48 protein-coding genes and 3 pseudogenes (2 of these 51 cut by a window edge) are annotated in these 57,288 nt (G+C 72.3%); 20 read left to right on the forward strand and 31 right to left on the reverse strand.

The genetic code is table 11. The features are described from left to right. From ABZ659_RS05450 to ABZ659_RS05460, 3 genes are all read left to right on the forward strand, one after another. On the forward strand, window positions 1–474 hold the 3' portion of the coding sequence (locus tag ABZ659_RS05450) for a PadR family transcriptional regulator (protein WP_360213718.1). 42 nt of this gene lie to the left of the window's left edge; 474 of the gene's 516 nt are visible here — the last part of the coding sequence; its start codon lies beyond the left edge, outside the window; its stop codon occupies window positions 472–474. Next, on the forward strand, window positions 471–1,226 hold the full coding sequence (locus ABZ659_RS05455) for an ABC transporter ATP-binding protein (RefSeq protein ID WP_360213720.1): 756 nt from the start codon (window positions 471–473) through the stop codon (window positions 1,224–1,226). Before ABZ659_RS05450 ends, ABZ659_RS05455 begins: the two co-directional genes overlap by 4 nt. A 196-nt stretch (window positions 1,227–1,422) precedes the next feature. Beyond that, window positions 1,423–3,705: an FtsX-like permease family protein gene (locus ABZ659_RS05460; protein WP_360213722.1), complete on the forward strand. Its 2,283-nt coding sequence runs from the start codon at window positions 1,423–1,425 to the stop codon at window positions 3,703–3,705. A gap of 9 nt (window positions 3,706–3,714) precedes the next feature. Here the strand turns inward: ABZ659_RS05460 and pgi are convergent, their stop codons facing one another. The 11 genes from pgi to uvrC all read right to left on the reverse strand — a co-directional run bounded on the left by pgi (window position 3,715) and on the right by uvrC (window position 18,184). After that, entirely contained in the window at window positions 3,715–5,370 is a 1,656-nt protein-coding gene (gene pgi / locus ABZ659_RS05465) for a glucose-6-phosphate isomerase (RefSeq protein ID WP_360213724.1), read from the reverse strand. 141 nt (window positions 5,371–5,511) lie between these two features. Then, window positions 5,512–5,847: an RNA polymerase-binding protein RbpA gene (locus tag ABZ659_RS05470; RefSeq protein WP_360213726.1), complete on the reverse strand. Its 336-nt coding sequence runs from the start codon at window positions 5,845–5,847 to the stop codon at window positions 5,512–5,514. Between the two features lie 200 nt (window positions 5,848–6,047). Continuing rightward, complete coding sequence (gene secG, locus ABZ659_RS05475; RefSeq protein WP_360213728.1) at window positions 6,048–6,278, reverse strand: preprotein translocase subunit SecG; 231 nt, start codon at window positions 6,276–6,278, stop codon at window positions 6,048–6,050. A gap of 124 nt (window positions 6,279–6,402) precedes the next feature. Then, a complete protein-coding gene (gene tpiA / locus ABZ659_RS05480; protein WP_360213730.1) occupies window positions 6,403–7,179 on the reverse strand; it encodes a triose-phosphate isomerase in 777 nt (258 codons plus the stop codon). A 6-nt stretch (window positions 7,180–7,185) separates the two neighbouring features. Further along, window positions 7,186–8,397 (reverse strand): phosphoglycerate kinase, encoded by a 1,212-nt coding sequence (locus tag ABZ659_RS05485; RefSeq protein ID WP_360213732.1) that lies wholly within the window; start codon window positions 8,395–8,397, stop codon window positions 7,186–7,188. 134 nt (window positions 8,398–8,531) lie between these two features. Continuing rightward, window positions 8,532–9,539 carry a type I glyceraldehyde-3-phosphate dehydrogenase gene (gene gap / locus ABZ659_RS05490; RefSeq protein ID WP_360213734.1) on the reverse strand — a complete coding sequence of 336 codons (1,008 nt, stop codon included), beginning with the start codon at window positions 9,537–9,539 and terminating at the stop codon, window positions 8,532–8,534. 268 nt (window positions 9,540–9,807) lie between these two features. Then, window positions 9,808–12,762: a M14 family zinc carboxypeptidase gene (locus ABZ659_RS05495; protein ID WP_360213736.1), complete on the reverse strand. Its 2,955-nt coding sequence runs from the start codon at window positions 12,760–12,762 to the stop codon at window positions 9,808–9,810. A gap of 181 nt (window positions 12,763–12,943) precedes the next feature. Beyond that, on the reverse strand, window positions 12,944–13,933 hold the full coding sequence (gene whiA / locus ABZ659_RS05500) for a DNA-binding protein WhiA (protein WP_360213738.1): 990 nt from the start codon (window positions 13,931–13,933) through the stop codon (window positions 12,944–12,946). Then, entirely contained in the window at window positions 13,924–15,018 is a 1,095-nt protein-coding gene (yvcK, locus tag ABZ659_RS05505) for a uridine diphosphate-N-acetylglucosamine-binding protein YvcK (RefSeq protein WP_360213740.1), read from the reverse strand. The genes whiA and yvcK overlap by 10 nt, the downstream gene beginning before the upstream one ends. Further along, window positions 15,015–16,103, reverse strand: a complete 1,089-nt coding sequence (gene rapZ / locus ABZ659_RS05510; RefSeq protein ID WP_360213742.1) for an RNase adapter RapZ — start codon at window positions 16,101–16,103, stop codon at window positions 15,015–15,017. The genes yvcK and rapZ overlap by 4 nt, the downstream gene beginning before the upstream one ends. After that, window positions 16,100–18,184 (reverse strand): excinuclease ABC subunit UvrC, encoded by a 2,085-nt coding sequence (uvrC, locus tag ABZ659_RS05515; RefSeq protein WP_360213744.1) that lies wholly within the window; start codon window positions 18,182–18,184, stop codon window positions 16,100–16,102. Before uvrC ends, rapZ begins: the two co-directional genes overlap by 4 nt. A 350-nt stretch (window positions 18,185–18,534) precedes the next feature. On the opposite strand from uvrC, the gene ABZ659_RS05520 reads away from it, so the two are divergent. Next, the gene (locus ABZ659_RS05520) at window positions 18,535–19,482 is read left to right on the forward strand and encodes a hypothetical protein (protein WP_360213746.1); all 948 of its coding nucleotides are present in this window, start codon (window positions 18,535–18,537) and stop codon (window positions 19,480–19,482) included. Window positions 19,483–19,516: 34 nt separating this feature from the next. On the opposite strand, the gene ABZ659_RS05525 is transcribed toward ABZ659_RS05520, so the two are convergent. Continuing rightward, a complete protein-coding gene (locus ABZ659_RS05525) occupies window positions 19,517–19,942 on the reverse strand; it encodes a Rieske (2Fe-2S) protein (protein WP_360213748.1) in 426 nt (141 codons plus the stop codon). A gap of 229 nt (window positions 19,943–20,171) precedes the next feature. Here ABZ659_RS05525 and ABZ659_RS05530 point away from each other — a divergent pair, with 229 nt between their 5' ends. Beyond that, on the forward strand, window positions 20,172–21,236 hold the full coding sequence (locus ABZ659_RS05530; protein WP_360213750.1) for a LacI family DNA-binding transcriptional regulator: 1,065 nt from the start codon (window positions 20,172–20,174) through the stop codon (window positions 21,234–21,236). Then, complete coding sequence (locus ABZ659_RS05535; protein WP_360213752.1) at window positions 21,233–22,144, forward strand: carbohydrate kinase; 912 nt, start codon at window positions 21,233–21,235, stop codon at window positions 22,142–22,144. Before ABZ659_RS05530 ends, ABZ659_RS05535 begins: the two co-directional genes overlap by 4 nt. A 66-nt stretch (window positions 22,145–22,210) precedes the next feature. Here the strand turns inward: ABZ659_RS05535 and uvrA are convergent, their stop codons facing one another. Further along, complete coding sequence (uvrA, locus tag ABZ659_RS05540) at window positions 22,211–25,150, reverse strand: excinuclease ABC subunit UvrA (protein ID WP_360213754.1); 2,940 nt, start codon at window positions 25,148–25,150, stop codon at window positions 22,211–22,213. Window positions 25,151–25,374: 224 nt separating this feature from the next. On the opposite strand from uvrA, the gene ABZ659_RS05545 reads away from it, so the two are divergent. The 4 genes and pseudogenes from ABZ659_RS05545 to ABZ659_RS05560 form a co-directional block, all read left to right on the forward strand. After that, window positions 25,375–26,061, forward strand: a complete 687-nt coding sequence (locus ABZ659_RS05545) for a maleylpyruvate isomerase family mycothiol-dependent enzyme (protein ID WP_360213756.1) — start codon at window positions 25,375–25,377, stop codon at window positions 26,059–26,061. A gap of 38 nt (window positions 26,062–26,099) precedes the next feature. Further along, entirely contained in the window at window positions 26,100–26,753 is a 654-nt protein-coding gene (locus tag ABZ659_RS05550; RefSeq protein WP_360213758.1) for an MBL fold metallo-hydrolase, read from the forward strand. A gap of 372 nt (window positions 26,754–27,125) precedes the next feature. Beyond that, the gene (gene heR, locus ABZ659_RS05555) at window positions 27,126–27,908 is read left to right on the forward strand and encodes a heliorhodopsin HeR (RefSeq protein WP_360213760.1); all 783 of its coding nucleotides are present in this window, start codon (window positions 27,126–27,128) and stop codon (window positions 27,906–27,908) included. A gap of 98 nt (window positions 27,909–28,006) precedes the next feature. Continuing rightward, a pseudogene (locus tag ABZ659_RS05560) lies at window positions 28,007–28,192 on the forward strand (MBL fold metallo-hydrolase); the annotation flags it as partial. A 334-nt stretch (window positions 28,193–28,526) separates the two neighbouring features. Here the strand turns inward: ABZ659_RS05560 and aroQ are convergent. Then, the gene (gene aroQ / locus ABZ659_RS05565; RefSeq protein WP_360213762.1) at window positions 28,527–29,000 is read right to left on the reverse strand and encodes a type II 3-dehydroquinate dehydratase; all 474 of its coding nucleotides are present in this window, start codon (window positions 28,998–29,000) and stop codon (window positions 28,527–28,529) included. A gap of 98 nt (window positions 29,001–29,098) precedes the next feature. On the opposite strand from aroQ, the gene ABZ659_RS05570 reads away from it, so the two are divergent. Both ABZ659_RS05570 and ABZ659_RS05575 read left to right on the forward strand, forming a co-directional pair. Next, window positions 29,099–30,145: a S66 peptidase family protein gene (locus ABZ659_RS05570; RefSeq protein ID WP_360213764.1), complete on the forward strand. Its 1,047-nt coding sequence runs from the start codon at window positions 29,099–29,101 to the stop codon at window positions 30,143–30,145. Between the two features lie 93 nt (window positions 30,146–30,238). Beyond that, the gene (locus ABZ659_RS05575; protein WP_360213975.1) at window positions 30,239–31,552 is read left to right on the forward strand and encodes an MFS transporter; all 1,314 of its coding nucleotides are present in this window, start codon (window positions 30,239–30,241) and stop codon (window positions 31,550–31,552) included. 25 nt (window positions 31,553–31,577) lie between these two features. Here the strand turns inward: ABZ659_RS05575 and ABZ659_RS05580 are convergent. The 6 genes and pseudogenes from ABZ659_RS05580 to ABZ659_RS05605 all read right to left on the reverse strand — a co-directional run. Continuing rightward, window positions 31,578–31,706 (reverse strand): annotated as a pseudogene (locus ABZ659_RS05580) (ionic transporter y4hA); the annotation flags it as partial. Between the two features lie 289 nt (window positions 31,707–31,995). Next, window positions 31,996–32,997 carry a TerC family protein gene (locus tag ABZ659_RS05585; protein WP_360213766.1) on the reverse strand — a complete coding sequence of 334 codons (1,002 nt, stop codon included), beginning with the start codon at window positions 32,995–32,997 and terminating at the stop codon, window positions 31,996–31,998. Between the two features lie 292 nt (window positions 32,998–33,289). Beyond that, window positions 33,290–35,296: a TerD family protein gene (locus ABZ659_RS05590; RefSeq protein WP_360213768.1), complete on the reverse strand. Its 2,007-nt coding sequence runs from the start codon at window positions 35,294–35,296 to the stop codon at window positions 33,290–33,292. Window positions 35,297–35,359: 63 nt separating this feature from the next. After that, entirely contained in the window at window positions 35,360–35,938 is a 579-nt protein-coding gene (locus tag ABZ659_RS05595; RefSeq protein WP_360213770.1) for a TerD family protein, read from the reverse strand. Between the two features lie 200 nt (window positions 35,939–36,138). Then, window positions 36,139–38,277, reverse strand: a complete 2,139-nt coding sequence (uvrB, locus tag ABZ659_RS05600) for an excinuclease ABC subunit UvrB (RefSeq protein WP_360213772.1) — start codon at window positions 38,275–38,277, stop codon at window positions 36,139–36,141. A 40-nt stretch (window positions 38,278–38,317) separates the two neighbouring features. Further along, window positions 38,318–39,190, reverse strand: coding sequence for an MHYT domain-containing protein (locus tag ABZ659_RS05605; RefSeq protein ID WP_360213774.1), 873 nt, complete (start codon window positions 39,188–39,190; stop codon window positions 38,318–38,320). 251 nt (window positions 39,191–39,441) lie between these two features. Here ABZ659_RS05605 and ABZ659_RS05610 point away from each other — a divergent pair, with 251 nt between their 5' ends. Next, the gene (locus tag ABZ659_RS05610; protein WP_360213776.1) at window positions 39,442–40,008 is read left to right on the forward strand and encodes a methylated-DNA--[protein]-cysteine S-methyltransferase; all 567 of its coding nucleotides are present in this window, start codon (window positions 39,442–39,444) and stop codon (window positions 40,006–40,008) included. A 20-nt stretch (window positions 40,009–40,028) separates the two neighbouring features. Here ABZ659_RS05610 and ABZ659_RS05615 read toward each other — a convergent pair whose 3' ends face one another. After that, window positions 40,029–40,457: a VOC family protein gene (locus ABZ659_RS05615; protein WP_360213778.1), complete on the reverse strand. Its 429-nt coding sequence runs from the start codon at window positions 40,455–40,457 to the stop codon at window positions 40,029–40,031. Window positions 40,458–40,554: 97 nt separating this feature from the next. Here ABZ659_RS05615 and ABZ659_RS05620 point away from each other — a divergent pair, with 97 nt between their 5' ends. Together ABZ659_RS05620 and ABZ659_RS05625 are read left to right on the forward strand one after the other, a co-directional pair. Then, a complete protein-coding gene (locus ABZ659_RS05620) occupies window positions 40,555–41,463 on the forward strand; it encodes a pseudouridine-5'-phosphate glycosidase (RefSeq protein ID WP_360213780.1) in 909 nt (302 codons plus the stop codon). Between the two features lie 65 nt (window positions 41,464–41,528). Then, window positions 41,529–42,455 (forward strand): sugar kinase, encoded by a 927-nt coding sequence (locus ABZ659_RS05625; protein ID WP_360213977.1) that lies wholly within the window; start codon window positions 41,529–41,531, stop codon window positions 42,453–42,455. Between the two features lie 74 nt (window positions 42,456–42,529). Here ABZ659_RS05625 and ABZ659_RS05630 read toward each other — a convergent pair. Then, a pseudogene (locus tag ABZ659_RS05630) lies at window positions 42,530–42,694 on the reverse strand (SAM-dependent methyltransferase); the annotation flags it as partial. 305 nt (window positions 42,695–42,999) lie between these two features. On the opposite strand from ABZ659_RS05630, the gene ABZ659_RS05635 reads away from it, so the two are divergent. After that, the gene (locus tag ABZ659_RS05635; protein ID WP_360213782.1) at window positions 43,000–44,127 is read left to right on the forward strand and encodes a magnesium and cobalt transport protein CorA; all 1,128 of its coding nucleotides are present in this window, start codon (window positions 43,000–43,002) and stop codon (window positions 44,125–44,127) included. Window positions 44,128–44,169: 42 nt separating this feature from the next. On the opposite strand, the gene ABZ659_RS05640 is transcribed toward ABZ659_RS05635, so the two are convergent. Together ABZ659_RS05640 and ABZ659_RS05645 are read right to left on the reverse strand one after the other, a co-directional pair. After that, entirely contained in the window at window positions 44,170–44,598 is a 429-nt protein-coding gene (locus ABZ659_RS05640) for a CBS domain-containing protein (RefSeq protein WP_360213784.1), read from the reverse strand. Between the two features lie 207 nt (window positions 44,599–44,805). Continuing rightward, a complete protein-coding gene (locus tag ABZ659_RS05645) occupies window positions 44,806–45,438 on the reverse strand; it encodes a uridine kinase (RefSeq protein WP_360213786.1) in 633 nt (210 codons plus the stop codon). 211 nt (window positions 45,439–45,649) lie between these two features. Here ABZ659_RS05645 and ABZ659_RS05650 point away from each other — a divergent pair, with 211 nt between their 5' ends. Beyond that, window positions 45,650–47,137: a glutamate synthase subunit beta gene (locus ABZ659_RS05650; protein WP_360213788.1), complete on the forward strand. Its 1,488-nt coding sequence runs from the start codon at window positions 45,650–45,652 to the stop codon at window positions 47,135–47,137. Window positions 47,138–47,263: 126 nt separating this feature from the next. Here the strand turns inward: ABZ659_RS05650 and ABZ659_RS05655 are convergent, their stop codons facing one another. The 3 genes from ABZ659_RS05655 to ABZ659_RS05665 form a co-directional block, all read right to left on the reverse strand. Next, complete coding sequence (locus ABZ659_RS05655; protein ID WP_360213790.1) at window positions 47,264–48,079, reverse strand: SAM-dependent methyltransferase; 816 nt, start codon at window positions 48,077–48,079, stop codon at window positions 47,264–47,266. 84 nt (window positions 48,080–48,163) lie between these two features. Next, window positions 48,164–48,418: a DUF397 domain-containing protein gene (locus tag ABZ659_RS05660; protein ID WP_360213792.1), complete on the reverse strand. Its 255-nt coding sequence runs from the start codon at window positions 48,416–48,418 to the stop codon at window positions 48,164–48,166. Next, window positions 48,419–49,279 carry a helix-turn-helix transcriptional regulator gene (locus ABZ659_RS05665; RefSeq protein ID WP_360213794.1) on the reverse strand — a complete coding sequence of 287 codons (861 nt, stop codon included), beginning with the start codon at window positions 49,277–49,279 and terminating at the stop codon, window positions 48,419–48,421. It lies immediately after the preceding gene. Window positions 49,280–49,590: 311 nt separating this feature from the next. Between ABZ659_RS05665 and ABZ659_RS05670 the strand changes: the two genes are divergently transcribed. The 3 genes from ABZ659_RS05670 (at window position 49,591) to ABZ659_RS05680 (ending at window position 53,066) form a co-directional block, all read left to right on the forward strand. Further along, a complete protein-coding gene (locus tag ABZ659_RS05670; RefSeq protein ID WP_360213796.1) occupies window positions 49,591–50,460 on the forward strand; it encodes an ATP-binding protein in 870 nt (289 codons plus the stop codon). After that, window positions 50,457–50,891, forward strand: coding sequence for a hypothetical protein (locus ABZ659_RS05675; protein ID WP_360213798.1), 435 nt, complete (start codon window positions 50,457–50,459; stop codon window positions 50,889–50,891). The genes ABZ659_RS05670 and ABZ659_RS05675 overlap by 4 nt, the downstream gene beginning before the upstream one ends. A gap of 261 nt (window positions 50,892–51,152) precedes the next feature. Then, complete coding sequence (locus tag ABZ659_RS05680; RefSeq protein ID WP_360213979.1) at window positions 51,153–53,066, forward strand: ABC transporter ATP-binding protein; 1,914 nt, start codon at window positions 51,153–51,155, stop codon at window positions 53,064–53,066. A gap of 6 nt (window positions 53,067–53,072) precedes the next feature. Here ABZ659_RS05680 and ABZ659_RS05685 read toward each other — a convergent pair whose 3' ends face one another. From ABZ659_RS05685 to ABZ659_RS05700, 4 genes are all read right to left on the reverse strand, one after another. After that, on the reverse strand, window positions 53,073–53,246 hold the full coding sequence (locus ABZ659_RS05685) for a hypothetical protein (protein WP_360213800.1): 174 nt from the start codon (window positions 53,244–53,246) through the stop codon (window positions 53,073–53,075). Window positions 53,247–53,404: 158 nt separating this feature from the next. Beyond that, the gene (locus ABZ659_RS05690; RefSeq protein WP_360213802.1) at window positions 53,405–54,094 is read right to left on the reverse strand and encodes a DUF899 domain-containing protein; all 690 of its coding nucleotides are present in this window, start codon (window positions 54,092–54,094) and stop codon (window positions 53,405–53,407) included. A gap of 113 nt (window positions 54,095–54,207) precedes the next feature. After that, window positions 54,208–55,563 carry an amidohydrolase gene (locus ABZ659_RS05695; protein WP_360213804.1) on the reverse strand — a complete coding sequence of 452 codons (1,356 nt, stop codon included), beginning with the start codon at window positions 55,561–55,563 and terminating at the stop codon, window positions 54,208–54,210. Beyond that, a protein-coding gene (locus tag ABZ659_RS05700; protein ID WP_360213981.1) for an FUSC family protein crosses the window boundary here: on the reverse strand, window positions 55,560–57,288 show its 3' portion. The gene runs 152 nt beyond the window's last position; the window shows 1,729 of its 1,881 coding nt (coding positions 153–1,881); the start codon falls outside the window, past its right edge; it ends in the stop codon at window positions 55,560–55,562. Before ABZ659_RS05700 ends, ABZ659_RS05695 begins: the two co-directional genes overlap by 4 nt.

The following is a 57,288-nucleotide window of genomic DNA, read 5'->3' on the forward strand; positions in this document are numbered from 1 at the left end:
CACGGCTACGAGCTGAAGCAGGACCTTGAGCAACTGCTGGGCTCCGCGTACCCTCAGCCGAACGTCGGCCAGATCTACGTCACCCTCGGCCGCCTGGAGAAGTCGGGACTGATCGAGGGCGAGGACGTCGAGCAGTCCAGCCGACCCAACAAGAAGGTCTACCACCTCACCGACGCCGGGCGCGAGGCGCTGCGCGGCTGGTACGAGGAGACCGCGGACGAACCTCGGGTACGGGACGAGTTCTTCATGAAGCTGGCCCTCGCTCCGCAGACCGGTCTCGCCGACCGGATCGCACTCATCAACAAGCAGCGGCGCCAGTACCTCAACACCATGCGGGACCTGTCCCGGCTGGCCGCCGCCGAGGACCGGGACAACCGCGTCGCCCATCTGCTCATCGAGGGCGCCATGCTGCACCTGCAGGCCGACCTCGACTGGCTGGAGCGGTGCCAGGAAGAGCTGGAGGAGCTGGGATGAGCGACGGTCCCGCTCCCGTACTGCTGCGCGCCGAGGGCCTGGTGCGCACCTACCACGGCGAGGGCGCGCCCGCGCACGCGGTGCGCGGGGTCGACCTGTGCGTGCGGCGCGGCGAGTTCGTCGCCGTGACCGGCCCGTCCGGGGCGGGCAAGTCGACCCTGCTGCACCTGCTCGGCGGGCTCCAGCGGCCCGACAGCGGCAGCATCTGGCTGGACGACGAGCGCGCCGACGGCTGGAGCGAGGCGCGCTGGGCGGTGCAGCGCAGGAAACGGATCGGCATCGTCTTCCAGTTCTTCAACCTGGTCTCCAACCTGTCCGTCGCCGACAACGTCGAACTGCCCGCGCTGCTCGCCGGTCTCCCGCCGAAGCGGGCCCGCGCGGAACGCGAGCGGCTGCTGACCGAGCTGGGGCTCGCGGGCAAGGAGCGCGCCATGCCCGGCGAGCTGTCCGGCGGCGAGCAGCAGCGGGTCGCCCTGGCCCGCGCCCTGGTCAACCACCCGCCGCTGCTCCTCGCCGACGAGCCTGCGGGCAGCCTCGACAGCAAGGGCACCCGCGAGGTGATGCGGCTGCTGTCCCGCTTCCACCAGCGCGGCCAGACGATCCTGCTGGTCACCCATGACGCCCGCCTCGCCAGCGCCGCCGACCGCGTGATCAGCTTCTACGACGGCCGGATAGCCGACGACGCGGACCTGACCGACGGCCCACCGCCGCGCCGACCGGGCATATCCGGCGTCCTGGAACTGAAGGACTGACCGCGATGCCCGCCGCACACGGCTCCCCGGCCCGCGATGCCGGACCCGGCACGCGCACGACGGCCCAGCCGCCCGGCCACCGCGCGCGCCCCTCGGCGCACGCCCCGGCGGCCGGTCGCCGCCCCCGGCCCACCGGCGCGCCGGGGCGCCCGGCGCGGCGCGGCCGACCCGCCCCCGGCCCGAGGGGCTGACGCCGGTGCGAGCCACCCTGCGCTGGGCGCACTCCGATCTGCGGACGCACCGGGGAGAGGCGCTGTTCCTGGTACTGGCCACCGCGGGCATCGTGGTGTCCCTGCTGCTGGCCTCCGCCCTGTTCGGGTACGCCACCAACCCCTGGCAGCGGGTGTTCGCGCAGGCCAACGGGGCGCACGTGTGGATCCACACCGGCGTCAGCGCCGACGCGGGCAGGCTGGCCGAGCTGGACGGCACCGAGGCCGTGGCGGGCCCGTACCCGGTGGAGTCCACGACCGTCACCGCCCGCGGCACCCGCGCCTACGTCGAACTGCGCGGCACCCCCGGCGAGCCCGACGTCGGCCGCCCCGTCCTCACCTCCGGCCGCTGGCTGGACCCCACCACACCCGACGGCGTCGTCCTGGAGACCGGCCTCGCCCGCACCCTGCTCGCCGAACCCGGCGACGAACTCACCCTCCCCGGCACCACCCGCGCCCTCACCGTCGTCGGCGTCGCGGACAGCGCCGAGCCGCGCTACCGGCCCGGCGAGCAACCGGGCCTGGTCTGGGCGCGGCCGTCCGCCGTCCGCGCCCCCGACGGCCAGGTGACCGGGCTGCGCCTGACCGACCCCGAGGACACCGACTACGCCGTCCAGCGCGCCGTCACCGCGCTCGGCGCCGGGGCCATCGGCGAGGTCTCCACCTGGCGGCAGGCCCGCGCCGAGGCGCAGGGCGGCAACCGGCTCCTCGGCCAGGTCCTCGGGCTGTTCGGGCTCGGCGCGCTGGTCGCCGCGGGGCTCGCCGTGCACGGCGCGATCGGCACCCGGATCCGGGGGCACCTGCGGGACATCTCGGTGCTGAAGGCGATCGGCTTCACGCCCGGCCAGGTCGTCCGGGTCTTCCTCCTCCAGCACCTCGCCTACGCGCTCCTCGGCGCGGTGGCCGCCGCCTCCCTCACCCAGGCCCTCGGCGGCCGGATGCCGGGGCGGCTCGGGGACGCGGTCGCCGTGTGGCAGGGGCTGCCCGGACACACCGTGACGCTGGCGGCGGTGCCGGTGGCCGCCGTGCTGTTCATCGGCGCCACCACCGGCCTCGCCGCCTGGCGGGCGGGCCGGGTGCCGCCGGTGCCGGTGCCCCGGCCCGCCGCGCCGCCCGGCGGCGGCATGTCGGGGCTGGCCCGCCGCGCCCTCGGGGTGCGGGTGCCGCCCGCGCTGGTCCTCGGCTGGCACAAGGCGTTCGCCCGCCGCGCCCGCTCGCTGGCCGCCGTGGGCCGTCTCACGCTGCCGCTGCTGCTGATCGTGGTGGCGATGAGCGCCTGGACCACTCTGGACCGCTTCCACAGCCGACCCGAGCAGATCGGTCTGCCCGCCGCCCTCACCGTCCGCCCGGACAGCGCCCTCGACGACGCCGCGACCCGCGCCCTGCTCCGGCACGACCCCGACGTCACCGCCGCGCACCAGGGCGTGGAGGTCGCCGCGCTGGTCCCCGGCCAGACCGGCACCATCGCCCTGCGCGGCCTCGGCACCCGCGAGGACCCCTACCCGTACACCGTCACCGAGGGCCGCCCCGCGCACGGCCCCGACGAGGCGGTGGCCGGGCAGGGGCTGCTCGACCTGCTGGACGTGCGGGTCGGGGACTGGGTGCGGATGACCGTCGGGGACCAGCCGCAGATCCTGCACATCGTGGGCCGCAGCATCGAACCGGAGAACGCGGGCAAGGTCATCTCGACGTCCCTGGACACCCTGCGCGCCAACGACCCCGACCTGGAGCCCACGCTCTACCAGGTCCGCCTCGCCCCCGGCGCCGACCGGCACACGGTCGCGGACCGGCTGGCGGCGGCCGGGCGCGGCCACCTCGACGTGCACGCCGTGGCGAACCCCGCGGACGGGCTGTCGCCGCTGCGGGGCGTCGTCGTCGGTCTGATCGCCGTACTCGCCCTGATCGGGCTGATCGAGCTGCTCACCGCGATCGGCGGCACCGTCCGCGAGGGCGAGCGGGACCTGCTCGCCCTGAAGGCCATCGGCCTGTCCCCCCGCCAGATCACCGCCGTCACGGTCACCGCGACGGGCTGTACGGCGCTGGCGGCGGCGCTCCTCGGCACGGCACTCGGGGTGCCGCTGGCGCGCTGGCTGATCGACGCGCAGGGCCGTTCCAGCGGCATCGGCGCGGGGATCGCGCAGCTCCCCTCCCCCGCGCTCCTGCTGCTGTTCGGGACGGCCGCCGTACTGGGCGCGGCCGGGCTGGCGGCCCTGCCCGCGGCACGCGCCGCGCGCCGCAGGCTGGCCGACACCCTGAACTCGGTGACCTGACCCGGGGGCCTACCGGCGCCCGCGCAGCTCCCGGTACCGGTCGACGAGAGCCCGTGTGGAGGCGTCCAGGCCCGGCACGCCGGCGCCCTCGGTCAGCGCGGGCTCGACGCGCTTGGCGAGGACCTTGCCCAGCTCCACGCCCCACTGGTCGAAGGAGTCGATGTTCCACACCGCGCCCTGCACGAACACCTTGTGCTCGTACAGCGCGACGAGCTGGCCGAGCACCGACGGCGTCAGCTCGGCGGCGAGGATCGTGGTCGTCGGGTGGTCGCCCTTGAACGTCTTGTGGGCGACGAGTTCCTCCGGCACGCCCTCGGCGCGCACCTCGTCCGGGGTCTTGCCGAAGGCCAGCGCCTGGGTCTGGGCGAAGAAGTTGGCCATCAGCAGGTCGTGCTGCGCGCTCAGCTCCTCGCTCAGCTCGGCGACCGGCTCGGCGAAGCCGATGAAGTCCGCCGGGATCAGCTTCGTCCCCTGGTGGATGAGCTGGTAGTAGGCGTGCTGTCCGTTGGTGCCGGGCGTGCCCCAGACCACCGGCCCGGTCTGCCAGTCCACCTCGGTGCCGTCCCGGCCGACGTACTTGCCGTTGGACTCCATGTCGAGCTGCTGGAGGTAGGCGGTGAACTTCGACAGGTAGTGGCTGTACGGCAGCACCGCGTGCGACTGGGCACCCAGGAAGTTGCCGTACCAGACGCCCAGCAGACCGAGCAGCAGCGGCACGTTCTCCTCGGCGGGCGCGGTGCGGAAGTGCTCGTCGACCAGGTGGAAGCCGTCGAGCATCTCCCGGAACGCCTCCGGACCGATCGCGATCATCAGGGAGAGGCCGATCGCGGAGTCGTACGAGTAGCGCCCGCCCACCCAGTCCCAGAACTCGAACATGTTGTCCGGGTCGATGCCGAAGTCCGTGACCTTCTCGGCGTTGGTCGACAGGGCGACGAAGTGCCGGGCGACCGCCTCCTCCTCGCCGCCGAGCCCGTCCAGCAGCCAGCTCCGGGCCGACGTGGCGTTGGTGACCGTCTCGATGGTGGTGAAGGTCTTGGAGGCGACGATGAACAGGGTCTCCGCCGGGTCCAGGTCGCGGACCGCCTCGTGCAGGTCGGCGCCGTCCACGTTGGAGACGAAACGCACCGTCAGCTCGCGGTCGGTGAAGGCCCGCAGCACCTCGTAGGCCATCGCGGGACCGAGGTCGGAGCCGCCGATGCCGATGTTGACGACGTTGCGGATCCGCCGGCCGGTGTGGCCGGTCCACTCGCCGGAGCGGACCCGGCGCGCGAAGTCGGCCATCTTGTCGAGGACCGCGTGCACCTTGGGCACGACGTTCTCGCCGTCGACCTCGACCACCGCGTCCCGCGGGGCGCGCAGCGCGGTGTGCAGCACGGCGCGGTCCTCGGTGGTGTTGATCTTCTCGCCGCGGAACATGGCGTCCCGCAGCCCGAACACGTCGGTGGCGGCGGCCAGCTCACGCAGGCGCCGCAGGGTCTCGTCGGTGACCAGGTGCTTGGAGTAGTCGACGTACAGGTCACCGACCTGGAGCGTGTACCCGCTGCCGCGCCCGGGATCGGCGGCGAACAGCTCGCGCAACCGCACCTCGCCGAGTTCCTCGCGGTGCTTGGCCAGAGCGGTCCACTCTGGCGTCTGGTCGAGCCGGGTACGGCCGTCTGCGTTCATCTGGGACTTCAGCCTTCTTTCCTGCCTGCGCACAACTGCGTTGCCTGCCCCGCTACCGCCCCAACCTAATGGAGCGGACGAGACCGCGTCGCGCCGAGACAGCCGCAGCCGGACACCTGGGTGCCCGGCCGCTGTGAAGTCCTAGATCTCTCCCCGCAGTTTGGCGAGCGCCTCGGCGAGGATCGCCTCGCCGTCCGCGTCGCTGCGGCGTTCGCGGACGTACGCCAGGTGTGTCTTGTAGGGCTCGGTGCGCGGCGGGGCCGGGGGGTCGTCCCGGTCCTGTCCGGCGGGGAACCCGCAGCGCGGACAGTCCCAGGTGTCGGGGACCTGTGCGTCGCTGGCGAAGCTCGGCTGGGTTTCGTGCCCGTTGGAGCACCAGAAGGAGACGCGCAGGCGTGGCGCGGACTCGCCGCGCTCGGCCTCGCCCATCGGCCCCGCCCCGACCCGGCTTCCACGGATCGCGTTGCCACTTGCCACGGTCGTAACTCCCTGCGTGATGGTGCCGCGAAGCGAGTCGGCGTTTCGCTTCGCCGCGAGCGCCTCAGTCTACGTAAGGCCCAACGCGCGTCCAGTGATTGGAGTTACAAGGCCCCACACCTAGACGCAAGCCCCATGATAGGCCGCGCTCACGGGCGCGTACCGAACATGGGGCGTTACGTGCGGAATGTGTACGTCGCTCAGCTGTCGATCTTGATCAGCAGGCCGAGCACGACGATGCAGGCGAACCAGAGGAGACCGACGACCACGGTGATGCGGTCGAGGTTGCGCTCGGCGACCGAGGAGCCGCCGACGGACGACTGCATACCGCCACCGAACATGTCGGAGAGGCCGCCGCCCTTGCCCTTGTGCATCAGCACCAGCAGCATCATCAGCAGGCTGAAGACGATCAGGGCGATCGAGAACCCCATAACCACGGCTGGACCAACTTCCTCGGATTCGGATGGACGACAGGGGCGTGGCCGTCAGGGCCACGCCCCCGCAAGAGTACGACGGATCGCTGCTAGCGCATACTCACTGGTCGCGGGTGCGCGCTCACTGGTCGCGGAAGCGGACGATCTTGACGAACTCGTCGGCGTCCAGCGACGCGCCGCCCACCAGGGCGCCGTCGATGTCGGCCTGCGCCATGATCTCGGCGACGTTGCCCGACTTCACGGAGCCTCCGTACTGGATGCGGACCTTGTCGGCCAGCTCCTGGGAGTACAGCTCGGCGACCTTGCCGCGGACGGCGGCGCAGACCTCCTGGGCGTCCTCCGCGCCGCAGACCTTGCCGGTGCCGATGGCCCACACCGGCTCGTAGGCGATCACGACGGTCTCGGCCTGCTCGGCCGGGACGTCCTTCAGACCGCCCTCGACCTGGGCCAGGGTGTGCGGGACGGCGTTGCCCGCCTCGCGCACCTCCAGCTCCTCGCCGACACACATGATCGGGGTCAGCCCGTGCTTGAAGGCTGCCTTGACCTTGGCGTTGACGATCTCGTCGGTCTCGGCGTGGTACTGGCGGCGCTCCGAGTGGCCGATGGCCACGTAGGTGCACTTCAGCTTGGCCAGCATCGGTCCGGAGATCTCACCGGTGTAGGCGCCGGAGTCCTGCGCGGAGATGTCCTGGGCGCCGTACCTGATCTTCAGCTTGTCGCCGTCGACCAGGGTCTGCACGGAGCGCAGGTCGGTGAAGGGCGGCAGGACGGCGACCTCGACGGCCTCGTAGTCCTTGTCGGCCAGGGCGAAGGCGAGCTTCTGGACGTGGGCGATGGCCTCCAGGTGGTTGAGGTTCATCTTCCAGTTGCCCGCCATCAGCGGCGTGCGCGTGCTCATGCTTGGTCAGTCCTCCAGTGCGGCGAGGCCGGGGAGCGTCTTGCCCTCGAGGTATTCGAGGGAGGCGCCGCCACCGGTCGAGATGTGGCCGAATGCCTGCTCGTCGAAGCCCAGGATCCGCACGGCCGCGGCGGAGTCGCCGCCGCCGACCACGGTGAAGCCCGGGGAGTCGATGAGGGCCTGGGCGACCACCTTGGTGCCCTCGGCGTAGTCGGGGTGCTCGAAGACGCCCATGGGGCCGTTCCAGAAGACGGTGGCGGCGTCGGCGAGCTTCGAGGCGTACAGCTTGCGGGTCTCGGGGCCGATGTCCAGGCCCTGCTGGCCCGCGGGGATGGCGTCCGCGGCGACCACGGTGGGGTGGGCGGGCGCCTTGGTCCTCAGGTCCGGGAACTCGCCCGCGACCAGCACGTCCACCGGCAGCACCAGCTCGACGCCGCTCTCCTCGGCGCGCCGCAGGTACTCGCGCACGACGGGCACCTGGTCCTCCTGGAGGAGCGAGGCGCCGATCTCGTGGCCCTGGGCCTTGAGGAAGGTGTACGCCATGCCCCCGCCGATGAGCAGGCGGTCGGCCTTGCCGAGGAGCTGGTCGATGACGGCGAGCTTGTCGGAGACCTTGGCGCCGCCGAGGGCGACGACGTAGGGCCGCTTGACGTCCTCGGTGAGCTTCTTCAGGACGCCGACCTCGGTGGCGATGAGGTACCCGGCGTAGTGCGGCAGCCGGGCCGGGAGGTCGACGGTGGAGGCGTGCGCGCGGTGCACCGCGCCGAAGCCGTCGCCGACGTAGGCGTCCGCGAGGGCGGCGAGCTGGTCGGCGAAGGCACCGCGCTCGGCGGCGTCCTTGGCGGTCTCGCCGGGGTTGAAGCGCAGGTTCTCGACGACGGCCACCTCGCCGTCACCGAGGCCCGCGACGGTGGCGGTGGCGGACTCGCCGACGGTGTCGGTGGCGAACGCCACGGCGGTGCCGAGGAGTTCACCGAGCCGGGAGGCGGCGGGGGCGAGCGAGTAGGCCGGGTCCGGGGCACCCTTGGGGCGGCCCAGGTGGGAGGCGACGACGACCCGGGCGCCCGCCTCGGCGAGCGCCTTGACGGTGGGCAGCACGGCGCGGATACGGCCGTCATCGGTGATCGTGGTGCCGTCCAGCGGCACGTTCAGGTCGGCGCGGACGAAGACCCGCTTGCCCGCGACGCCTTCGGCGAGGAGAGCGTCGATCGTCTTCATAGGAACTCCTGGACTCCTGAGCAGGGCTGTTGATCGTGGGGAGGCTGGTGGGGCCGGACGTGCGGCAGGGCTCGGGCAGTACGTTCACGCACTGCCCGAGCCCTGCTCTCACATCCGGGTCCCCGCTCTGGGGATCAGAGCTGGTTGCCGACGAAGACCGTCAGGTCGACGAGGCGGTTGGAGTAGCCCCACTCGTTGTCGTACCAGCCGATGACCTTCACGTTCTTGCCGTCCTGGACCATGGTCAGGGACGAGTCGAAGGTGCAGGACGCCGGGGCGTTGACGATGTCGGAGGAGACGATCGGGTCCTCGGTGTACTCCAGGATGCCCTTCAGCTCGCCCTCGGCGGCCTTCTGGAAGGCGGCGTTGACCTCTTCCTTGGTGACCTCGCGGGACAGCTCCAGGACCAGGTCGGTGACCGAGCCGGTCGGGACCGGGACGCGCATGGCCATGCCGTCCAGCTTGCCCTTGAGCTGCGGGAGCACCAGGGCGGTGGCCTTGGCGGCACCGGTGGTGGTCGGGATGATGTTCTCGGCGGCGGCCCGCGCACGGCGCAGGTCCTTGTGCGGGAAGTCCAGGATGCGCTGGTCGTTGGTGTACGCGTGCACCGTCGTCATCAGGCCCTTGACGATGCCGAAGTTCTCGTCCAGCACCTTCGCCATCGGCGCCACGCAGTTGGTGGTGCAGGAGGCGTTGGAGATGACGTGGTGGTTCGCCGGGTCGTACTGCTCGTGGTTGACACCCATGACCACGGTGATGTCCTCGTCCTTCGCCGGGGCGGAGATGAGGACCTTCTTGGCGCCGCCGGCGATGTGCTTCGCGGCGTCGTCCTTCTTGGTGAAGATGCCCGTCGACTCGATGACGATGTCGACGCCCAGCTCACCCCACGGGATGTCCGCCGGGTTGCGCTCGGAGAGCACCTTGATGGTCTTGCCGCCGACGGTGATCGTGTCGGCGGTGTGGGAGACCTCTTCCTTGAGGCGGCCCATGATGGTGTCGTACTTGAGCAGGTGCGCGGTGGTCGCCGTGTCACCCAGGTCGTTGACAGCCACGATCTCGATGTCCGCACCCTGCTCCAGCAGCGCGCGGAAGTAGCTGCGACCGATGCGGCCAAAGCCGTTGATGCCTACGCGGATCGTCACGAACCGATCTCCTCGTTGGTACGCCGACTCCGTTGTCGTCGGCGAGCTGTATGGGATGTCCCCGACCGCCTACGACCCTACCTCCCCGCGGCCTTCTCGGTGACATCGAAGGGGCCGTACACGGCACGGCGGCCCGTACCCGCCAGTAGGGGGTACGGGCCGCCCACCGGGTAACCCGGTTCAGGCCGGGCCACTCGGATCGCTCGCGTCGCTCGGACCAGTCGGTTCGGTCACGTGGTGTCCTGTTCCGTTGACGCGTCGGCCGGGGTCAGGCGCCGAGGGCCGCCAGCGCCTCGCCCAGCAGCGCCGAACGGTCCGCGGGCGCGGTCAGGTGCTCCAGGCCGAAGCCCAGCAGCACGGTGTCGTCCGTGGCGACGGCCCCGTACGTCTTGAACAGTTCGCCGGTGCGCTCCCAGTCCAGGACCACGGCGGGGCTGCCCGCGGGCGGCCCGGCGACGGTCCAGGGGCCGAAGGACGTCTCGAAGCCCTCGGTCCCGGTCGACGCGCCGCCGACGACGACGGAGGTGTTGTCGACGAGGACGCCCCGGCCGCCGGAGCCCGGGTCGGTGACGTAGCTGATGGACAGCTCCACCGTCTTCCCGGCGTACGCCGACAGGTCGAAGGAGAGCGCCTGCCAGCCCGCCGAGGCGCCGGTGAGGCTGTTGAAGGAGCCGGAGGTGCCGGTGGCCGTGCAGCCGCCGTCACCCAGCGTCAGATACCGCTTGAGCGCCGGGTGGGCCTGGATGAAGAACCCGGCCTCGCACTCCGCGGGCACGGTGGTGCTGGTCGCGCCCCCGGCCTCCGGGAGCGTGGTCCAGTCGTCGCCCCCGGCGGTGCGGGCCTCGATCAGGACGTGGTCGTAGTCCTCCTCCGTGTCCCAGAACATCCGGGTGCTCAGCGCCGGGGCGTCCGCGGCGCCGACCGAGGTCAGGTCGACGGTGCGGGTGAGCCGGTTCCAGGCGTAGTCGGAGTGGCGTACGGCCGCCATGGAGGCGCCCTCGAACGGCCCGTACGGGTTGACGGTGCCCGGGAAGGCGCCCGCGCCCGCGCTGGCGAACTGCGGGTACGTCGACACCGGCAGGGTGTCCGAGGTGACGCTGAACGAGCCCGCTGTGTCCAGCGGGTTGCCCGGTGCCGCGCCGAGCGCCCCGGCCGCCCCCGCGAGCGCTCCGGCGCCCTCGAAGGAGGTCACCGACGGCAGTGACGTACGGGTGTAGGCGCCCAGGTAGTACTGGCTGAAGTCGTTCGACGGGGTGCCGTCGCCGAGGTCGACGCTGCCGCCGGCCCGCTCGCCCGCCTCGACCAGCTTGCCGCCCTCGTTGAGGTAGGCGCGCAGTTCGAGCTGGGTGGCGATGCCGGGGACGGCCGCGCCGGTGTAGTGGACGACGGCGTCGAAGTGGGCGAGGACGCCGAGCGCGTCGGGGGCGCCCTGGGTGGCGACGTCCCAGACGGCCGCCTTGTGCCCGCTGGCCTTCAGCGCGTCGACGTAGGTCTGGGTCCGGGTCGCGGTCGCGCCCTCCTCGGCGACGACGAGGACGTCGGCGCGGGGCCGCTCGGCGACGGTGTAGGTGAAGTGCCCGCTGGTGGTGCGCTTGCCCTGGCGGGGCTTGCCGGTGAACCACACCTCGACCTGGTCGCCCGGGTCGCCGTCGCGGACCTTGGCCCGGTACTCGTCGAAGTGGAGGTTGTCCACACCACCGAAGGTCTCACCGCCCCGCCACGGCCGCAGCCTCATGTCGTGCGTACGGCCGCCGTTGACGCGGTACTTCATCTCCTTGTCCCGCACCGACCTGCGCACCACCACGGAGACTTCCTGGTCCGCGCCGCGGGAGTACGAGGTGGAGAACGGGACCAGCGTGAAGTCGGGCGCGTCGACGCCGACCGGGGACTTCGGCTGGTCGGGGGTGGCGGCGGTCTCGGCGACGGCGAGCGCGAAGGGGATGTTCTTCTCGAACTCCTCCTGGATCAGCTTCTCGTCGTCGGGGAAGTTGAACACCGACTGGCAGTCGGCCGCGTTCCAGGCGTCGTCGGGGTAGCGGTCGGAGGCCGTCTGGCAGGTCGACATCTCGGGGGTGAACATCCCCATGCCGTTGACGTTGGCCGCGTGGCCGTCCGCCTCGCCGTTGGTGGTGTACAGCTCCGAGGACAGCTGCGGGAGGTAGCCGGGGATCGCGGAGTTGCCGGGGGTGCCGGCGAGCGCCTTGTAGAGCACGTCGTCGGGGGTGGGCGTGGCGACCTGCCAGCCGACGCCGTAGAGCAGGAGTTGGGCGGCGGAGTGGTAGTTGATGCCGTACTCGAAGCCGATACGGCGCTCGAAGGCGTCCAGCGCCTTGGTCTCGGGCTCGGAGTTGGGGCCGGGGCCCCGGTAGGTCTGACTGGTGGGGTTGGGGGAGGAACCCTCGTCGTCGTAGCCCCACTTGTAGGCGAAGTTGCGGTTGAGGTCGACGCCGTCGCCGGTGGTGATGGCGCCGTCGCCGTTGATGTCGCGCAGGTTCTTGCGCCAGAGGCGGTTGTCCTCGTCGGCGAAGGTGTGGTCGTAGCCGTCGGGGTTGGCCGAGAGCACGAACCACAGCTCGGTGGTGTCGACGATCTTCCTGACGCGCCTGTCGGTCCGGTAGCTGTCCAGGTAGTGGTGGAGCAGCCGCCGGGTCATCTCCGGGGTGATCCACTCCCGCGCGTGCTGGTTGGACACGTACAGCACCGACGGCTTGGCGCCGTCCTTGGTCTTCCGGGCGTTCTTGGTGAGCTTCAGCGCGAGGATGTCCTGGCCGCCGACGGTCTTCCCGATGGAGACGACCTTGGTCAGGGACGGGTTCGCCTGGGCGGTGGCGAGCACCTCCTCCTTCAGGCCACCGGCACCGCCGTAGGGGCGGAACACGCCCTCGGCCGCGGCCTCCACGCGCTGTTCGGCGCGGGTGGAGAGGGTGTGCTCGGTGAGGCCGACACCCTTCTTCTCCAGCTTCCTGGCCTGCTGGTCGGTGAGGTAGACCTCGACGGTGGCGGTGCCCTTCTGGGGTACCCGTTCGCTGAGTTCGTGGCCGTCCTGACCGGCCGCCAGCAGCAGGGGTACCTGCTTCTTGGTGACCTCGGCGCGGAAGACCTTGACCTCGTCGGTGTCCCCGGCGGCCGGGGCGCCGGGCAGTGCCTGGGCGACGGGTGCGATGCCCGCTCCGGTGAGAAGGAGCGCGCCGACAGCGAGGATCGATCTCGCTCTGTGTCTCATGAACCCCCCTAGCTGTGATTCGCCACCTGGCGAATTGTGGATGCCAGGCTCATGTCAGTTCATGATCGAGTCAAGGGTGCGTCAGGGGGGGTCACTAGCGTGTTTCCTCTAGTGCGCCAGCGCCGGTGCCGACCGCTCAACTGGGTGACGGCACCGGCGTGTTCAGGGGGCTGACCGTCGGTCAGCCGACGAGGTTGTCGGCGAGTTCCTCGCTGAGGTTCGCCTCCGTGCCCGGGATGCCCAGGTCGGCGGCGCGCTTGTCGGCCATCGCCAGCAGGCGGCGGATGCGACCGGCCACGGCGTCCTTGGTCAGCGGCGGGTCGGCGAGGGCGCCCAGCTCCTCCAGGGACGCCTGCTTGTGCTCCATGCGCAGCCGCCCGGCGGCGGCGAGGTGCTCGGGGACGTCGTCGCCGAGGATCTCCAGCGCGCGGGCCACCCGGGCACCGGCGGCCACGGCCGCGCGGGCGGAGCGGCGCAGGTTGGCGTCGTCGAAGTTGGCCAGGCGGTTGGCGGTGGCGCGCACCTCGCGGCGCATCCGGCGCTCCTCCCAGGCCAGCACCGACTCGTGGGCGCCGAGCCGGGTGAGCAGGGCGCCGATCGCGTCGCCGTCGCGGACGACCACCCGGTCCACGCCGCGCACCTCGCGCGCCTTGGCGGCGATGGCGAGTCTGCGGGCGGCGCCGACCAGGGCGAGCGCGGCCTCCGGACCCGGGCAGGTCACCTCAAGGGAGGAGGACCGGCCGGGCTCGGTGAGCGACCCGTGCGCCAGGAACGCGCCGCGCCAGGCCGCCTCGGCGTCGCAGGTGGCGCCGGAGACGACCTGCGGGGGCAGCCCGCGGATCGGACGGCCCCGCCCGTCGACCAGGCCGGTCTGCCGGGCCAGCTGGTCGCCGCCCGCGACGACCCGGACCACGTAGCGGGAGCCGCGGCGCAGTCCGCCGGGCGCCATCACGATCAGCTCGGAGCTGTGGCCGAAGATCTCCAGGATGTCCCGCTTGAGTCTGCGGGCCGCCATCGCGGTGTCCAGCTCCGCCTCGATCACGATGCGCCCGCTCACCAGGTGGAGGCCGCCGGCGAACCGCAGCATGGCGGAGACCTCCGCCTTCCGACAGCAGGTCCGGGTGACGGGGAGCCGGGAGATCTCATCCTTCACCGCTGCCGTCATCGCCATGGGCCGATCCTTCCATGCATCCGAAAAATACGGTCGTACGCGGCGGCCAGCAGCTCCGGGTCATGCCGCGGAGTTCCGTCCGTCCGGGCCACCGGAGCCAGCTCGACCGCGGCCCCGAAACGCTTGGCGGCGTCCGTCAGCGAATCGCGGTCGGGCACGGCGGCCTCGTCGGCCAGCACCACGTCCAGGGCGAGTTTAGGGGCGTGTCGTCCCAAAACCTCCAAATGACGCTGCGGGGAGAAGCCCTCGGTTTCTCCGGGCTGCGGGGCGAGGTTCAGCGAGAGTACCCGGCGCGCCTTGGTGTCCATGAGGGCGTCCACCAGTTCGGGCACGAGCAGGTGCGGGATGACCGAGGAGAACCAGGAGCCGGGGCCGAGCACCACCCAGTCCGCGTCGCGGACCGCCGCGACGGCCTCGGGCACGGCGGGCGGGTCGTGCGGCACCAGGTGCACGGACTGCACCTCGCCCGTGGTGAGGGCGACGGTGGCCTGGCCGCGGACCGTGTCGATGTCCTCCGGGCGCCCCGGGTCATGGCCCTTCACCAGGGCCTGGAGTTCCAGCGGCACGGCCGACATGGGCAGCACCCGCCCGTGCGCGCCGAGCAGCTTGCCGACCAGGTCGAGCGCCTGGACGTGGTCGCCGAGCTGCTCCCACAGGGCGACGATCAGCAGGTTGCCGACCGCGTGGCCGTGCATCTCGCCCTGCGACTGGAAGCGGTGCTGGATCACCCGGGCCCAGGTCTGGCCCCAGTCGTCGTCGCCGCAGAGCGCGGCCAGCGCCTTGCGCAGGTCGCCGGGCGGCAGTACGCCCAGCTCGGCGCGGAGCCGTCCGCTGGAGCCGCCGTCGTCGGCGACGGTGACGACGGCGGTGAGGTCGCCGGTGATCCGGCGCAGCGCGGCGAGCGAGGCGGACAGGCCCATGCCGCCGCCGAGGGCGACGACCTTGGGCTGGGCACCCCGGCGGCGTGGTCGGCCGCCGCGGCCCTCGGCGGGCTTGCCCCCGCGGCCCTCGGCCGACGTCCTGCCGCCGCGGCCTTCGGGGGTGACCCGGCGCAGCCTGCTCAGCCGCAGCGTGCGTCCGGTCATTCGCGTCCCATGTCCCGGTGCACGACCACCGTCTCCACGCCCTCGGCCCCGAGGCGCGCGGCGAGCTTCTCCGACATGGCGACCGAGCGGTGCTTGCCGCCGGTGCAGCCGACCGCGATGGTCACATAGCGCTTGCCCTCGCGGCGGTAGCCGGTGGCGATCAGCTGGAGCAGCTCGGCGTAGCGGTCGAGGAACTCCTTGGCACCGGGCTGGTTGAAGACGTAGCCCGAGACCTCGTCGTTGAGGCCGGTGAACGGGCGCAGCTCCGGCACCCAGTGCGGGTTGGGCAGGAAGCGGCAGTCGACGACGAGGTCCGCGTCGACCGGCAGGCCGTACTTGTACCCGAAGGACATCACCGTGGCCCGCAGCTCGGGCTCCTCCTCGCCCGCGAACTGGGCGTCCATCTTGGCGCGCAGCTCGTGCACGTTGAGGCTGGAGGTGTCGATCACCAGGTCGGCGTCGCCGCGCAGCTCGCGCAGCAGTTCGCGCTCGGCGGCGATCCCGTCGACGATGCGGCCGTCGCCCTGGAGCGGGTGCGGGCGGCGCACCGACTCGAAGCGGCGCACCAGGGCGTCGTCGGAGGACTCCAGGAAGACGATGCGCCGGGTGACGTTCTTCGCCTCCAGGTCGGCGAGGGACTGCCGGAGGTTGTCGAAGAAGCGGCGGCCCCGTACGTCGACGACGACCGCGATCCGGGCCACGTTGCCCTGGGAGCGGGCGCCCAGCTCCACCATGGTGGGGATCAGGGCGGGCGGGAGGTTGTCCACGACGAACCAGCCGAGGTCCTCCAGGCACTTCGCGGCGGTGGACCGGCCCGCGCCGGACATCCCGGAGATGATCACCAGCTCGGGGATGGCGGCGTCGGGGACGCCACCGCCGGCGGCGGGGGCCGCCTGCTCCGTCGTCTCTTCCGTGGTGTGCGCCGCCGCCCGATCCGCGGGCTGCGCCGTCGGGTGCTGCGCGGGCTGTGGCGTCGCGTGTTCCGCGGGCCGCGCCGTCGTGTGTTCCGTGGGCTGTGGCGTCGTGTGTTCCGTGGGCTGTGGCGTCGTGTGCGCTGTCGTGTGTTCGGACTCGTGCTCGGTCATGTCTCCTGCCCCCGTCGCTCGTCCGGGGACCCCGCGGTCACGGGATCCCCCGGGGCTCCCGCCGTCGTCTCGGGCGCCCCGTCCTCGTCGTCCTCCATGATCTCTCCAGTCGCCGTGTTCACGGCCGGTGCCGCCGGGGCCGACTGGGCGAGGGCCACGGCGATCGTCTCGGCCGTCTTACGACCGATACCCGGAACCTCACAGATCTGGTCAATTGTGGCGGATCGCAACCGCTTCACCGAACCGAAGTGCTTGATCAACGCCTGTTTGCGCGTCTCACCGAGCCCCGGTACGTCGTCCAGCGGGCTGGACCGGAAGCGTTTCGCCCGCTTGGTGCGCTGGTAGCTGATGGCGAACCGGTGCGCCTCGTCACGGACGCGTTGCAGCAGGTAGAGGCCCTCGCTGCTGCGGGGCAGGACCACCGGGTCCTCCTCGTCGGGCAGCCAGACCTCCTCCAGCCGCTTGGCCAGTCCGCAGACGGCGATGTCGTCGATGCCCAGCTCGTCCAGCGCCCGTCTGGCCGCGGCGACCTGTGGTCTGCCGCCGTCGACGACGACCAGCTGCGGGGGGTAGGCGAACCGCTTGGGGCGGCCGTCGTCCTCGGTGGCGGCGGGGACGGCCGGGACCTCCCCACCGGCGTCCACGGGGCCGGGGTCGCCATCGGCCCACTCCCCGGTGCGCTCCTTCTCGGCCAGGTAGCGCCGGAAGCGGCGGGTGATCACCTCGTGCATGGACCGGACGTCGTCCTGCCCCGCGAAGCCCTTGATCTGGAAGCGCCGGTACTCGCCCTTGCGCTGCAACCCGTCCTCGAAGACGACCATGGACGCCACCACGTCGTCGCCCTGGAGGTGCGAGATGTCGTAGCACTCGACGCGCAGCGGCGCGCTGTCCAGGTCGAGCGCCTCGGCGATCTCCTCCAGCGCGCGGGAGCGGGTGGTCAGGTCGGAGGCGCGCCTGGTCTTGTGCAGGGCGAGTGCCTGCTGGGCGTTGCGCTGCACGGTCTCCATCAGCGCCTTCTTGTCGCCGCGCTGCGGGATCCGCAGGGAGACGCCCGCCCCGCGGCGGCCGGTGAGCCACTCCTGCACGGGCTCCACCGGGTCGGGCAGCGCCGGGACGAGCACCTCGCGCGGGACGGCGTCGCCGCGCTCCTCGCCGTAGAGCTGCTGGAGGGCGTGTTCGACGAGGGCGCCGGTGGTGACCTCCTCCACCTTGTCGGTGACCCAGCCGCGCTGGCCGCGCACGCGTCCGCCGCGGACGTGGAAGATCTGCACGGCCGCCTCCAGCTCGTCCTCGGCGACGGCGACCAGGTCGGCGTCGGTCGCGTCGGCGAGCACGACCGCGCTCTTCTCCATGGCCTTCCTGAGGGCGCCTATGTCGTCGCGCAGCCGGGCCGCCCGCTCGTACTCCAGCTCCTCCGCCGCCTCGGCCATCTGCTTCTCCAGGCGGCGCAGATAGGTGCCGGTGCGGCCCGCCATGAAGTCGCAGAACTCCTCGGCCAGGTCCAGGTGGTCCTCGGGGGTGATCCGGCCGACGCAGGGCGCGGAGCACTTGCCGATGTAGCCGAGCAGACAGGGGCGGCCGGTGCGCGCGGCGTTCTTGAAGACACCGGTCGAGCAGGTGCGTACCGGGAAGACGCGCAGCAGCAGGTCGACGGTGTCGCGGATCGCCCACGCGTGCGCGTACGGCCCGAAGTAGCGCACGCCCTTCTTCTTGTGGCCGCGCATCACCTGCACGCGCGGGAACTCCTCGTTCATCGTCACCGCGAGGTACGGGTAGCTCTTGTCGTCGCGGTACTTGACGTTGAACCGGGGGTCGAACTCCTTGATCCAGGAGTACTCCAGCTGGAGCGCCTCGACCTCCGTGGAGACCACCGTCCACTCCACGGACGCGGCCGTGGTGACCATGGAGCGGGTGCGCGGGTGGAGGCCCGCCAGGTCCTGGAAGTAGTTCGCCAGGCGCTGGCGCAGGCTTTTCGCCTTCCCGACGTAGATCACCCGGCGGTGCTCGTCGCGGAACTTGTACACCCCGGGGGAGTCCGGGATCTGTCCCGGCCGGGGGCGGTAGCTGGAGGGGTCGGCCATGTCCCACACCCTACTGGCGAGGGGTGACACTCCGGTCCGCCTGTGGATAACCCCCGCCAAACCGCTGTTACCGACGGTAAGCACCCTGCCCGGGGACGGCCTGTCCGCTCGCCGTGTCTCGGCCAGGAGTACGGCGCTGTTGGGCATCAGGTGTTGTCCGCACTTGGTCAACACGCTTCAATGCGGAGGAACTCGGGACCGGAGCGACGTCGTACGGCTGCGGACGGGCGTGCCCTGCCCTGCGCGCGGAACACGCGCGGGCGCGGAAGGGCCGCCGCCGACAGCGTGGTCCCGGCACCGCGTGAACGGTCTGACCAGCCGTTGTGAACCAGCAGAGAAAGGCCCCTGCCATGCCGCACGCCACGGAACCCGCGGACCTCGCCACCGCGGAACTGGACACGGTCCTGCGCGGTGGCCCGTTCCACGTCGCCCTACGCGCCGCGATAGCCGCCCGCGGACTGCCCCTCCAGCGCGTGCAGCACCATCTCTCGCGCCATGGGGTCAAGGTCGGCGTCACGAGCCTGAGTTACTGGCAGCAGGGTGCCCGCCGCCCCCAGCGCCCCGAGTCGCTGCGGGCCGTGCGCGCGCTGGAGGAGATCCTCCAACTGCCGGACGAGTCGCTGATCCGGCTGCTCGCCGACGGCGACGAGCGCCCCGCCGGACGGCAGCAGGCCACCCGCACCTACCGCTCCCTCGTCGCCGCCTCCGGCGTCCTCGCGGAGCTGCTGGCCGACCTGGACTGCCCGCCCGACGCCGGGCTGCACATGCTCGGACACCACGAGCGGGTGCGCATCGGCGCCCGCCGGGAGCTGCTGGGCCGCGAGGCGCACCACATCGTGCGCGCCCACCGCGACGGCGTCGACCGCTACGTGGCCGTCCACCACGGCGACCCCGGCTGCGCGCCCGAGCACATGACGGTGCGGGCCCTGGACAACTGCCGCACGGGGCGGGTGCGCCGGGACGACGAGACCGGGGTGCTCGTCGCCGAGCTGCTCTTCGACATCCGGTTGCGGGCCGGGGAGACCTTCCTCTTCCGGTACGGCGTCGAGGACGGCACGGCCGGTGTCTCACGCGAGTACGTCCGCGGCTTCGGCCCGGCGGGCGGCCAGTACGCGCTCCAGGTGCGCTTCGACGAGAACGCCCTGCCGGTGCGCTGCCACCGGTTCACCCAGCACTCCGCCGCCGCCCCGCGTGGTGGCCGCCAGGAGCTGGCCCTGACCCGCAGGCACCACTCGGTGCACCTGGTCGAGCCCCGGGTGCGGTCGGGGATCATCGGCATCGGCTGGGACTGGGAGTGACCGGACCCCGTGCGTGTCCGGGCCGCCGGTCCGCTCAGGCGACCGGCCCCGCGACGATCTTGCCGCCCTCGGCCCTGACCGGCAGTTCCTGAAGCGGCCGGGTGGCGGGGGGCACCACGGCCTCGCCGGTCAGCACGTCGAACTCGCTGCCGTGGCAGGGGCAGATCAGCCGCGTCCCCTCCAGCTTGTTGGCGGCGCACTGCTGGTGCGTACAGATCGTGCTGTACGCCTTGAGCGCGCCGTCCCCGCTCCGGCCCACCACCACGTTGTGCTCGGCGTACAGCTTGGCGCCGCCCTCGGCCACCTCGCCCTCCGCGCCCAGCTCGATCGGCGCGGTCGGCAGCGCGCGGGTCGCCCGGTCCGGCCCCGACGAGCACGCGGCGGCCCCCAGCCCCGCCACGGGCGTGAGCGCCGCCCCTCGCAGGACGGTACGACGGCTGGGGGTGGGGCGGGCGGACATGCGGTGCTCCTGTTCAGGTGGGTGCGAGGCGACGATAGCCGGGGCGGTCGCGCGGGAGGCGGGTGGGGGGCGGGTGGGGGGCGGGTGGGGGCCGCGACGGGGACGGATCAGGTTCCCCCGGTCGACGTAAACGCTTGCGTAAGCGTTTACGCGCGGGCGCGCCTGAGGTACGTTCGCGGCCGGACACATACGACGGCCGGGATACGACGGCCGGGGAGGGAGGTCCGCGGTGGCGACCATGGCCGACGTCGCCCGGAGCGCCGGGGTCTCCGTGGCGACGGTCTCGCACGTGCTCAACGGCACCCGTCCAGTGCTCCCCCACACCCGCCAGGCCGTCCTGGACGCCGTCGACGAACTGGGCTACACCCCCAACACCCTCGCCCGCTCCCTGGTGACCTCCCGCACCCGCTCCCTCGGGCTCGCGGTGTCGGCCATCAGCAACCCCTACTTCACGGAGATCCTCCAGGGGGTCGAGGCCAGCGCCCTGGAGAGCGGCTACGGCCTGCTCATCGCCGATCCCCACGACGACCCCCGGCGCGAGCGCGAGGCCGTCCAGCTGCTGCACGAGCGGCGCGTGGACGGCGTGATCGTCGCGCCCTCCGCCGACCCGCGCGACCTCCTCGCCTACCTCGGCCGCCACGACGTCCCGACCGTCTTCCTCGACCGGCTGGTGGACGCCACCGCCGGTCGCGCGCCGCGCTTCGACCAGATCTGCGCCGAGAACGCCGCACCGACGGCCGGGCTGGTTACCCATCTCGCCGGGCTCGGCCACCGCCGTATCGCCCTGGTCGCCGGGCTGCCCGGGCTCAGCACCACCAGCGAACGGATCTCCGGCTACCGGCGCGGCCTCACCGCCGCCGGGCTCCCCCACGACGAGCGTCTGGTGGCACACGGCGACTCCGAGGCGGCGGGCGCCGAGCGGGCCACCGTGGCCCTGCTGTCCCTGGCCGACCCGCCCACCGCGCTCGTCACCGCCAACAACGCGATGACCCTCGGCGCGCTGCGCGCCCTGCGCGACCGCGGCCTGTCCGTGCCCGGCGACCTCGCCCTGTGCTGCTTCGACGACTTCGCCTGGGCGGACCTCTTCACCCCCCGACTGACCGCCGTCGCCCAGCCCGGCAGGGCGCTCGGCGCCGAGGCGGTCCGGCTCCTCCTGGAGCGCCTCGCCACGCCGGACCGGCCCACCCGGACGGTCCGGCTGCCCTGCGCCTTCGTCCACCGCGCCTCCTGCGGCTGCCCCGACGACGGCGCGCAGCCCTCTCCCCCGCACCACCGGAAAGGAACCGCCTCGTGATCGTCGTCGCCGGTGAGGCCCTGATCGACCTGGTACCGCAGGGCACGGGCGCCCTGGCCAGCCTGCGACCGGCGCTCGGCGGAGGCCCGTACAACACCGCCGTCGCCCTCGGCAGGCTGGGCTCGCCCACCGCGTTCTGCTCCCGCGCCTCGCGCGACGCGTTCGGTGAGGCCCTGCTCGACGGGCTGCGGGCGGCGGGCGTCGACGTGTCGGCCGTGCAGCGCGGCCCGGAGCCCACCACCCTCGCCGTCGCCACCCTGGACGGCGACGGCTCGGCCGCCTACTCCTTCTACGTCGACGGCACCGCCGACCGCCTCTTCGCGGCCCCCGACCGGCTGCCCCCGGGCACCCGCGCGGTGTCCTTCGGTACCTGCTCCCTCGTCCTGGAGCCGGGCGCGAGCGCCTACGAGGAGTTGCTGCGCGCCGCGTCCGCGCAGGGCGTCTTCACCGCCCTCGACCCGAACATCCGGCCCGGTCTGATCCCGGACCCGGACGCCTACCGGGCCCGGTTCCGGAGCTGGCTGCCGTCGGTGTCGCTGCTCAAGCTCTCCGAGGAGGACGCACGGTGGCTCGGCGGCACCCCGCGCGAGTGGCTCGCCGCCGGTCCCTCGGCGGTCGTGATCACGCAGGGCGGCGACGGGCTGGCCGCGTTCACCCGGGACGGCAGGGTGCACCTCGCGCCGGGTGAGGAGGTCGCCGTCGTGGACACCATCGGCGCGGGCGACACCGTGAACGCCGCGCTGCTGCACGGGCTGGCCGGCTGGGACGCCCTGTCGCCGGGGGCGCTGGCGGAGCTGTCCCCCGGCCACTGGACCCGCCTGCTGGGCTTCGCGGCCCGCGCGGCGGCGGTCACCTGCTCCCGCGCGGGCGCGGAACCGCCGTACGCCGCCGAGGTGGGCGGCGTGTAGCACGGCGGCGGCGCCCCGCGGGGAGTTCCCACGGGGCGCCGCTCGGTACCGATGTGCCGCCCGGCGTCAGGACTTGCGGGCCGTGGCGCGGGCCGTCTTCTTGGCGGGCGCGGCCTTCTTCGCCGCCGTACGGCGGGGTGCCTTCACGGGCTCGGCGTCGCTGATGCGGTCGCCGAGGATCTCGCGCAGGAACTTGCCGGTGTGGCTCGCCGGGACCCCGGCGACCTGCTCCGGCGTGCCCTCGGCGACGACCAGGCCGCCGCCCGCACCGCCCTCGGGGCCCATGTCGATGACCCAGTCCGCGGTCTTGATCACGTCAAGGTTGTGCTCGATGACGATGACCGTGTTGCCCTTCTCGACCAGGCCGGAGAGCACCTTCAGCAGCTTGCTGATGTCCTCGAAGTGCAGACCGGTGGTCGGCTCGTCCAGGACGTAGACCGTACGACCGGTGGAGCGCTTCTGCAGCTCGCTGGCGAGCTTGACGCGCTGCGCCTCACCGCCGGAGAGCGTGGTCGCGGCCTGCCCGAGCCGGACGTAGCCGAGGCCGACGTCCTTGAGGGTGTTGAGGTGGCGGGCGATCGCCGGGACCGCCTCGAAGAACTCCGTCGCCTCCTCGATCGGCATGTTCAGGACCTCGGCGATGGACTTGCCCTTGTAGTGGACCTCCAGGGTCTCCCGGTTGTACCGGGCGCCGTGGCAGACCTCGCACGGGACGTAGACGTCCGGGAGGAAGTTCATCTCGATCTTGATCGTGCCGTCGCCCGCGCAGTTCTCGCAGCGACCGCCCTTGACGTTGAACGAGAACCGGCCGGGCATGTAGCCGCGGACCTTGGCCTCGGTCGTCTCGGCGAACAGCTTGCGGATGTGGTCGAAGACGCCGGTGTAGGTGGCCGGGTTGGAGCGCGGGGTGCGGCCGATGGGCGACTGGTCGACGTGCACCACCTTGTCGACCTGGTCGTCGCCCTCCACGCGCGTGTGCCGCCCCGGCACGCTGCGGGCGCCGTTCAGCTCGCGGGCGAGGTGCGTGTAGAGGATGTCGTTGACCAGCGTCGACTTGCCGGACCCGGAGACACCGGTGACCGCCGTGAACACCCCGAGCGGGAAGGACACGTCGATGTCCCGGAGGTTGTTCTCCCGGGCGCCGTGCACGGTGAGATGCCGGGACGGGTCCTGCGGGCGGCGGACGTCGGGCAGCGGGATGGACTTGCGGCCGGACAGGTACTGGCCGGTCTGCGACTCGGCGTTGGCGAGCAGCTCCTTCAGGGAGCCGCTGTGCACGACCTTGCCGCCGTGCTCGCCCGCGCCGGGGCCGATGTCGACGATCCAGTCCGCGACCTTGATGGTGTCCTCGTCGTGCTCGACGACGATGAGAGTGTTGCCCATGTCGCGGAGCCGTACGAGCGTCTCGATCAGCCGGTGGTTGTCGCGCTGGTGCAGCCCGATGGACGGCTCGTCGAGGACGTAGAGGACGCCGACCAGACCGGAGCCGATCTGGGTGGCCAGCCGGATGCGCTGGGCCTCGCCGCCGGAGAGGGTGCCCGCCGCGCGGTTCAGCGAGAGGTAGTCCAGGCCGACGTCGACCAGGAACCGCAGCCGCTCGTTGACCTCCTTCAGCACCCGCTCGGCGATCTTCTTGTCCCGGGCGGTGAGCTTCAGCTCGCCCAGGAAGTCCGCGCAGTCGCTGATGGACATCGCGGAGACCTCGGCGATCGACCTCCCCATGACGGTGACCGCGAGGACGATCGGCTTCAGCCGGGTGCCCTCACAGGTGGGGCAGGGCACCTCGCGCATATAGCCCTCGAAGCGCTCCCGGCTGGCGTCGGACTCGGCCTCGCTGTGCCGCCGCTTGACGAACGGGACGGCACCCTCGAAGGGCGTGGTGTAGACCCGCTCCCTGCCGTAGCGGTTGCGGTAGCGGACCTCGATCTGGGTCCTGTGGCCGTGGAGCAGGGCCTTCTTGGCGCGCTGAGGCAGCCCGGCGAACGGGATGTCCGTGCGGAAGCCGAGGGCGTCCGCGAGGGCGCCGACCAGCCGTCCGAAGTAGTCCTTGGTGTGTCCGTGCGACCAGGGGTGGATGGCGCCCTCGTCGAGGCTCTTGTCCGGGTCCGGAACGATCAGCTCGGGGTCGACCTCCATGCGGGTGCCGATGCCGGTGCACTCGGGGCAGGCGCCGAAGGGCGAGTTGAAGGAGAAGGAGCGCGGCTCCAACTCCTCGAAGGAGAGGTCGTCGTAGGCGCAGTACAGGTGCTCCGAGTACATGCGCTCGCGCTCGGGGGCGTCCTCGGGGAGGTCGACGAAGTCGAGCACGACCATGCCGCCGGAGAGACCGAGGGCGGTCTCCACGGAGTCGGTGAGGCGGCGCTTGGCGGAGTCCTTCACCGTGAGGCGGTCGACGACCACCTCGATGGTGTGCTTCTCCTGCTTCTTCAGCGTCGGCGGCTCGGAGAGCTGGATCGTCTCGCCGTCCACCCGCGCGCGGGAGTAGCCCTTGGTCTGGAGGTCGGCGAAGAGGTCGACGAACTCGCCCTTGCGCTCGCGGACCAGCGGCGACAGCACCTGGAAGCGGCTGCCCTCGGGCAGCTCCAGCACCTTGTCGACGATGGCCTGCGGCGACTGGCGGGAGATCGGACGGCCGCACTCCGGGCAGTGCGGCTTGCCGATGCGGGCGAAGAGCAGCCGCAGGTAGTCGTAGACCTCGGTGATGGTGCCGACCGTCGAGCGCGGGTTGCGCGAGGTCGACTTCTGGTCGATGGAGACCGCCGGGGACAGGCCCTCGATGAAGTCGACGTCCGGCTTGTCCATCTGGCCGAGGAACTGGCGGGCGTACGAGGAGAGCGACTCCACGTAGCGCCGCTGGCCCTCGGCGAAGATCGTGTCGAAGGCCAGGGAGGACTTGCCCGACCCGGACAGGCCCGTGAAGACGATGAGCGAGTCGCGAGGCAGGTCGAGCGAGACGTTCCTGAGATTGTGCTCGCGCGCGCCACGGACGATGAGACGGTCGGCCACGCCGGTCCGCACCTTTCTTGAGAGAAGTGACAGGGGCGGGGCCCCCGTCTTCCTCAGACTAGGGGGAGCCACTGACAACGCCGGTCGGATCCCCCGGGTTGCACAACAATCCCCGGCCTTCCACCATGCCCGACGCCACGAACGAGCTTATAGCACGTGCATTCGATTTACGGCCCGAGTCTCCTACCTTCACCCGAAGGAGTGGCGGGGCTAGTGTCAGCACCATGATTGATCACGCTCGTGACCTGGCATCTGTACATGACGCGACCGAACGGCTGCTCAGCGCTGCCGCCAAGCTGGACGACACCGCTGTGACGCAACCGTCACGCCTGCCCGGCTGGACCAGGGGCCACGTCCTCGCCCATCTCGCCCGCAACGCCGACGCCCTGGTGAACGTCCTGGAGGGGCGCCCCATGTACGCCTCGGCCGAGGCCCGGGACGCCGACATCGAGCGGGACGCCCCGCGCCCCCTCGACGTCCAGCTCACGGACGTGCGCGACACCTGGGCCCGCTTCCAGCGGGCGGCGGCCGTGCCCACGGACTGGTCCCGCACGGTCGCGCTGCGCAACGGCGTCACCGACACCGCGGCCCGGGTGCCGTTCCGCCGCTGGGTGGAGGTGGAGCTGCACCACGTGGACCTCGGCGTCGGCTATGAGCTGGAGGACGTCCCGGCGGAGTTCGCGGAGCGGGAGACGGCCTTCCTCGCCGATCGCTTCACCGGCCACCCCGACGTTCCCGCCACCCGCCTGACGGACGGCACGCACGCGTGGACGACAGGCCGCGCGGCGGAGACCCCCGAGGTGACCGTCACCGGCGCGCTCCCGGACCTGCTGGGGTGGCTGTCGGGCCGCCGCGACGGCTCGTCCCTGACGGCGACGGGCGGCGCTCTCCCGGTGCCGCCTCCGCTGTAGGGAGCTTCCGGTGCCCGCGGAGCGCATAGGCTTTCGGTATGACGTACAGCGGAGCGGTGAAGGTCGGCGGCCCGGCCGACGTGCACGAGCTGCGGGACCTGATGATCACGAAGATCGCGGTCGGCCCGATGGACAACAACACCTATCTCCTGCGCTGCCGGGCCACGGACGAGCAGCTGCTGATCGACGCGGCGAACGACGCCGACGCCCTGCTGGGCACGATCGGTGACGACGGCATCGCGTCCGTCGTCACCACCCACCAGCACGGCGACCACTGGCAGGCGCTCGCCGCGGTGGTCGCCGCCACCGGCGCCCGCACCTACGCGGGCCGTTACGACGCCGAGGGCATCCCCGTACCGACGGACGTCCTGGTCGACGACGGCGACACCATCCGGGTCGGGCGGGTGGAGCTGACCGCACGCCATCTGGTCGGCCACACCCCGGGCTCCATCGCCCTCGTCTACGACGACCCGCACGGACATCCCCATGTGTTCACCGGGGACTGCCTCTTCCCGGGCGGTCCTGGTCGGACAACACGTCCGGAAGAGTTCAACTCCCTGATGGACGGCCTGGAGACCAAGCTCTTCGACGTCCTGCCCGACGAGACGTGGATCTACCCCGGCCACGGCAACGACACCACCCTCGGCACGGAGCGGCCCCACCTCGCGGAGTGGCGCGCACGAGGCTGGTAACCGTCCGACGGCGACCGCCCCTGTTTCGGACCGAAGAGGGGGCGGTCGCGCGTTCGGGCCCGTTCCGCGCTCGGGAGCGTCACGCCCCGCGGACGGTGGCCGGCGGGAACATCGGTACGGCTGCCCTCAGCGGCTGCTCACTGCCGGTGGTGTCACGCAGCGGGTGGGGCTGGATGCGGGCACGGTGATGGAGACCGCCGCCATCCGTGGCGGCCCGTTCGTGCACGCGGTGCCCTGAGACCACCGGGTACGTCGGATTTCAGGGCGCCACTCGGGCGACTTTCCGACGGGGCGGTGGCGTGATGCCGTGATTCCCGGCCGACCGGTACGACCATGCTGACGTACCGCGGTACCAGCCAGTGGGGAGGACCTGTGGAGCGAGAGGACGGCACCTCGGTGGCCACCGGTGTCACCACCGAGCGTCTCACCGGGCTCCGCAGGTGGAACCTGGGGCTCACGCTGCTGCACCTGATCCAAGCAGTGGCCATCGTCCTGCTCGCCGGAAGCTTCTCGATCACCGTGACCTCCTCCGTCCCCGAGGGGCCACCGGGAACGGCGGCACCCGCACCGGAAGCGTTGTTCGACGTGCCGATCGGCTGGGCCGTCGCCGTCTTCCTCGCCCTCGCGGCAGCAGACCACCTGCTGACGGCGACGGTGTGCCGCGGCACCTACGAACGCGATCTCAGACGCGGCATCAACCGCTTCCGGTGGCTGGAGTACGCGCTGAGCGCAACGCTGATGGTGCTCCTCATCGGCTTCTACGCAGGCATTACCGGCCTCAATGCCGTCCTCGCCGTCGTCGGCGCCAACGTCGGGATGATTCTCTTCGGCTGGGTCGAGGAGGCGATGAACCCTCCGGGGCGGGCGAGGACCAGGATGCTGCCGTTCTGGTTCGGGACGCTGGTCGGCGTCACGCCGTGGGTCTCGATCGCGTACAACACCGCCGCGGCCGAAACCGTCCCCGGCTTCGTGTACGGAATCGTTCTCGTCCAGGCCGCCCTCTTCTTCAGCTTCGGTCTCAACCAGTGGCTCCAGTACCGCGGAGTCGGCCGGTGGTCCGACTACGCATACGGCGAAAAGGCCTACCTGGTCCTCAGCCTCGTGGCGAAGTCACTCCTGGCGTGGCAGATCTTCGCCGGCTCGCTGGCCGACTGAACCTCTACGACATTACGCGCGGATTCCCGGTGATCCGCGCGTGAGAGAGACGAAGGTACGGCGCGGGGATCATCCCGGTGTTCAGAGGAACCAAGGACTTCCCGGGGGGCGTGGGCACCACGCGGAAGGACCCCGAGGCGTTCGCCCGTCTCATCCATGACGTGGAGGCCAAGCTCTTCGCGGTGCTCCCGGACGAGACCTGGGTCTACCCCGGCCACGGGAACGACACGACGCTGGGCGCCGAACGGCCGCACCTGCCGGAGTGGCACGCGCGGGGGTGGTGACGCGCGGGGGTGGTGACGCGCGGGGGTGGTGACCCGCGGGGGTGGTGACCCGCGGGGGTGGTGACCCGCGGGGGTGGTGACCCGCGGGGGTGGTGACCCGCGGGCGAGCGACCAGACCGGGGCACGAGTCGACAGACCGGGGCACGAGTCGACAGATACGCGCCCCGTGTGAAAAGTCCGCACGCGCCGGTGGTCCGCGCGCACTCCCGGCGCACGCCCCCGCGCGGTCAACTGGAGGCAGCCCCGCGCGGGATGACGGCTCCCGTGTGGCACGGGCCGCCGGTCTGCCGATTCCCCACCCTCGACCGGCGGCCCCGGCAGCCCTCACGCCGCGCTACGCCCCCACGCGCACCGTCCCCGCCAGCGCCGCGACCCGTTCCACGCCGAACACGTACCCCTGCACCCCGCACCCCGCGATCACACCGTCGGCGCGCAGCGAGACGTAGGAGTGGTGCCGGAACGACTCCCGCTGGTGGATGTTGGAGATGTGCACCTCCACCACCGGCATCCCGTCACAGGTGTTGAGGGCGTCCAGGATCGCGACGGAGGTGTGCGAGTACGCCCCGGGGTTGATGACGATCCCGCAGTGGTGGAGCCGCGCCTCATGGATCCAGTCGACCAGTTCGCCCTCGTGGTTGGACTGCCGGAGGTCCACCGTGCCGCCGTGCGCCGCCGCGGCCGTGGCGCACATCGACTCGACGTCGGCGAGCGTGTCGGAGCCGTAGATCTCGGGCTGGCGCTGGCCGAGGAGGTTCAGGTTGGGCCCGTTGAGGATCATGATCGGGGCGTGGGCGAGGGTGCGGGGCACGGTTCCTCCGGTCCGTCGGCTGGGGCGGCCCGCGGGACCGCTGCTCGCCCCGGTTTATCACGGTGCGCCGCCCCGGCCGCCCCTCGTATCCTCGCGCAATGATCACACCCAGCTATCCCCCGAAGCCCGTGCCCGGCGACCGCATAGCCGTGATCTCGCCCTCCGGGGGTCTCCCCGGCGTCCTCCCGCTCCCCTACGAGCTGGGACTGAAGCGGCTGCGCGAGGAGTACGGCCTGGAACCGGTCGAGTACCCGACGACGCGCACGATGGGCGCCACTCCCCAGGAGCGGGCCGACGACATCCACGCCGCCTTCGCGGACCCGGACGTGAAGGCGGTGATCGCCTCGATCGGCGGCTCCGACCAGATCACCGTGCTGCCGCTGCTGGACCGGGAGCTGCTCCGCGCCCACCCGAAGCCGTTCGTCGGCATGAGCGACAACACCAACCTGCTGCTCTACCTGCGCAACACCGGGATCGTCGGCTACCACGGCGCGAGCGTGATGGCGGAGCTGGGCCGCCCCGGCGCCATGCACCCGCAGACCGCGGACTCCCTGCGGGCCGCGCTGTTCACCTCCGGCGCCTACGAGCTGCGGCCGGCCGAGCGGTGGCGCGACACCGGTCGGGACTGGGCCGACCCGGCCACCTTCGACGCGGAGCCCGAGACCCGGCCCGGCACCGGCTGGACCTGGGTCAACGCCGACCAGGTGGTGGAGGGCCGCAGCTGGGGCGGCTGCCTGGAGATCATCGCCTGGCTGCTGATGGCCGACCGGGAGATCTCCCACGACCTGTCCGACTACGACGGCCAGGTGCTGTTCCTGGAGACCTCGGAGGAGATGCCGAGCGGCGAGGAGGTCTTCCGCACCCTGCGCAACATGGGCGAGCGCGGTCTGCTCCAGCGCTTCTCCGCACTGCTGATGGGCCGCCCCAAGACCTGGGACTTCGCCCGGCCGAACTCCCCTGAGGAGGCGGCCCGTTACGCCGCCGAGCAGCGTACGGCCGTACAGCGCGCGCTCGCCGCGTACGCCCCCGACCTGCTGACCGTCTTCGACGTGGACCTCGGCCACACCGACCCCCAGCTCGTGATCCCCTACGGCGGCACGGTCCGCGTCGACGGCCCCGCCCGGCGCATCACCGTCACGTACTGACACACCCCGCACTCCCGCGCGCCCCCGTAACTCGCGGTCACTCTGGGTAGTTGACCGGGTATGCAGGATGTACAGCCCGTGAGGGCACCCGGGATGCTGCGCATCGCCGCCGCCGCGCTGGCCGGAACGGCCATCGAGTTCTACGACTTCTTCGTCTACGGAACCGCGGCGGCGCTGGTGCTGGGGCCGTTGTTCTTCCCGACCTTCTCCCCGCTGGCCGGGACGCTCGCGGCCTTCGGGACGTTCGGGGTGGGCTTCTTCGCGCGGCCCCTGGGCTCGGTGCTGTTCGGGCACATCGGGGACCGGCACGGTCGGCGTCCGGTCCTGGTGATCTCACTGCTGGTGACCGGCGCCTCGACGGTCGCGGTCGGCTGTGTGCCGACGTACGGCAGCATCGGGGTGGCCGCTCCGGTGCTGCTGCTGGTCCTGCGTTTCGCGCAGGGGCTGGGGCTCGGGGGTGAGTGGGGCGGGGCCGTGCTGCTGACCGCGGAGCACGCGCCCGCCGGGCGGCGCGGACTGTGGTCGAGCTTTCCGCAGGTCGGGCCCGCCGTGGGGTTCCTGCTCGCCAACGGGGTGATGCTGGCGCTGTCGGCGACCCTGACCGAGGCGCAGTTCACGCAGTGGGGCTGGCGGGTGCCGTTCTGGGTGTCCGGGGTGCTGGCCCTGATCGGGCTGTGGCTGCGTTCCTCGCTCGCGGAGAGCCCCCGCTTCCTGGAGATCGACGACCACGCGCGCGTGCCGCTCGTCGAGGTCGTCCGCGACCACTGGCGGCTGGTCCTGCTGACCGCCGGGGCCCTGTCGGTCGGCTACGCGGTCTTCTACGCCGTCACCACCTGGTCCCTCGCCTACGCCACGGAGCGGCTCGGGGTGAGCCGTACCGTCATGCTGTCCTGCGTCATGGCCGCGGTGGTCGTGAAGGGCGCGCTCACCCCGGTGGCGGCGGTGCTCGGGGACCGCTACGGGCGGCGGCCCCTGTGTCTGATCGGGTGCGCGGCGACGGCCCTGTGGATGTTCCCGATGGTGGCTCTGCTGTCGACCGGGGCGCCGCTGCTGATGGTGACCGGCTTCCTGGGCGCGATGCTCGCCTTCGTCGCCATGTTCGCGGTGATCGCCGCGTACCTGCCGGAGTTGTACGAGCCGAGGGTGCGCTGCACGGGTGCCGCGGTCGGCTACAACCTCGGCGGGGTGTTCGGCGGCGCGCTCACCCCGATCGTGGCGACGGCGCTCGCGGACCAGGGCGGCCGGGTTCCGTGGGGGGTGGCCGCCTATCTGACGGGGGTCGCGCTGGTCAGCCTGGCCTGTTTCGCGCTGCTGCCGGACACCCGTCCGGGGCAGGTGCCGACGCCGGGCCCCGAGTCGGACCCGGGCAGATCAGGGGCAGCGCAGGCGAGGGCGACGACCGGCTGACCCGCTACGGGTTGATCGGGAGTTCCAGATAGACCGCGGCGAAGACGGTGTCCCTGGCCAGCGTCGAGGTCTTGTCGCCGCCGTCGGCCATCAGGGTGGTGACGATCAGGGCGACCTCGATGACCGTGACCGCGACGGCCAGCACCAGCGAGCCGCTCCGCCAGTTCGTTGGTCTCCGGGGCCTCGCTGTTGCGCATGGCCTCCTCGTACGACTCGGACTCGATCAGTGAGAGGTACCGGCCCGGGTGGTCCCGGTCCCTGAGGAGGATGCGGCGGGTGGGGCCGCCTCCCCTGCCCGCCGATCGCAGCCCGGCCTCTTCCAGCAACTGCTCCATGTCCTCCAGCCGCTCGGTCTCGAAGTCGACCAAGCAAGCACCGGGAGCGGTGCCCGGCAATGCGCCGCGCACCGCTCCCGTGGCCCGTTGTCGCTACGCCGGGCGCGGTCAGCCCTTCAGGCTGTCCTGCGGAGCGCTCTCGGACTCCTTGTCCGCCGCCTCGGCCGCCTCCTGCTTGCGGGAGGCCATCAGGCTGGTGATCGTGGTGACGATCAGGACGGCGCAGATGACGCCGAGCGAGACCGGGATGCTGATCTCGGGGACGTGGACCCCCGACTCGTGCAGGGCGTGCAGCACCAGCTTCACACCGATGAAGCCGAGGATGATCGACAGGCCGTAGCTGAGGTGGACCAGCTTGCGCAGCAGACCGCCGATGAGGAAGTACAGCTGCCGCAGCCCCATCAGCGCGAAGGCGTTCGCCGTGAAGACGATGTACGGGTCCTGGGTGAGGCCGAAGATCGCGGGGATCGAGTCGAGCGCGAACAGGACGTCCGTGGTGCCGATCGCGAGCATCACGACCAGCATCGGCGTCATGATCCGCTTGCCGTTCTCCCGGATCCACAGCTGGGTGCCGTGGTAGCGGTCGGCCACACCGAAGCGGCGCTCGGCGGCCTTGAGCAGCCTGTTCTCCTCGTACTCCTCGTCGTCCTCGTCGGCGCGGGCCTCCTGGATGAGCTTCCAGGCGGTCCAGATCAGGAAGGCGCCGAAGAGGTAGAAGACCCAGGAGAAGCTGGCGATGATCGCGGCACCGGCGGCGATGAAGATCGCGCGCAGCACCAGGGCTATGAGCACGCCGATGAGCAGGACGCGCTGCTGGTACTGCGAGGGCACCGCGAACTTCGCCATGATCAGGACGAAGACGAAGAGGTTGTCGACGCTCAGCGACTTCTCGGTGATGTAGCCCGCGAAGAACTCTCCGGCGGGCTGGCCGCCGCTGAAGAGGAGCAGGCCGAGTCCGAAGAGGGCGGCCAGGACGATCCAGACGACGGTCCAGGTCCCGGCTTCCTTGATCGAGACGTCATGGGGCTTGCGCCCGATGAAGAAGTCGACGGCGATGAGGGCACTCAGACCCACGATGGTCAGGACCCACAGGGTCAGGGAAACATCCACTGCGCCTCCGGCAGTACGTAACAGCAAACGGTCAGTCAGCGTCATCGCTGCCGGAGGTCTCTTCCACCCCGGGCGTCCGGTGCGCTCACGCGCCCCGGGGCCCACGGGCCGACGCCCCGGGACCTTGCCAGGTCCGTACTGACGGGAACGCCGCAGTTGGCAGGGAGTACTCCCCTCCGTGCCGACTACGGTAACCCGATCCCCAAGGAAAGGTAAAGCGCCTGGTAAAGGGGAGGCCAAAACAGCTGGTCGAGTGGCTTTACCTTTACTTGATACTGCCAGGTGAGGCGGCTCAGCGGTTCCAGGACCGACGGGCTGCCGCCACCTGGGTGAGCACCTGCTGGAGCACCTGACTACCGGACGGGACGCGCGGCGGCTCGTACGTCCAGGCATGACCGACCCACGGGTCCGCCAGGTGGTCGTCAGGCACCGGGGTCAGTCGCAGCAGCGAACGCCACAGCGGGTCGAGGAGCGGGCCGTACCCGGCGGCGTCCTCACGGTCGGCGACCATCATCAGGTGGACGCCGACGTCCGGACCCTCGTCCGCGAGGTAGCGCAGCTGGGTCACCGCGCGGTCGTCGAAGCCGTGCGGGAAGTCGTTGACCACGACGAGTTGCTGGGCCGTGTCCAGGTCGGGCGGGAGGGAGTCGGCGGCGCCGCCGCGCAGCGCCATCTGCACCAGGTCCACCCGCTGCGTCAGCCGGGTGAGGACGTCCGCGACCCCCGCCGCGCCGTGCGCGGGCGGGGTGGCGAGCACACCGGTCCGCACCAGAGGGGCCAGCGCCTGCGCGCCCGACCCGGCCGGGTCGACGACGTGCACGGTGAACTCGCCCGCCGGGTGGATCGCCAGCAGTCGGGCGGTGTGCGCCACCGCCGTCTCCATGGCGAGGCGCCGCAGGTCGTGGGAGTCGGTGAAGGAGCCGTCGAGCGACGCGGCGCGCCCGCTGTCGATCCACAGGCCCCGCTCCAGCGGCAGCCGGACCAGCATCGGGATGCGCAGCTGGGCGCACTCGGGGAGGTGGAGGTCGCCCACGCGCACGGCCATGGGGATCTCCATCGGGACCCGGTAGGCGTGCCACACGGGGTTGTCCCAGCTCGCGAACATCGGCGGCAGCGCGGGCTCGACGACGCCCGCCTCGGCGGTGAGCTGGGCGAGGTCGCGGTCGAGGGCCTGCCGGGCCTGGTCGACGAGCTGGGTGTGCCGGGCGCGCGCCGACGCCCGGGCCGCGTCGGCCTGGCCGCCGATCCTGCTGCGCGGGTCGGACAGGGCCTGCTCCAGCTCCTTCTCCATCCGGGAGTCGGCGAAGTCGACGGCGCTGCGGTAGGCGGCCGTGGTACGGGCCAGGTCCTCGAACATGCCCCACACCTGGTTGTAGAGCCGCTCGTCCATGGACCAGCCGGTCGCGTCGCCCGCGACGGGCTGTCCGGGCTGTCCGGGAGGGGCCGGGGGCGCGGTCGGCGGGGGCGGCGGGGGTGCGGAGGTCTGGCGGCCGGGGTGGGTGTAGTTGACGGGGCCGCCGGTCGGCTGCCCGGCGGGCTGGGCCGGGGTGGCGGCGGGGTGCGCGGGGTCGGCCGGTGCGGCACCGCCATGGGGCGGGTAGCCCGGATGGTGGCCGGTGCCGCCCTGTGCGCCCTGGGGGCCGTAGGGCGAGCCGCTCTGGCCGGGGCCGTAGGGCGGCGGCGCCGACTGCCGGGAGAGGTCTCCGTCCGCCGTACGGGGCGGGGGTGCCGCCACCGAGCGGGCCATGCCCTGGCCCACCGCTTCGAGGATGGCGCCCGCGAGCTGGTGGGAGTGGAGCAGGCCCTGGTCGGCGAGGAGTTCCGGGAGGCCACCGGCGTAGCCCTGGCCGACGGCGCGCACCTTCCAGGCGCCCTGCCGTCGGTACAGCTCCAGCGCGACGACGGCGGACTCGGCGTCCAGACCGGTGAGGGTGAAGCTGGCGATCTCGGTGCCGTCGAGGCCGGTGACCGCGACGAAGGGGGCGGCGACGGCGCCGAAGCGGACCGGGCCGCCGCCCTGCCCGACCGGCAGGGCGAGCAGCACGTGCACGCGGTGCACGGCGTCCGGCACGGCGTCCAGGTCCACCGCGAGGCGGTGGTCGGCGGCGGCCTGCCGGGACACCTCCAGACCGGCCAGCGTGGGTGTGCCCGGATGGGCCACCCACTCCGCGCCGTGCACCTTGCCCTGCTCGTCGCCGAGCGTCGCGGCGGCCACGATCGGCGCACCGGCCGAGACCCGGATCTCTAGGCGGGTCTGGGAGAGCGGGTGGTTCTGTCCCCGCGCCAGCTCGGCCGTCATCGCCTTCTTCCCCCTGGGTCGCTGTGTCGCTCGTCGCTGTCAGGTGCCGGATGCCGGGTCTGCTCAGAGGTGCGGCAGGATGGCGGGCATCAGGTCCTGGAAGGTGCGGCCGTTGGCCGGGGTGCCGAGGGCCGTCATGGCCCAGCCCGGACCGTTGCGGTGCACCTTCGCCATGATCTGGGCCGTGTAGGCGCCGCCACCGGCGAGGGTGTAGCGGGCCAGTTCCTGGCCGTTGGTCTCGTCGACCAGGCGGCAGAAGGCGTTCTGCACCTCCTGGAAGGTCTGCCCCGTGAAGGAGTTCACGGTGAAGATGATCTGGTCGATGTGGACCGGAACGCGCTGGAGGTCGACGAGGATCGACTCGTCGTCACCGCCCTGACCGGCACCGCCGACCAGGTTGTCACCGGTGTGCCGGACGGAGCCGTCGTCGCTCACCAGGTGGCGGAAGAAGACGACGTCGACCGGCTGCTTGTCCGCGAACAGCACGGCGGAGGCGTCGAGGTCGATCTCCCGGGTGCGCGAGCCGAACAGGCCGCGCCGGGGGGCCGCCTGCCAGCCGAGACCCATGCGCACCGCGGTCAGGGTGCCGCCGTCGTTCTTCTGCAGACTGATGGCCTGACCCTTGGTCATGTTGACGGTCACGCGCTGATTCCCCTCTCGGACATCCCCTGTTGACCGCGAGAACCGCGGTTGCGCAGAACACTACGCAGGGGCACTGACAGTGCCGTACCCCGGTCCGGACTTTGTGTCGGTCTTGCAACACTGCGCAGCCCCGCCGAGGTCACAGGGGCCCTATCGAGGAGCACCGGTCCCACGGGTGGACCGGTGCCCGCGCGGGTTGGTCAGGCCAGGCCCGCCTCCCGCATCTGGCGCAGTTCCTTCTTCATCTCGGAGACCTCGTCCCGCAGCCGGGCCGCGATCTCGAACTGGAGGTCCGCGGCGGCGGCCCGCATCCGCTCGGTCAGCTGCTCGATCTGCTCGGCGAGTTCGGCCGCGGGCTGGTCGGTGGGCACCGTCTCCTTGGCCCTGCCCTTGGCGCCCTTGCCTGCCTTGGCCGCCTTGGCTCCCAGCGAGGGCACCGGGGCCTTGGTGCCGCCGCCGTCCTTCTTGGCGCGGTAGCCGCTGCCGAGCAGTTCGGCGGTGTCGACGTCCTCGCGGGCGATCTGCGCGACGATGTCGTTGATCTTCTTGCGCAGCGGCTGCGGGTCGATGCCGTTCGCCGTGTTGTACGCGATCTGCTTCTCCCGGCGGCGGTTTGTCTCGTCGATGGCCCGCTCCATCGCCGGAGTGATCTTGTCGGCGTACATATGGACCTGACCGGAGACGTTGCGCGCCGCGCGGCCGATGGTCTGGATCAGGGAGGTCCCCGAGCGCAGGAAGCCCTCCTTGTCGGCGTCGAGGATGGCGACCAGGGACACCTCGGGCAGGTCGAGGCCCTCGCGGAGCAGGTTGATGCCGACCAGCACGTCGAACTCGCCGGAGCGCAGCTCGCGCAGCAGCTCCACCCGGCGCAGGGTGTCGACGTCGCTGTGCAGGTAGCGGACCTGGATGCCCAGCTCCAGGAAGTAGTCGGTGAGGTCCTCGGCCATCTTCTTGGTGAGCGTGGTGACCAGGACGCGCTCGTCCTTCTCGACGCGCTGCCGGATCTCGTGCACCAGGTCGTCGATCTGGCCCTCGGTCGGCTTGACGACGACCTCGGGGTCGATCAGGCCGGTGGGGCGGATGATCTGCTCCACCACGCCGTCCCCACGGGACAGCTCGTACGCGCCCGGGGTGGCCGACAGGTAGACGGTCTGCCCGGTGCGCTCCTGGAACTCCTCCCACTTCAGCGGTCGGTTGTCCAGCGCGGACGGCAGCCGGAAGCCGTGGTCCACGAGGGTGCGCTTGCGGGAGGCGTCGCCCTCGTACATGGCGCCGATCTGCGGAACGGTGACGTGGGACTCGTCGATGACGAGGAGGAAGTCGTCCGGGAAGTAGTCCAGCAGGGTGTTGGGCGGGGAGCCGGGCGAGCGGCCGTCGAAGTGCATCGAGTAGTTCTCGACGCCGGAGCAGGTGCCGATCTGGCGGAGCATCTCGATGTCGTACGTGGTGCGCATCCGCAGCCGCTGGGCCTCGAGCAGCTTGCCCTGCTTCTCCATCTCCGCCAGCCGCTCGGCCAGCTCCTTCTCGATGTCGTTGACGGCCCGCTCCATGCGCTCGGGACCGGCCACGTAGTGCGAGGCGGGGAAGACGTACAGGTGCTGGTCGTCGCTGATGATCTCGCCGGTGAGCGGGTGCAGGGTGGACAGCGCCTCGATCTCGTCGCCGAACATCTCGATGCGGACGGCCAGCTCCTCGTAGACCGGGAAGATCTCGATGGTGTCGCCGCGGACCCGGAAGGTGCCGCGGCTGAAGGCCATGTCGTTGCGCGTGTACTGGATCTCCACGAAGCGGCGCAGCAGCTCGTCGCGGTCGATCTCGTCGCCGACGCGCAGCGGGACCATGCGGTCCACGTACTCCTGGGGGGTGCCGAGGCCGTAGATGCAGGAGACGGAGGCCACCACGATGACGTCACGCCGGGTGAGCAGGGAGTTCGTCGCGGAGTGGCGCAGCCGCTCGACCTCCTCGTTGATCGAGGAGTCCTTCTCGATGTAGGTGTCCGACTGGGGGACGTACGCCTCGGGCTGGTAGTAGTCGTAGTACGAGACGAAGTACTCGACGGCGTTGTTCGGCAGCAGCTCGCGGAACTCGTTCGCCAGCTGGGCGGCCAGGGTCTTGTTCGGCGCCATCACCAGGGTGGGGCGCTGGAGCTTCTCGATCATCCACGCGGTGGTGGCGGACTTGCCGGTGCCGGTCGCGCCGAGCAGGACGACGTCCTTCTCGCCGCCTTCGATGCGCCGCGCGAGGTCGGCGATGGCCGTCGGCTGGTCGCCGCTCGGCTGGTAGGGACTGACGACCTCGAAGGGCGCCACCGTGCGTTCGATGTGGGAAACGGGCCGCATGTCATCCACCGTACGACCCACCACTGACAACCGGCCCGGATCAGCGGTTCTGCGGGCTGCGTGAGCCCCGCTGGCCGGCCGGTCGGCGGGGGCGCAGCGGGCGGCGGTGCCCGGAGTGCGAGACGGCGGGGCGCGCCGGGACGCCCGGCTTCTCCTCGATGAGGGGCCATACGGGCTTGCCCATGACCAGCAGCGGGTCGAACAGCATCACGACACCGGCCAGGCACAGGAAGGCCAGCGGTCCGATCAGCAGGGGTGCCAGCAGGGCCGCGGGTGAGTCACCGGAGACGCCGGAGCCGGCGGAGGCGCCGTGGAGGTGGACGCTGAGGGCGGCCATGCCCGTGTAGTGCATCCCGGAGACGGCCACGCCCATGACGAGGCTGGCGCCCACGCTCCACAGGCACCCCTTGACCTGTCCGGCGGCCCACAGGGCGGCGGTGGCGGCGGCCATGGCTATCACGACGGACGCGGCGACGGTGAGGGTGTTGTACTCGAAGGTGCCGTCGAAGCGCATCCCGGCCATGCCCAGGTAGTGCATGGTGGCGACGCCCAGGCCGGTGACGGTGCCCCCGGTGAACAGGGCGGTCCCCCGCGCGCCCTTGTAGCCGACGATGAAGATCCCGACGCCGACCATCACGATGGCGACGCCCAGGCTGGCGTACGTCAGCGGTTTGTCGTAGCTGATCGGCGCCTCCTCGATGGTGAAGCCCATCATCGCGATGAAGTGCATGGTCCAGATGCCGGAGCCGATCGCCGCCGAGCCGAGGGCCAGCCAGCCGGCCCGCCAGGAGCGGGTCACCAGCATGGATCTGGTGGTGCACCGCAGACCGAGGGCACCGCCGAGACAGGCCATGAGAAAGGCCACCAGCGGGGTGACGAGGCCGTAGCTGAATCCGTCGACCGTGCCTTGCATACGCGGCTGTCCTTCCGCCGTCTCGCGCCCCGAGATCTCCTGATGTGCGCCCCCTCCCAGGACCGCCGAACGCCCGGGACTGAGGCGAAGAGTATGACCCCGGCCGGAGAGGTCGAACGATTTTCCGGCAAAGAGACACGGCCTTGCCCCACTTGTGCCGCCCCGGTGACCACACCGGGGAGACCGCTCGCGTCCCGCGACCCTCCCGTGGCCGGGCGGCGTTGTCAGTGCCGGGCCGTACGGTGGGGCACATGGACAGCGATGGGCAGTACGAGCAGCGGGACGAGCCGCAGGTGGTCTGGGCCGTCGTCGGTACCGACATCGGGCCCCTGCTGCTGGCCGCCACCCGGCAGGGCCTGGTCAACGTCGTGTTCCACGCCACGGACCGGGTGCGCGAGCAGGCGCTCGACCGGCTCGCCGCGCGGCTGGGCAGCGAGCCCGTCGAGGAGCCCGGCGTGCCGCCGCTGGCCGAGGCGATACGCCAGGTCGAGGAGTACTTCGCGGGGGCGCGCAGGGACTTCGAGCTGCGGCTGGACTGGGCGCTGATCTCCGGCTTCAACCGCCAGGTGCTGCGTGAGCTGGCCGCCTCGGTGCCGTTCGGCGCGGTCGTCGGCTACGGCGATCTGGCCGGGCGGGTCGGGCAGCCGGGCGCGGCCCAGGCGGTCGGGGCGGCGATGGGCGCGAATCCGCTGCCGGTCGTCGTGCCCTGTCACCGGGTCGTGGAGAGCGACGGCGGCATCGGCGGCTTCGGGGGCGGTCTGGAGGCCAAGCGGACGCTGCTGGCCCTGGAGGGTGTGCTGCCGCAGCCGCTCTTCTGAGGCCGGTCGCGGCGCACGCGTCACCCGTAGTGCCGGACTTCGAGGACGTTGCCGTCCGGGTCGCGGAAGTAGAAGCTGCGCCGCGCCGTGCCGCGGGCGCCGAGGAGGTCGTGGGAGATCCCGGAGACGGGGACGGACCGCTCCGCCAGCCGGGCTCGGAGGGCGTCGAACCTGTCCTCCGGCATCGCCAGGCAGACGTGGTTCACGGGGTGCCCGGCGCTCTCGACGGCTCCCGGGACCATGGTCATGCGCGGCGCCATGGTCAGGGGCGCGAGGTCGAGGATCGTCTCCTCGTTGAGGCGCACCGAGGGGAAGGACACCTGTCCCGCGGCGTACTCGGTGACCCCGAGCGCCTCCAGACCGACCGCCTCCTCGTAGAAGCGGGCGGCGGCGAGGGGGTCGCGCACCCAGAGGACGACATGGTCGAGTCGTGTCGTGTTGTCCGTCATGCCTCCAAGGCTGGTGGGGTCCCGCACCGACGGCAAGGGTTTGACCGGGCGCGCCGCCCGCCAGGGATGAGGGAAGACCGACAGACAGGAGGCGCCCGTGTCGCTGGTGGTGTCCGAGGAAGTGCGGGAGGCGGTCGACGCGCGTCGGCCCGTGGTGGCCCTGGAGTCCACGATCATCGCGCACGGGCTGCCCCGCCCGCGCAACCTCCAGGTCGCGCTGGAGCTGGAGGAGGTGGTACGGCGGGAGGGCGCCGTACCGGCGACGGTCGCCGTGCTGGACGGGCGGCCCCGGGTCGGCCTGGACAAGGAGCAACTGGAGCGGATCGCCAACGAGGGCGGCATCCGCAAACTGGGCCACCGCGACCTGCCGCTGGCGGTGGCCGGCGGGGCGAGCGGCGCCACGACGGTGTCCGCGACGGCCCTGCTCGCGTCGCTGGCCGGGGTGCGGGTGTTCGCGACGGGCGGCCTCGGCGGGGTGCACCGGCAGTGGACGGTGACGCAGGACGAGTCGGCGGACCTGGGGCTGCTCGCGCGGACGCGGATCACGGTGGTGTGCGCGGGCGTGAAGTCGATCCTGGACGTCCCGGCGACCTTGCAGCGGCTGGAGACGCTGGGCGTCGCCGTCGCCGGGTACGGCACCGACCGCTTCCCCGGCTTCTACCTCTCGGACTCCGGGCACCCGGTGGACTGGACGCTGCGGTCACCGCGGGAGGTGGCGGACGTGATGCGCGCGCAGGACGCGCTCGGCGGGCCGGAGTCGGCGCTGATCGTGGCCAACCCGGTGCCGGAGGCGGAGCAACTGGACCCTCAGCTGCACGCGCGCGTGCTCGACGAGGCACTCCGGGCCTGTGACCGCGAGGGCGTCACCGGCCAGGCGGTCACCCCGTTCCTCCTCGACCACCTGGTACGGCACACCGACGGCGCCTCCCTGGCCGCCAATCTGGCGGCGGTGCGCGGCAACGTAGGGCTGGCGGCGCGGATCGCGGCGGCTTGGACGGACGGGTGAGCGACGACGACGGGGACGCGAGCGGGGACGGGGGCGGGGGTGTGACCGGGGACGGGGACCGGAGTGTGACCGGGGGCGGGGGCGCCGCGCTACTGGTCGTCGGGGATGTGGTGACGGACGTCGTGGCCCGGCACCGGGGGCCGCTGGCGCCGGGCACCGACACCGCCGCCTCGGTGCGGACGCTGCCGGGTGGCGCGGGCGCCAACGTGGCGTGCTGGGCGGCGCACCGGGGGTGCGCGGAGGTCCGGCTGCTGGGCCGGGTGGGGGCCGACGCGGCGGCGTGGCACGAGCGGGAGCTGACCGCCGCCGGGGTGCGGGCGCGGCTGGTCGTCGACCCGGTGGCGCCGACCGGCACGGTGATCTGCCTGGTGGACACGGGTGCCGCGGCCGAGCGGACGTTCCTCACGGACAGCGGCGCGTCGTTGCGGCTGGAGCCCGGCGACTGGTCGCCGTCCCTGCTCGACGGGGTGGCGCGGCTGCATCTCTCGGGCTACCTGCTGTTCTCCGACCCGAGCCGCGCGCTGTTCTCGGCGGCGCTGGAGTCGGCACGCGCGCGTGGCGTGCCGGTGAGCCTGGACCCGGCGTCGGCCGGGTTCCTGACCCGACTCGGTGTCGACCGGTTCCTGGAGCTGGTCGCCGGGGTGGACGTACTGCTGCCGAGCCGGGACGAGGCGTGCCTGGTCACGGGGTTGCCCGACGCCGCGGACGCGGCGGCGAAGCTCAGCCGCCACGTCCCGCTGGTCGTCGTGAAACAGGGGGCGGAGGGCGCGCTGGTCGCCCGCTCCGGGAGCGTGTGCGCCCGGGTGCCCGCCCTCCCGGCGGTGCCACGGGACACCACGGGCGCGGGCGACGCCTTCACCGGCGCCTTCCTCGCCGCGCTGCTCACGGGCGCAGGGCCACGGGACGCGGCGGCCGAAGGGTGCCGGGCGGGCGCCCTGGCCGTGACGCGGGTGGGCGGCAGACCACCGGGCGGCGCCCCGCAGGGCACCTGACAGCGGCCAGGACGACCGCCGCCGTAAGCCTCTGCCGCCGAGCCGCCCCCTACGCCCCTGCCGCGGCCCACCCGTCAGGCCCTGCGCCCCCAGGCGGAGATCATCGGCGCGACGGCCAGGTCCAGCGTCCCGGAGGCGAGATGCGTCAGGTGGCGGTCGATGTCCTGGCCGGTGCCGAAGCCCGCGGTGACCAACTCGTCCCGGAACTGACGGATCGTCGCGGCTTCCAGCGCGGCGCAAGGACGGCGAGGGCGTCGGAGCGCGCCACCGCCGCGGCCTGCCGGTCGTCGAGGAGATGGCCATCAGTTCGCATCATGCCGCGATCATCCCGGTTGTCCGTCTTGCCGGGAGTGGGTGACGCTCCGGTACGACGAGATGTACGGCGATGGCAGGGCATCCGGGGAGGTGACGTCCCGTTGTCCACAGGCGGGAACCAAGCGGAACGTGCCCTACCCACAGGCTTCCCCACCGCCCTTGCCCGGCTGGCAAACTGACACGACAGGGCGCGGAAACGCGTCACGGGGGACCATGCGAGGAGTACCGGATGTCCATGGCAGGGAATCTGCGGAAGGTGAGGGGCCTCGGCGCGGTCGGCGGCCTGCGGAAGGTGGCGCGGCTGACCAGGCGACGGCGCCGGGTCGACCTGAGCCACCCCGCCCGCTCCCCGCTGGGCTCCTCGGTGGTCAACTGCGTGGCGTACGAGGAGGGGGCGCGGGTCCCCGTCGAGGGCGATCTCGCCGACGCGGTGGAGCAGGTGCGCAAGAACGACGACGGATTCGTCTGGCTCGGGCTGCACGAGCCGACGAACGACGAGTTCGCGGGCATCGCCGAGCAGTTCGACCTGCACCCGCTCGCCGTCGAGGACGCGGTCGAGGCCCATCAGCGCCCCAAGCTGGAGCGCTACGGCGAGACGCTGTTCGCGGTGTTCAAGACGGTCTGCTACGTCGAGCACGAGGAACTCACCGCGAACAGCGAGGTGGTGGACACCGGCGAGATCATGGTGTTCCTCGGCCATGACTTCGCGGTCACGGTGCGGCACGGACACCACGGCTCGCTCGGCCCGGTGCGCGAGGAGCTGGAGTCGCACCCCCTGCACCTCGCCAAGGGCCCCTCGGCCGTGCTGCACGCCATCGCGGACCACGTCGTCGACGAGTACCTCAACGTCGTCGACGCCGTGCAGGCGGACATGGACCAGGTGGAGACGGACGTCTTCGCGGAGCACGGCGAGCGGGTCGACCCGGGCCGCATCTACCAGCTCAAACGCGAACTGCTCGAACTGAAGCGGGCCGTGGTCCCCCTCGGCCGTCCCCTCCTGGAACTCGCCGACCGGCCGATGCGGGTGGTGGACCCGGAGATACAGGCGTACTTCCGCGACGTCGCCGACCACCAGCTGCGGGCGGCCGAGCAGATCGCCGCCTTCGACGAACTGCTCAACTCCATCCTCCAGGCGCACCTCGCCCAGGTCACGGTGGCGCAGAACGAGGACATGCGGAAGATCACGGCGTGGGCCGCGATCGTCGCGGTGCCGACCATGGTCTGCGGGGTGTACGGCATGAACTTCGCCCACATGCCGGAGCTGGGCTGGCGCTACGGCTACCCGCTGGTCCTCGGGGTCATAGCCGTGGCCTGTCTGGCGCTGTACCGCGGCTTCCGGCGCAACGGCTGGCTGTGAGCGCACCCGTCGGCGGGCGGTGGGGGCAGGGCGCCAGAAGGGTCAGCGGGAGGCGCTCTCGGCGTACACGCGTCCGGCCCAGGAGGCGATCTGGTCCTCCGACAGGTGCCGGACGAGGTCGGCCTCGCTGATCATGCCGACGAGTCGCTTGTCCCGGATGACGGGGAGCCTGCGGATCTGGTGGGACTGCATCTCGCGGAGCACCTCGCCGACGTCGGCGTCGGCGTCGATCCAGCGGGGGGTGCCCTGGGCCATCTCGCCCGCGGTGACCCTGGCGGGGTCGTGGCCCATCGCCACACAGCCGACGACGATGTCGCGGTCGGTGAGGATGCCGCAGAGCCGCTCGTCCTCGTCGCTGATGGGCAGGGCCCCCACGCCCAGGTCGCGCATCAGCTGGGCGGCGCGGTCGAGGGTCTCATGGGCGGGGATCCACTGGGCTCCCCGGTGCATGATGTCCGCGGCTGTGGTCATGGCGTACCTCCTGCAGCCGGACGCTCGGCGCGGTACGGAGGGCACCGCTGGTCCCGGCAGTCCCGGCGCCCCTCATTCTCGCCGCGCCCCGCGGGGCCCGCACCCGGAGACGCGACGGGAACGGCCCCGCGCTAAGGCCAAGGGCGGCCGGTCAGCCTCCCCGAAGGCCAGGTCAGGCCCCAGGCCAGGTCAGGCCCCAGGGCCAGGTCAGCCGCGCCACGCCGGATGGCGGGGATCGTCGGCCCGTACCAGGACGTCGGCCGTGGCGGCGGGGTCGGTCTCGTGCTCGTAGCGTTCGAAGGCGGGGAGGGTCCAGTGGTCGGCTTCCGGGGTGCGGCGGCGCAGGGCGCCCGGTGAGAGGAGGAGATGGACGGACAGGTCGAAGGGGAACCAGTGGCGCAGCAGGAGCGGGCCGTGGAGCAGCAGCACACCGCCGGGCGGGAGCCGGGTGTAGGGGCTGCGGGTGGCACGGTCGGTGACCGGGTCCCTGAGGTCGGGCAGGATCCGGCCGTCGCCGCCCGGTTCCAGCGGGCCGAACACCTCCCGCCACAGCGCGCCGGTGTCGAACCAGCCGTCGTAGTAGGAGTCGACGTCCTGGCGGCCGTGTTCGAGGCGGAGTGAGGCGGGGCGCAGGAAGCCCTCGGTGCCGACGACGAGTGAGGGACGGCCGCGTACCCGCAGCGCCCCGTGGACCAGGGCGGCGAGATCGCCGGGGCGCGCCGCCGGGGCGCCGTCGAAGGCGACCCGCGGCCAGGGCCCGCCGTCGGCCGCCTCCAGGTCGAGCAGCCGCTCGGCGAGCCGGTCGCCGAGCCGTTCCCAGGTGATCGCTTCGAGTCGCACCCGGCCATGATGCCGCGCGGCCCGACCGGGCCCGCACTGATGGTGGCCCGCGGGCAGGGGCCCTCCCCCGGCAACCGCTGGCCCACCCCCTGCGCCCCTGCCTGAAGCGACGTATCGTGGCCGAAAGTGTGCCGCCCGGTGGCGTGAACGGCCGGGGTGCGCGTGCGCGCCGGGAGAAGGGCGTACGCACGGGAGACGTAGGAAGACGGCCATGGCCGATCCCAAGGGTTTCATGACCACCCCCCGCCAGGACTGGCCCCGACGCCCCGTCGGGGAACGGGTCCGGGACTGGGACGAGGTGTACGTGCCGGGGGCGCTGCTGCCGATCATCAGCAAGCAGGCCGACCGCTGCATGGACTGCGGGATCCCGTTCTGCCACGAGGCGTGCCCGCTGGGCAACCTGATCCCCGAGTGGAACGACCTGGTCTCCCGCGAGGACTGGCGGCAGGCGAGCGACCGGCTGCACGCCACGAACAACTTCCCGGAGTTCACCGGCAGGCTCTGCCCCGCGCCGTGCGAGGCGGGCTGTGTGCTCGCCATCAACCAGCCCGCGGTCACCATCAAGAACGTCGAGTGCGCGATCGCCGACCGCGCCTGGGAGGAGGGGTTCGCACCGCCCCGGCCGCCGGACCGGCTGAGCGGACGGACGGTCGCGGTGATCGGGTCGGGCCCCACCGGGCTCGCCGCGGCGCAGCAGCTGACCCGGGCCGGGCACACGGTCGCCGTGTACGAGCGGGACGACCGGCTCGGCGGGCTGATGCGCTACGGCATCCCGGCGTTCAAGATGGAGAAGCACCAGCTGGAGCGGCGGCTGGAGCAGATGCGTGCCGAGGGGACGAAGTTCCGTACGTCGACGGCGGTCGGCCGGGACGTCGGCACCGAGGAGCTGCGGTCACGCTACGACGCCGTGGTGATCGCCACCGGGGCGACGGCATGGCGGGAACTGGACGTGCCGGGGCGTGAACTGACCGGCGTCCAGCAGGCGATGGAGTACCTGCCGCTGGCCAACCGGGTGGGTGAGGGGGACCTCGACAGCTCCCCGATGTCCGCCGCCGGGAAGCACGTGGTGATCGTCGGCGGCGGCGACACCGGCGCCGACTGCCTGGGCACCGCCGTACGGGAGGGCGCCGCGTCCGTGACTCAACTGGACATCTACGCCCAGCCGGGCGCGGAGCGCGACGAGGACGCCGAGCCCTGGCCGACGTACCCCCGGATCTACCGGTTGTCGGCCGCGCACGAGGAGGCGCGCGAGCTGGGTACGGCACCCGTGGCGGACGCGGACGCACGGCTGTTCGCGGCGTCGACGCTGCGGTTCACCGGCGACGCGGACGGGCGGGTGCGGGCGCTGCATCTCGTCGAGGTGGACGCCCGGCGCCAGCCCCGGCCCGGCACCGAACGGGCGCTCCCCGCCGACCTGGTCCTCCTCGCCCTCGGCTTCTCCGGGCCCGACCGGACGGACGGCCTGGTCGACCAGCTGGGCCTGCGGCTCGACCCGCGCGGCACGATCGCCCGGGACGCCTCCTTCGCCACCGAGGTGCCCGGCGTGTTCGTCGCGGGGGACGCCGCGCGCGGGCAGTCGCTGATCGTGTGGGCGATCGCGGAGGGACGCGCGGTGGCGGCGGCCGTCGACCGCCATCTGACGGGCGGCTCGCACCTCCCGGCGCCGATCGGGCCGTATGACGGGCCCCTGGCTGTGTGACCCCGGCCGATCACCGGACGACCCGACTGGGGCGGACGACCGACAGCGGCCCCTACGAAGGGGCGGCGGGCCGGACACACGAGGTGCGCCAGATCCGCCGCCGGTCGAACACGCCCGGTACGGACTTCAGAGCTTGCGCCCCACCGCCCCGTACCCGGGAATGACCTTCTCCTCCTGGCCCGGTACCGGTTCGCCCAGTTCGGGGTGCCACTCGGGGACGATCGCCACGCCGGGCTCGACCAGTTCGAGACCGTCGAAGAAGCGGGCGAACTCGGCGCGGGAGCGCAGGGCGAGGGTGATGCCCGCCGCCTTGAGCTTCGCGGTCGCCGCCTCCGACTCCTCGGGCGAGAAGTCGGCGGTGGCGTGGGTCATCACCAGGTAGCTGCCGGAGGGCAGCTCGGCCAGCAGCCGGTTCACCAGCTCGTGCGCGCCGTCCTCGTCGGAGACGAAGTGCAGCAGCGCGATGAGCGAGAGCGCCACCGGCTGGCTGAGGTCGAGGACCTTCCTCGCCCCCTCGACGATGGCCGCCGGGTCCCGCACATCGGCCTGGAGGTACTCGGTCACACCCTCGGGCGTGCTGCGCAGCAGGGCCGCCGCGTGGGCGAGCACGATCGGGTCGTTGTCGCAGTAGACGACGCGTGCGTCGGCGGCGACCCGCTGGGCGACCTGGTGAAGGTTCGGCTCGGTCGGGATGCCCGTGCCGATGTCCAGGAACTGCCGTACGCCCTGCCCCGCCAGCCACCGTGTGGCGCGGTGCATGAAGGCCCGGTTGACCCGCGCCATCACCGGCACGCGCGGGTCGAGGGCCAGCATCTGACGGCCCATCTCCTCGTCGACGGGATAGTTGTCCTTGCCGCCGAGGTACCAGTCGTACATCCGCGCGGGATGCGGCTTGCTGGTGTCGATCTCGACGTGGGGCTGCCCGGTCATGACGCACTCCATAAGGGTCTCAAGCAGTTAATGATCAACTCAGTACCAACGTACGGGACTTGCGGGAGGGGGCTGAACAACAATCAGGGGCAAGGATCAGGACAACAGGAAGTCCGCCTCTCCCGCCTTGGCCCCCTCGATGAAGGCCGTCATCTCGTCCGTGGTGTAGATCAGCGCCGGACCGTCCGGGTCGGTGGACTGGCGGACGGCGATCCGGCCGTCGGCGAGTTTCATCGCCTCCAGGCAGTTGCCGCCGTTGCCCCCGCTCCAGGGCTTGTGCCAGCCCTCGCTCCCCAGGTCCCGCGCGGGCATTCCGTTGTAGACACGTATGCGCGGTTTGATGCGCTCCATTTACAGCTCCTTGCGGAGATCCCGGAGGATCTCGTTCGTGCGATGTGCCGTAGCGGCCTGTGCCGCCATGCGGTCCATGACCTCGAGGTAGGTAGCCACCTCGGAGCGCGCGTCGAGGTAGACGGCGCCGGTCAGGTACTCGCTGTAGACCATGTCCGGCAGTTCGGGCATGGCGAATCGGAAGAGGACGAAGGGCCCGTACGTGCCGGGGTGCGGTCCCGAGCTGAACGGGATGACCTGCAACGTGACGTTGGGCAGCTCGGCGACGTCGAGCAGCTTGTCGATCTGGGCGCGCATCACGTCGGGACCGCCGACCTGACGGCGCAGCGCGGTCTCGTCCATGACGACCCACATCCGGGGCGCGTCCTCACGGGTGAGCAGCGCCTGCCGCTGCATCCGCAGGGCGACGTGCCCCTCGATGTCCTCGGGGTTCGCCTGGCCGATCGCGCCCGAGGTCAGGACACCGCGGGCGTAGTCCTCGGTCTGGAGCAGTCCCGGCACGAAGTGCGGCTCGTAACTGCGCAGCAGGACAGCGGCGCCCTCCAGGCTGACGTACATCGAGAACCAGCCGGGAAGGATGTCATGGAAGCGCTGCCACCAACCGGGTTTGTTGGCCTCCTCGGCCAGTTGGACAAAGGCCTCGGCCTCGTCGTCGGGAACGTCGTAGGCCTTCAGGAGAAGTTGGAGGTAAGGAATCTTGAAGGCGACCTCGGCCATCTCCATACGTCGCACCGTGGCGGGGGCGACCCGCAGCACACGGGCGGCCTCCTCACGTTTCAGACCCGCGCGTTCCCGCAGGTCCAGCAGGCGCCGGCCGAGGACGACCTGGCCGACCGTCGGCGCGGACCGCGGTTCACTCACGCTCCACCTCCAGCAGGGATTTCCACACAGCCCGACGGCGCCATTCGAAGACCTTTTCGAGGAACTGACCTCATACACATCCGGTTCATCCGGCCGGATTCCCATGAAACCGGACCGATCGGACACCTTCGGCCAGACCCCCGGCGATCCCAAGTGGCGCCGTTCGACGTGCTGTTGCGAGCAGTGTGCCACGCCCTTCCACTACGTCACACAGCACTCTGCATTTTTCATAGTGACACTTGCCAAGTGTTCCCGACGGGGAGATAGTGGCAAGCGTGATTCCGTCCGCGCCCTTAGGAACAGACGCCGCCATGGGCTCTTCCAGCCTCGGCGCCCACCCGGGAGCCGGCCCCGCCGGGACCCCTTCCGAGCGCCGGTTCCGCTTCGAGCTAGCCGCCCATCCGGGCTCACCCGCACAGGCCAGACGCCTGACACGGGCCCGGTTGACCGGCTGGTCGGTGTGCGAGGACACCTGCGACACGGCGGCCCTGGTCGTGTCCGAGCTGGTCACCAACGCGATCGTGCACACCGCGAGCACGACCGTGGTGTGCGAGCTGCGCGACTGCGACGACCTGGTGCGGATAGCCGTGCGTGACGAGGGATGCGCGCCGGGCGAGCCCCACCCGTCGCCGAGCCGGCCCGAGGAGGAGCACGGGAGGGGACTGCTCCTCGTCGACGCGGTGTGCCGGGCCTGGGGCGCCCTGGAGCACGGCCCCGGCCTGCTGGTCTGGGCCGAGCTGCCCCGCGGGGCGTACACGGACGAGCCCAGCAACGACCTCGGCTGGGGCGCCCGCCCCAAGCCGGGCGGGTCCGGCGGCTCGGACGAGGAGGACGACACGGACCCCGCCCCCCAGGGCGGGACCGGAGCCCACCCGTCCCCGCACGGCGGCACCGGGGTCTCCCCCGAGCCCCGCCCCTCCATACCCGGCGGGGACGCCCCCGGCCCCTCCGCCCACGGCACCCCGAGCCCCCGCCCTCCCGCTCACCACAGAAGCGACCGGGGCGACCGGGTTGACTACCGAGGCGACCGGCTGGACCACCGGCCCGACCGGCCCGAGCACCGCGCCGACCGCGCCGAGCACCGGATCGACCACCGCACCGACCACCACCCCCTCCCGCACCACCGACCCGAGCCGCACTCCCCGTCCCACCAGCACCCAGCAGAAAGGCACCGCCCATGACGGCTGCCCCCCGCGGCGGTCCTCTGCTGAGCCTGGACACGCTGGTCCGCCTCGGACGCGGACAGCGCACCCCCGACGTGCACCCGCCCCGGCGGCTCTCCGTACCGGACGGCATGACGGCCCCCCTGGGCTGTGACGCGGTGGCGGTACCCGCCCGTCTCGGACCGCTGATCACCCCCCGGCTGCCCCGGCTCGGGTGCGTCTACGCCGACGAGGCGCACTGGTGGTGGCTCGTGCCCTCCGACTCCGACTACGCCATGGACTGGCCCGCACCCGCCCGGTACGTGACCGGCGCTCTCGTCCCCGACGACACGCGCCTCATCCACCGACCGGACGGCACGGTTCCGTACACCCCGCCGATACCCCTCTACCTGGCCCTCTGCCAGGCCATGGGCGCCACCCCGACCTGGTCCCGCCCGATCAGCGCGTAACCACCCCGTACGGCACCCCCGCCCCACGGCGTACGCCCGCGCACCCGCCCCTCCCCCCGTGCGCGCCCTCCCCGTCACCGAGCCACCCCGCGATAGTGGCCGTCCGTCCACCCACGGCCGACGTGAATGCGGGGGAGGTCCCCATTGGGCACACCGGGCACCCGGCGAACAGCACGGGGCAGGAAACGCGGCGACGACCCCGACCAGCCCCGGGTCTCCGACTCCGAGCGCCTGCTCTTCGGCGGCCCGCTCCGCTACGACATGGGCTGGAACCAGCACACGGACGCGTTCCTCGAACTGAACTTCCGTGCCATGATCACCCGGCTGCCCGGCCTGCTCACCGCCAGTCTCGGGCTCGCCCGGCAGGCCGACCGGCGGGCCACCCGCACCGTGATCGCCGCCGAGACGGCGCGGGGCGCGGCCCAGGCGGTGAGCCTCCTCGCGGTGAACAGCGTCCTGGGCGGCCTGCTCGCGGGCGGCCCCATCGAGGACCGGCTGCGCGGCGCGGCCCCCGCCCTCACCACGGTGGCCGCCGTCGCCCTGCTGTCGGCGCTGCTGCGCGCCCTGTCGACCTACGCCACCGGGCGGCTGGAGCCGAAGGTGGAGCGGGTGGCGACCGAGCAGTACCTGGAGCGGGCGGCGACGGTGGAACTGTCCGCGATCGAGGACCACGTCTTCCACAAGCTGCTGGACACCGCCCAGTACGGCGCCGCCTCGGCCCGCCGCATGATCTCGTACGCCACCCGCGTGGTGAACGCCCTGATCTCGCTGGTCGCGGCGGCGAGCGTGCTGACCGTGCTGCACCCGGCGCTGCTGCCGCTGCTGGTGACGATGACGCTCCCGAGCGCGTGGAGCGCGCTGACGATCGCGCGGCGGCGCTACGAGTCGTTCCACGCGTGGGTGCAGCACGAGCGCGCGGCACGGCTGATCGGCTCGCTGCTGATCGAGCCGGAGGCGGCGCCGGAGATCCGGGTGCACGGGGTGGGCCCGTTCCTGCTGCGGCACTACCGGTCGATGTCGGAGACGGCGGAGGCCGAGCAGGCCCGGCTGGCCCGGCTCGCCGCCCGTACCGGCCTCATCGCGGCGCTGTGGACGGGCCTGGCGACCGTGGCGACGTACGCCACCCTGGGCGGGCTGCTGCTGACCGGTTCGATGGCGCTGGCCGTCGCCGGTACGGCGGTGATCGCCATCCGCACCGGCTCCGCGAACCTGGACACGCTCGTCGTCGAGGTGAACGCGCTGCACGAGGAGGCGCTGTTCGTCGGCGACCTCCAAAAACTGCACAGCGAGGCGGCGAACCGGCTGGTCCCGGTCGGCGGGACGGCCCTGCCCGCCGCCCCGCGCGAGATCCGGTTCGAGAACGTCACCTTCACCTACCCGGGTGAGCGGCCGCGGGACGGCACCGGTGCGGCCACCGCGGGGAAACCCCGCCGCCCTGCCCTGGACGACGTCACCCTGACCATCCCGCTGGGCAAGATCGTCGCCCTGGTCGGTGAGAACGGCTCGGGCAAGACCACCCTGGTCAAGCTGCTCGCCGGGCTCTACACCCCGGACCGGGGCCGGATCCTGTGGGACGGCGTCGACGCGGCGACCGCCGACCGGCACCGGCTGGCGGAGCGGGTCGCGATGGTGGCGCAGGACTTCAAGCGCTGGCCGTTCACCGCGCGGGTCAACGTGGCCGTGGGCCGCTCCTCGGCGCCGCTCACCGAGGACAGGCTGGCGTCGGCGGTGCGGGAGGCGGGCGCCGGGGCCGTCATCGCGGACCTGCCGCGCGGCCTGGACACCCTGCTGGCCCGCCACTTCAGCGGCGGGCACGCGCTGTCGGGCGGGCAGTGGCAGCGGTTGGGGATCGCGCGGGCGGCGTACCGCCAGGGCAGCCTCCTGATCGTGGACGAGCCGACGGCGGCCCTCGACGCCCGTGCCGAACTGGAGGTCTTCGAGAAGATCCGGTCCCTGGCGGGCACCGGCCAGACGGTGGTCCTGATCACGCACCGGCTGGCGTCCGTACGCCACGCGGACCTGGTGCACGTCCTGGACCACGGGCGGCTGGTGGAGTCCGGGACCCCGGACGACCTGCTGGCCAGCGGCGGGGTCTACGCGGAGCTGTACTCGCTCCAGGCGCGCCAGTTCACCACGGCCGTGACCGACCCGCTGCCCACGCCCGAGCCGAGCTGAGCCCCGTCAGTCGGTCACGTCACCGCCGCGCACGATCACCAGGAACGTGTCCGTGGCGAGGTCCATGACCACCTCGGCGGGGAGCCCTTCCAGGCGCCGCGCGTGTGCGAACTCCTCCGCGGGCCAGGATCCTCTCGGCCCGCCCGCGGGAAAGCGTTCGAGCACTGTTCGCCCGTTCACCACCCTGCACCTCCAGAAGACGTCGTTCCTCGTAGGAGTTAACGCCCTCCGGCAGGGGAACGCCTCGCGCGGTGACGCTACTGAGACGTAGTTGACACGTGCTCACCACGCGGAGTGAGGATGCCGCGACACTGGGCCCCCGATAACCACCGTACGCATCATTCCTCGTACTCATCGTGATAACGGAGGCGCTCACTGCCCGCAGGCGCCCCGAAGGCCGACGCGCGCCCCTCGGGCTCCTCCCACTCCTCCTGCCGCCCCAGTGCGGTCAGGTCGAGGAAGCTCGTGGTGGAGCCGAGCCCGTCGAGCCCGCGCTCGTACGTCGAGTAGGTGTGGAACACCCGGTCGACGTCCCGCAGGAAGCAGCTCACCCCCGGCCGTTCGGTCAGCTCGCCCTCATACTCCAGGGTGACCCCGAAGTCCTGGTTGAAGTCGGTGCCGTACGACGAGTACCAGGGCACCGTCCAGCCCATCCGCGCCTTGAACGGCAGGATCTTCGTGTACGGCGCCCTGGAGACCGCCGCGAACGAGGTGCCCCGCGCGTGCAGATGGGCCAGATGGCCGACCTGGTCCAGGAACGCGGAGCAGCTGCGGCAGCCCGCGTCCCACTCGGGGGCGAACATGAAGTGGTAGACGACGAGTTGCCGCCGTCCCTCGAAGAGGTCGAACAGGCTGGCCTTGCCGTCGCCGCCCTCGAAGACGTACTCCTCCTCGACCTCGACCATGGGCAGCCCGCGCCGTTCGGCGTTGAGCGCGTCCCGCGCGCGGGTGGCCGCCTTCTCCTTGACCAGCAGTTCCTCGCGCGCCCTGCGCCACCTCGCGCGCGAGACGATCTCCGGCAGCGACATACGCCCTCCAGTGCGACGGTCCCGTTGCGGATGGTGACCGGAGGACGCGTCGGAACTCATCGCCGCCGCGCGAACTTCTTCGCGCGGGCCCCGCGAACCCCGGAGACGCCGTGTCAGGTGTCGTACTCCTGGATGCGCCGCCCATGGCTCCGGTCGAGCAGCGCGGGCAGCCGCTCCTCCAGCTCCCGGACGGTGGCGGGCACGTCGAGGGTGCGCAGTTCGCGGTCGTGCATCAGGATCCGCCCGTCGACGACGGTCGTGCGGACGTCGGCGGCGCGGGCGCTGTGCACGAGGGTGGCGGCGAGGTCGTGCACGGGCTGGGTGTGCGGGCCGCTGAGGTCGACGAGGACGAGGTCGGCCCGCCGTCCCGGCGCGATCCGTCCGACGCTGTCGCCGAGCCCGACGGCTTGGGCGCTCTGCACGGTGGCGTGGTGCAGCGCCTGCCGGGCCGTCAGCCACCGGGGGTCGCCCTCTGCCGACTTCTGCACCAGGGAGGTGAGCGCCATCGACTCCCACACGTCGAGGGAGTTGTTGGAGGCGGCGCCGTCCGTGGCGAGCCCGACGGGGATCCCGATGGCGTTGAGCGCGCGGACGGGCGTCGTCCCCGGCCAGCCGAACTTCAGGTAGCCGCGCGGCGAGGTCGCCACCGCCACCCGCCCGCCGGCCCGCTCAAGCACGGGCAGGTCGCGGTCGGCGTCGATGCCGGTGGCGTGGGCGATCAGCAGGTCCACGCCGAGGAGCCCGGCACGCTCCAGCACCTCTACCGGCGTCCGTCCGTGGCGGGCGAGGCTGGCGTCGGTCTGGTCGCGGTTCTCGGCGGCGTGCAGATGCACCGGCAGTCCGTACTCGCGGGCGAGGTCGGCGGTGGCGGCGAGGTCGGCGTCGTCCACCGTGTAGGGGGCGTGCGGCGCGAGCGCGGTGGTGATGCGGCCGTCGGCCGCCCCCCGGTGCCGTAACGCGAACTCCAGTGACCGTTCGCGCCCCTGTGCCCCCTGCGAGGAGAAGAACGCCTCGCCCAAGTGGGCCCGCATCCCGCACTCGGTGACGACGGCGGCGACCGTGTCCATGGCGAAGTAGTGGTCCGCGAAGCAGGTCACGCCCCCGCGGATCATCTCGGCGCAGGCGAGCCGCGCGCCGAGTTCGACGTCCCTGGCGGCCAGGTTGGACTCGATGGGCCAGACGACGTCGTTGAACCACTCCTCCGTCGGCAGGTCCTCCGCGACCCCGCGCAGCGCGACCATCGGGGCGTGGGTGTGGCAGTTGACGAGCCCCGGCACGGCGACCTGCCCCCGCCCGTCGATCCGCTCGACGGCGGCCAGCCCGGCGCTGTCCTCCGCGTCGACGACGGCCTCCACCACCCCGCCCCGCACCACGACGGCGGCGTCCTCCCGGAACCCCACCTCCCCCTGCTCGTCATGGACGAGGACGGCGCATCCGCTGATGATGAGATCGGCGTGAGAAGACGTCATGCGCTCAACGTACGACGGTCGGCGCCGGGCAGGTCGACGGTTCCCGGCAGGTCCGTCAGCCCGGCCAGCTCCGCCAGCAGCCCGGCGAGGCGCTCCGCGTGCCGGGGCGTGAGCCGCCCGGTGTCGTCGAGGTGCACGGCGCAGGCGGTGGTGGGGTCGACGAGCCGTTCGAGCAGTACGGCGATCCGGTCGGCGCCCTCGGTGTGCCGGGCGAGCGCGGGCAGTTCGGCGGCGCCGAGCGCGATGGCGGTACGGGCCTCGGCGAGCGCCCGGTAGGCGTCGCGGCGCAGCGTCCAGCGGCGGGCGCGGTCGTCGGGCTGGTCCATGACATGGGAGAGGTAGGCGTACGCGGCACGGCCCGCCGCCGTGAGCCGGGCGCGCACCGTCCCGCCCCGCCGCCCCGGCATCGGCAGGTGGCCTACGACCAGCACGATCGCGCAGGCCAGCAGCGTCTCCCCGATCCGGCTGACGGATGCCTGCGGTTCCCCGCCGACCATGACGAGCGCCAGCACGAGCACGGTGACGACGGCGGTCTGGGCGGCGAAGTGCCGGGTGGCGACCGGGATCAGCGCCCCGCTGACGGCGACGAGCGCGATGAGCCCCGCCGGGTTCGGCAGCACCGCCGCGAGGGCGGCGAACAGCAGCGCGCCGAGCACGGTCCCGGCGGCCCGGCACAGCACCCGCGAGGCCAGCGGCCCGAGGTCGGGCTTGACGAGGAAGACGGCGGTGGCGGGCAGCCAGTACCAGTGGGTGTGCTGCCCGTACCAGTGCGCGTGGTACAGCCCGAGCGCGACGGCGCCGCTGGCCCCGAAACTGAGGGCGACCCGCACCCCGTACTCGCGTCCGCCACCGCCGAACACGGTCCGCGCCAGCTCCCGCCCGCTCCGCCGCCGACTGTGCAGATCGCCGCCGTCCGCCTGGTCGAACGCCTCGGCGGCGTGCAGCAGCGCGTCGTCGAGGGCGCGCAGCGCGGGCACGGACCGGCAGGGCGCGGGCAGCGGACCGGTGTGCGTGTTCCCGCGCACGGCAGCCGCCAGCCGCCGCGGCCCCTCGGCGGCCCGCGCGGATACGGCGTCCCCGGCCCAGGCCAGCGCGGTCGCGGCCTCGGCGAGCGGCAGCGCGGCGGCGTACTGCGCGTGCAGCCGCCGTTCGGCCGCGGAGCTGGCGTACCGCCGCAGCCGGGGCCCGGCGAGGACGTCCTGCGCCTGGTCGAGCGCGGCGGTCAGCGCGGCCCGCCGGGCGGTGGCGTGCCCGGTCCCGGCCGCGTCGAGCAGAGCGGCGATGGCGTCGTACACGGCGGCTACGGCGTCCCGCTCCCCGTCGAACCGGTAGTCACCGGCGCCCGCGCCGAACGACCCCGGCGTGGGCAGCGCCACCCGCAACGCCAGCAGCCACCCGGCCCCGGCGAGGAAGGCGACCGCCCGCGCCCACCCGGGCTCGGGCAACGGCATCCCCGCGCCCACGGCCGAGGCGACCAGCACCTGCGTCCCGGCCGCCGAGGCGACGGGCCCCACGGCGCTCACCCCACCGGCGATCAGCCCGAGCCCGGTGAACACCCCCACCAGCCAGACGGCTCCCAGCCCCGCCCCGGCGGCCGTTCCAACGAGCATCCCCACGGCCCCCGCCACCGCGGGCACCCCGATCCTCTGCACGGAGACCCGACGCCCGCCGGGCCGGTCGTTGATCCCGGCGAGCATCGCGGCGACGGCCGCCACGACCCCGGCC

Source organism: Streptomyces sp. NPDC006997 (assembly GCF_040635175.1).
Classification (GTDB): Bacteria; Actinomycetota; Actinomycetes; order Streptomycetales; family Streptomycetaceae; genus Streptomyces.

Coding starts and splice junctions, on each gene's coding strand:
- ABZ659_RS05495 (WP_360213736.1), bottom strand. CDS start 12,762: ATGAGACACAGAGCGAGATCGATCCTCGCTGTCGGCGCGCTCCTTCTC.
- ABZ659_RS05485 (WP_360213732.1), bottom strand. CDS start 8,397: ATGAAGACGATCGACGCTCTCCTCGCCGAAGGCGTCGCGGGCAAGCGG.
- ABZ659_RS05680 (WP_360213979.1), top strand. CDS start 51,153: ATGGGCTGGAACCAGCACACGGACGCGTTCCTCGAACTGAACTTCCGT.
- ABZ659_RS05660 (WP_360213792.1), bottom strand. CDS start 48,418: ATGGAGCGCATCAAACCGCGCATACGTGTCTACAACGGAATGCCCGCG.
- ABZ659_RS05545 (WP_360213756.1), top strand. CDS start 25,375: ATGATTGATCACGCTCGTGACCTGGCATCTGTACATGACGCGACCGAA.
- uvrC (WP_360213744.1), bottom strand. CDS start 18,184: ATGGCCGACCCCTCCAGCTACCGCCCCCGGCCGGGACAGATCCCGGAC.
- yvcK (WP_360213740.1), bottom strand. CDS start 15,018: ATGACCGGACGCACGCTGCGGCTGAGCAGGCTGCGCCGGGTCACCCCC.
- ABZ659_RS05525 (WP_360213748.1), bottom strand. CDS start 19,942: ATGTCCGCCCGCCCCACCCCCAGCCGTCGTACCGTCCTGCGAGGGGCG.
- ABZ659_RS05605 (WP_360213774.1), bottom strand. CDS start 39,190: ATGCAAGGCACGGTCGACGGATTCAGCTACGGCCTCGTCACCCCGCTG.
- ABZ659_RS05695 (WP_360213804.1), bottom strand. CDS start 55,563: ATGACGTCTTCTCACGCCGATCTCATCATCAGCGGATGCGCCGTCCTC.
- ABZ659_RS05670 (WP_360213796.1), top strand. CDS start 49,591: ATGGGCTCTTCCAGCCTCGGCGCCCACCCGGGAGCCGGCCCCGCCGGG.
- ABZ659_RS05590 (WP_360213768.1), bottom strand. CDS start 35,296: ATGACGGCCGAGCTGGCGCGGGGACAGAACCACCCGCTCTCCCAGACC.
- pgi (WP_360213724.1), bottom strand. CDS start 5,370: ATGAACGCAGACGGCCGTACCCGGCTCGACCAGACGCCAGAGTGGACC.
- ABZ659_RS05675 (WP_360213798.1), top strand. CDS start 50,457: ATGACGGCTGCCCCCCGCGGCGGTCCTCTGCTGAGCCTGGACACGCTG.
- ABZ659_RS05635 (WP_360213782.1), top strand. CDS start 43,000: ATGTCCATGGCAGGGAATCTGCGGAAGGTGAGGGGCCTCGGCGCGGTC.
- ABZ659_RS05455 (WP_360213720.1), top strand. CDS start 471: ATGAGCGACGGTCCCGCTCCCGTACTGCTGCGCGCCGAGGGCCTGGTG.
- uvrB (WP_360213772.1), bottom strand. CDS start 38,277: ATGCGGCCCGTTTCCCACATCGAACGCACGGTGGCGCCCTTCGAGGTC.
- ABZ659_RS05520 (WP_360213746.1), top strand. CDS start 18,535: ATGCCGCACGCCACGGAACCCGCGGACCTCGCCACCGCGGAACTGGAC.
- ABZ659_RS05650 (WP_360213788.1), top strand. CDS start 45,650: ATGGCCGATCCCAAGGGTTTCATGACCACCCCCCGCCAGGACTGGCCC.
- ABZ659_RS05550 (WP_360213758.1), top strand. CDS start 26,100: ATGACGTACAGCGGAGCGGTGAAGGTCGGCGGCCCGGCCGACGTGCAC.
- ABZ659_RS05570 (WP_360213764.1), top strand. CDS start 29,099: ATGATCACACCCAGCTATCCCCCGAAGCCCGTGCCCGGCGACCGCATA.
- ABZ659_RS05655 (WP_360213790.1), bottom strand. CDS start 48,079: ATGGAGTGCGTCATGACCGGGCAGCCCCACGTCGAGATCGACACCAGC.
- ABZ659_RS05640 (WP_360213784.1), bottom strand. CDS start 44,598: ATGACCACAGCCGCGGACATCATGCACCGGGGAGCCCAGTGGATCCCC.
- ABZ659_RS05690 (WP_360213802.1), bottom strand. CDS start 54,094: ATGTCGCTGCCGGAGATCGTCTCGCGCGCGAGGTGGCGCAGGGCGCGC.
- whiA (WP_360213738.1), bottom strand. CDS start 13,933: ATGGCGATGACGGCAGCGGTGAAGGATGAGATCTCCCGGCTCCCCGTC.
- ABZ659_RS05615 (WP_360213778.1), bottom strand. CDS start 40,457: ATGACGGACAACACGACACGACTCGACCATGTCGTCCTCTGGGTGCGC.
- rapZ (WP_360213742.1), bottom strand. CDS start 16,103: ATGACCGAGCACGAGTCCGAACACACGACAGCGCACACGACGCCACAG.
- ABZ659_RS05610 (WP_360213776.1), top strand. CDS start 39,442: ATGGACAGCGATGGGCAGTACGAGCAGCGGGACGAGCCGCAGGTGGTC.
- ABZ659_RS05575 (WP_360213975.1), top strand. CDS start 30,239: ATGCTGCGCATCGCCGCCGCCGCGCTGGCCGGAACGGCCATCGAGTTC.
- secG (WP_360213728.1), bottom strand. CDS start 6,278: ATGGGGTTCTCGATCGCCCTGATCGTCTTCAGCCTGCTGATGATGCTG.
- tpiA (WP_360213730.1), bottom strand. CDS start 7,179: ATGAGCACGCGCACGCCGCTGATGGCGGGCAACTGGAAGATGAACCTC.